Source organism: Leclercia barmai, from assembly GCF_049312895.1.
GTDB classification, from domain to species: Bacteria; Pseudomonadota; Gammaproteobacteria; order Enterobacterales; family Enterobacteriaceae; genus Enterobacter; species Enterobacter barmai.
The window spans coordinates 1,367,777-1,424,316 of record NZ_JBMNWZ010000001.1; the positions used below are offsets into that span (position 1 = coordinate 1,367,777).

Genomic DNA, 56,540 nt, shown 5'->3' on the forward strand with positions numbered 1-56,540 from the left:
AGCTGTCGGCCATCTCTCTGTATGAACGCAGCGGCTACCAGCAGTGCGCGGCGTTTGCGCCGTATCAACCCGACCCGCTGAGCCTGTTTATGGAGAAGTTGCTGGTGGCTGACCTTCGTTTAGCAGTGCTATAAACGCCTCCAGCTGCCGGGTCATTGCACCCCGACGCCACACCAGCCAGGTGGTGAGCCAGCGCCAGTTTTCCGCCAGCGGCCAGGCCTCTACCTGCTGATGACCAGGCATACTTTCCAGCATTGAGCGCGGCATCAGCGCGATGCCCGCTCCGGCAATCACACACGCCAGCATGCCGTGATAGGACTCCATCTCATGGATGCGTCCCGGCGTGGCGCGATCCGCATGAAACCAGCTTTCAAAGTGACGGCGATAGGAACAGTTCGCGCGAAAGGCATAGATGTCGCGCCCGCTGATTTCGGTGGCCCGTTTAACCTCAGGATCGCCAGCCGGTACCACCAGCATCATCTCCTCCCGGTAGACCGGCATGCCTTCAAGTTCGGGGTGGGACAGGGGCCCATCGACAAACGCCGCGCTCAGGGTGCCTTCCAGCACGCCATCAATCATCGTCCCCGACGGACCGGTCGCCAGCGCAAACTGAATGCGCGGATAGCGCTGGTTAAACTGCGCCAGCGAGGCCGGGATGCGCACGGCTGCGGTGCTCTCCAGCGAACCGAGGGTGAAGAGGCCCTGAGGCTCATCGCCCGCCACCACCATCCGCGCTTCATCCACCAGGGCGAGGATCTGCCGACTGTAGCGTAAAAAGTTATGTCCCGCCGGGGAGAGGCGCAGCCGCTGGTTCTCGCGGATGAACAGCTCGACGCCAAGATCTGCCTCCAGCTGCTTGATGCGGGTGGTCAGATTTGAGGGCACGCGATGCACCTTCTGCGCGGCCTGGGTAATGCTGCCGGTCTGGGCGACGGCGTTAAACATCTCCAGCTGGGTCAGATCCATATCGTTCTCGTTTCGTGAATAAGGTGGTTATTATTATTCATTTTTAAGAAATAGCAGAGTGCGCCACACTAAATCAACACTTAATACACGGAGCACATCATGACGACTTCATCTGCGACCCATGCCCTGTCCATTAATCCGACTAACGGCGAAACCCTGGCCTCATGGCCGTGGGCCACCGTGACCGACGTTGAACATGCGCTTGCCCAAAGCGATACCGCGTTTCGCCAGTGGCGCAGCGTGCCTGTAGAGGCGCGTGCGCAAAAATTACGCGATCTCGGTGCAGCCCTGCGCAACCGTGGCGAAGAGATGGCGCAGATGATCACCCGTGAGATGGGCAAACCCATCGCCCAGGCGCGCGGGGAGGTGGCGAAATCCGCCGGTCTTTGCGACTGGTATGCCGAACATGGCCCGGCGATGCTGAGCACCGAAGCAACCCAGGTGGCGGACGCGGTGATTGAATATCGCCCGCTGGGCCCGGTGCTGGCAGTGATGCCGTGGAACTTCCCGCTGTGGCAGGTGCTGCGCGGCGCGGTGCCGATTATCCTGGCAGGCAACAGCTATCTGCTAAAGCACGCCCCGAACGTGCTGGGTGCCGCGAACCTGATTGAAGCTATTTTTACCGATGCCGGATTCCCGCAGGGGGTGTTTGGTCAGCTAAATGCCACCAACGACGGGGTAAGCCAGATGATTGCCGATCCGCGCATTGCGGCCGTCACCGTGACCGGCAGCCTGCGCGCCGGGGCGGCGATTGGTGCTCAGGCCGGGGCCGCGCTGAAAAAATGCGTCCTCGAGTTGGGCGGTTCCGATCCCTTTATTGTCCTCAATGATGCCGATCTGGATCTGGCGGTGAAAGCAGCGGTGACAGGGCGCTATCAGAACACCGGGCAGGTGTGTGCCGCGGCCAAGCGCTTTATCGTCGAAGCGGGAATTGCCGATGAGTTTACCCGTCGGTTTGTGGAGGCCACTGCGGCGCTGAAGATGGGCGCACCCGATAACGAGGAGAACTACCTCGGGCCGATGGCGCGTTTCGATCTGCGCGATGAGCTGCATCAGCAGGTGCAGGCGACGCTTGCCGAAGGCGCAACCCTGCTGCTGGGCGGCGAGAAGGTGGCCGGGGCAGGGAACTACTATGCGCCGACCGTGCTGGGCAACGTTACCCCGAACATGACCGCGTTTCGTCAGGAGATGTTCGGTCCGGTAGCGGCCATCACAGTAGCAACCGATGCCGATCACGCGCTGGCCCTGGCCAACGATAGCGATTTTGGCCTGTCGGCAACGGTGTTTAGCGCAAGCCAGGAGGCCGCGGATCGCTTTGCCCGTCAGCTTGAGTGCGGCGGGGTGTTTATCAACGGTTACAGCGCCAGCGATGCCCGCGTGGCGTTTGGCGGGGTGAAAAAGAGCGGCTTTGGACGGGAGCTGTCGCACTTTGGTTTGCATGAGTTCTGTAATGTGCAGACAGTGTGGAAAGATCGGGTTTAATCCTCTGCCGATGTTTTGCCGGGTGGCGCTGCGCTTACCCGGCCTACAAAATCCCAGACCTGTGCAAGCGCAGCGCCGCCGGGCGTCTGTCATCATTCTGAAATAGTTCTGTCATTTTCACTGCGTAGACTCGCCCACGTCTAAGTCATTGTTAATGAATAAATTATGAACTTAATGCAAATTTTTCGTCGCATTACTCCCCGGCAGTTTGGTTTGCTGGCGGGGATCTTCTGCATCATCGGGCTCTTTTCCGCGCTGCAAATCTCTTCATCGGTCTTACTTTCCGTCTCGCTGCGCGATGCCCAGCGCAATGAACAGCGTAACCAGATGGCTTATCTGCAACAGGCGAAGGTCGATCAGGCGCGCATCTCCCTGCTGGCGGCAAGCGATCTGCTTAACCGGGCGGGGGTTTACTTTATGCAGGATAAAGAGACCGGTTCGGACGGAAGCTGGCACAGCCTGATGGACGAGGCGCAACAGGCGTTACGCGATTCACAGCAGGCCTGGCAGGCGTGGCAGGCGATGAGTCCGCCGCGGGATGAGGCGCTGCTTAACAGCTACCAACTCTTTTTCGATGCCATCCGCGAACAGGCCGACGGGCTGGTGAACGGCCAGTCGATTGATGCCTTTTTTGCCGTGCCCGCCCAGGCGTTTCAGGCGGATTTTAATGACAACTATGCCCGCTATCAGCAGGCCAGCGCCCAGCGCGCAACCGAGGGGCGGCAGTTGCTAACCGCCAGTCTTTCGAAGCTGCAATCGCTGTTTTTACTGGCTCCGGTGGTGCTGCTGGCTATCGCAGTGGCGGTGTGGTTTGCGATGTCCCGCTGGGTGATCGTCCCGCTGCGTCGGCTGATCGCCCATATCAATCTGCTGGCGGCGGGGGATCTCTCTGCGCCTGCACCCACTGTTAAACGTTTTAACCGCGAGATTGCGCAGCTTGGCGACAGCGTGGATACCCTGCAGCAGGGGCTGCAGCAGCTGGTGACCCAGGTCAGCGAGGCCACCACCTCTATGGTGAGCAATATTGGCTCGCTGGCGCAGGGGAATCAGGATCTGTATCACCAGTCTGCGCGTCAGGCGCAGGAGCTGAAAGAGGTCACGGCGCATATTGCCGCGCTGGAAACACACGTCGAGGGGAACAGCGGCTATGCCAGGCTGGCCAGCTCGCGGGCGGACGAAGCCCGGGAGATGGCGGCGGGCGGCGACCGGATGATGGAGACGGTTAATGCCTCAATGGCGGCAATCGTGGAGCGCTCCTCGGAGATGCGCGGCATCGTGGCGATCATCGATAACGTGGCGTTCCAGACCAACATTCTGGCGCTGAACGCGGCCATCGAAGCGGCCCATGCCGGTAATCAGGGACGCGGCTTTGCCGTGGTGGCGCGGGAAGTGGGCCTGCTGGCGCGCAAAAGCAGCCATTCGACCCAGACTATCCAGGAGCTGATCAACCACTCGTTGCAGGGCATTGAGGATGGCTCGAAAGCGGTCACCCGGCTGGAGGATAACCTGCAGCAGGTGATTGGTCTGGTGGGTAATCTCTGCAGCCTGCTGAATGAGATCTCCGTTGCCACCCTTAGCCAGGGCGACAGCATTCACCGTATGACCAATCAGCTGCAGGCGCTGAATCAGGTGGCTCGCCAGACCGATGTGCTGGTGAATACCGCCTCCGAAGCCTCCCAGCGGCTGCATGATGAGTCCGGTCTGCTGTTGCAGGCCGTCTCGCGGTTCCGACTTCCTGCCTGACGTCATCCATAAGCCTCTGTTATACTCGCAGGCCGTTTTTGGCCTGTGAGCAAGGAGCAACCGATGGCTGCGAACATCACTAATCAGATGCTGGACGCCATTCTGGCGCAAGTACGTCCTCTGTTGGGCAAGGGCAAAGTGGCCGATTACATCCCGGCGCTGGCCTCGGTCAACGGCAACAAACTCGGGATTGCCATCAGCACCGTGGACGGACAACACTTTCAGGCCGGGGATGCCGCCGAGCGCTTCTCCATCCAGTCGATTTCCAAAGTCCTGAGCCTGGTGGCGGCCATGCGCCAGTATGACGAGGACGAGATCTGGCAGCGGGTCGGGAAAGATCCCTCCGGGCAGCCGTTCAACTCCCTGCTGCAGCTGGAGATCGAACAGGGCAAACCGCGTAACCCGTTCATCAACGCCGGGGCGCTGGTGGTGTGCGACATGCTGCAAAGCCGTCTGAGCGCACCGCGCCAGCGGATGCTGGAGATCGTGCGCCAGCTCTCCGGGGTGAGTGATATCGGCTACGATGCCGCCGTCGCCCGGTCCGAATTCGAACACTCGGCGCGCAATGCGGCGATCGCCTGGCTGATGAAGTCGTTCGGTAATTTCCATAACGACGTGCCGACGGTCCTGCAAAACTACTTCCACTACTGCGCCCTGAAGATGAACTGTGTCGAGCTGGCGAACACCTTTCTGTTTCTGGCTGCCCAAGGTTATGCCCCGCATCTGTCTGAGCCCGTCGTGACGCCGATGCAGGCCCGGCAGGTCAATGCCCTGATGGCGACGAGCGGAATGTATCAGAACGCCGGTGAGTTCGCCTGGCGGGTGGGGTTGCCGGCTAAATCGGGGGTTGGCGGCGGGGTAGTGGCCATTGTCCCTCACGAGATGGCGATTGCGGTCTGGAGCCCGGAGCTGGACGAAACGGGGAACTCCCTGGCGGGTGTGGCGGTGCTGGAACACCTCACCCAGCAGCTGGGACGTTCGGTCTATTAAGCCGCTGTGCCGTTATGCTGACGGCACAACTAATAAGCAGAGCTAAAGGGATGATGATCGTTATCCCATTAATGTGATATAAATTAATGCCAAACTTTTAACATTCATCCGCGCGGATGCTAACTCAGTGTTAAAAGCAACCCTACGGATTGAAATTGCATGCCTTCTGCTAACACCAGAACATTCACATTATTTGACCCGCAATCCCCGTTCCGAAATGCAGCGGGTATATTTGTATTAACCACGCTGTTCTATTTTATTGGCGCGCAGCTGCGTCTGGTGGAATCCCTGTCGATGTTCTGGCCGCTGAATGGCGTGATGGCGGGCCTGTTTGCTCGTTACGCTTACCTGAACCGGCTGCACTATTACGCAGTATCCTATATTGCCATGCTGCTATATGACCTTATCACCACCAACTGGGGCATTACCTCGCTGGGTATTAACCTGTCGAATATGGTGTTTATCGTTATTGTTGCCCTGCTGGTCCAGCGTGATAAACGGCTAAAAAATACCACTCCGGATCCGGTGAATGCGCTGAGGCTGTTTAACTATTGTCTGCTGGCCGCACTGCTGTGTGCTCTGGTCGGGGCGGCAGTGTCGGGCGGGGTGGACAGTCGTGACTTCTGGCCGCTGGTCGCCGACTGGTTCAGCGAACAGTTCTCCACCGGGGTGTTAATCGTGCCCTGCATGCTGACCATCACCTGGCCCAGGTTCAACCGGGCTATGCGTGCCGATCACCTGATGCCGGTCGTTGTGCTGATCGTCTCCGTCGTAGCCTCGGTGGCGATCGGCGGGGCCGGTGCGCTGGCGTTTCCGATGCCGGCGCTGATCTGGTGTGCGGTGCGCTATTCGCTGCCGGCCACCTGTCTTCTGACCTTTGTTACCGGCGCGGTGGAGATCACCCTGGTCGGCAACGCCATTATTACCATTGTGGCGACGACGCCGATCACCACGCCGATGATGTTCTCGGCCAGGCTTGGGATCGCCACCATGGCCATCTGTCCGGTCATGGTGTCGGTGAGCATGGCGGCCATCAACTCGCTGATCCGCCAGGTCTCCCTGCGCGCCGATTATGACTATCTGACCCAGGTCTACTCCCGCTCCGGGCTGTATGAGGCGCTTAAAAACAGTGAAGGGAAGCGCAATAGCCCGCGTCTGACGGTGATGCTGCTGGATATCGACTACTTCAAAAGTATCAACGACAACTATGGTCACGAGTGCGGTGATACCGTGCTGGCCGCCTTTGCCCGCAAAGTGCAGGAGACGGTGGGCAACGAAGGGCTGGTGGCGCGGATGGGCGGCGAGGAGTTTGCGGTGGTGGTCAATTCCGCTTCCGCAGAGCGGGGGTACGCCCTGGCGGAACGAATCCGCACTACGGTTGAACAACATCCGTTCGACTGGCGCGGTCAGTCGCTGTTTTTAACCGTCAGTATTGGTCTGGGCAGTGGGAAATCGGAGCCGTCGCAGCTGACGGACGTATTTAATCGTCTGATGACCGAAGCGGATGATTATCTGTATCGTTCGAAAAAAGCAGGCCGAAATCGTACCAGCGCCCGAATGACAGAGATAAAAACTGCCGAACAAAACGCAACGGCTACGGAACAGCTGTAAACGTTTGCATGCCCATGGGACGGGCACCTGCCATATATTTACAAAACTGATAAATGCCTTGATACGCATTTTCATCGTCAATAATATAAAGGGGTGATTATATCGGAAAATTCGTGTGATGAACGGAACTGACAGACTCAGTAAACCCCCTCGCGTGCCTGGCAGTCGGTTTATCAAACGCATGTATGTGATGCGAGTGCTTGGAACCTTTCTCTGCTTTTTACCTATCCTCTCTGTCCTGCTGGAACAGCAACGTTCAGGCTGGCTTATAGGTCTTCTGGCGGTCAACGCTTTTGTCTGGCCGACGCTGGCCTGGTGGCGCGCCCGGCGCTCACCCTCGCCGCTGCGTACCGAACATCAGAACCTGGTGTTTGACGCCGGGGCAGGCGGCTTCTGGATCGCCATGATGGCGGCCAACCCGCTGCCCTCTGTCACCATTGCCACGATCTTACTTGCCGACCGGCTGGCGGCGGGTGGTTTCCCGTTGATGAAAAAAGCCGGTGCGGTGATGCTGGCGGTGTTTATGGCCAGCTGGCTGACCCAGGGGATGGCGCTGGTGCCGTGGGTTTCCCAGCGCACTATGTACGCCACGCTGCCGCTGATTGGGATCTATACCGTGGCGCTGAGCGTGCTCACTAACAGCATCGCCGTGCGGCTGCGCTTTAAATCCCGCGAGCTGGAGCGTATTGCGATGATGGATCCGCTCCTCGACATTGCCAACCGGCGTCTGCTGGAGAAACGCATCGATCATGAGCTGCATAAACTGCAGCAAACCTGTCGCGATTCGGCGCTGATGTTTATCGATATCGACAACTTTAAAGAGGTCAACGACCGCTTCGGCCATAAGGTGGGGGATATGCTATTAGTGACAGTGTCACAGATACTGCACATCGCCACCCGCCAGAGCGATACCCCGGCGCGTCTGGGCGGGGATGAGTTTGTGATCCTGCTTCCCGACACCACCCTCGACGAAGCACGAATGGTCGCCACGCGGATTATGGATGCGGCGGCGGTAATAGAAGATGTCGCCGAAGAGGCGGTTCAGTGCACCATGAGTATCGGCATTGCCTGCGCCACCCGGGAGATGGGAAATGTTACGGACTGGTTACAGGCTGCCGACGCCGCGCTCTATCAGGCGAAACGCGACGGGAAAAACCGCATATTTGCCCACTAACCGGCCTCAGGATGCGCTAAGCTTTTAAAAAGCCTGACGTCCGGACGGAGCCCGTATGAAATCACCAACACTCGCCAACAATGAAGCAGAGCGCCTCAGCGCTTTGCGCGAATCCGGACTGCTCGAACCTGAAAAACACCCGGTATACGACCGGCTCACCCGGCTGGCTAAACGTCTCTTCAGCGTGCCGGTGGCGATGATAAACCTGGTGGACGAGCATGTCGTGGTTGTAAAATCCGCAGACGGTGGCGACAGCACCAACCTGCCGAGAAATCTCTCTTTTTGTGGCCACACCGTCCTCAGTAAAACCCCGCTGGTGGTCCAGGATACCCTGGACGATCCCCGTTTCGCCGATAACCCGCTGGTCACCGACGACAACCCGATCCGGTTTTACGCGGGCTGTCCGCTGCACCTGCCCGGTGGCGCCACGGTGGGCTCGCTGTGCATTATCGATCATCAGCCGCGCATATTTTCGCCCGCCGACATCGAGGCGCTCGCAGACCTGGCCGCGCTGGTGGAGGTAGAGTTCGCCGCAACCTGCGCAAGGATCACTGACGACCTGACCGGGCTCTATAACCGCCGTGGCTTTCATCATCTGGCGACCTATGCCATTCGCGCCGCCCGCCGTCGGGCAGAGCCCCTGACCCTGGCCTGGCTTGATCTCGATCGCTTTAAGCAGATCAACGCGCGCTATGGCCGGGCCGATGGTGACCACGCCCTGAAGGCGGTGGCCGGTCTGCTGAAATCCACCTTCCGTGAAGCCGACGTGCTGGCGCGCTACGGCGGGGATGAGTTTGCCATCCTCTTCGCCAACAGCGACGAGAAGGGGGCGTGGATCGCGATGCAGTTTCTCACCGAACAGGCGGCGAGCTGGAACGAGCATGCCGAATACCCCTGGGCGCTGTCGTTTTCATGGGGAGTGAGCGAATTCAACCATGACCGCGACGATCTGCAGAGCTGGCTGAAAACCGCCGACCAGATGATGTACTCCATGAAACAGCAGCGCGGTACCGGCTGTTGAGATAAGAAAATCCTCTGTTAATTGTGCTTGTGTTGCAAAATTGTAACGCGCATGGTGATGCCGTTGATTAAAAGGAGAAAAACGATGTCATCACCTGCAGTCCAGATTTTTTCGCGCGAGGAGATTCTCGCGCATCTCCCTCAGTTAGCCGACATCCTTCACAGCTGCGTGACCGGCGGGGCCTCGGTGAGTTTTATGCTGCCTTACAGCCATGAGAAGGCCAGCGCGTTCTGGCAAGGCGTGGCTGACAGCGTCGGGCGCGGAGAACGTACCGTCCTGGTGTCGACCAACGCCCAGGGCGAGCTGACCGGCACCGTACAACTGATCGTCGATCAACCTGAAAATCAGCCGCACCGGGCGGACGTCGCCAAACTGCTGGTTCACCAGAATGCGCGCCGCTGCGGTGATGCAGGCCGCCTGATGCAGGCCCTGGAAGTCGTCGCCCGCGAGCAGGGCAAAACCGTGCTGGTGCTGGACACCGCCACCGGCAGCGGGGCGGAGACTTTCTATCAGCGGGCAGGCTGGCAGAAAGTGGGCGAGATCCCGCGCTACGCCCTGATGCCGGACGGCGAGATGACGGCGACCTCAGTGTTCTACAAGTTCTTATAGATCCTGTCACAATTCACACGAGGTTTGATCAAAACGGGGTTTCATGGTCGTTAAGTTTGATAAGTTATCGTACCAATCTTATCAGGCTGTATGACTAATCATTACAAGGACCCCCATTGTGAACACACTGAACCGACGTGATTTCCCCGGTGCTCTCTATCCTGAACGTATCATCCAGTTTGGTGAGGGCAACTTCCTGCGCGCGTTTATTGACTGGCAAATCGACCTGCTCAACGAGCATACCGATCTGAACGCCGGTATTGCGATTGTCCGCCCGATTAAAAGTGACTTCCCGCCTTCGCTGAGCACTCAGGACGGCCTCTATACCACCATCATTCGTGGCCTGAACGAGCAGGGCGAAGCGGTCAGCGACGCGCGCCTGATCCGCTCCGTTAACCGTGAAATCAGCGTCTACGACCAGTACGATGAATTCCTGAAGCTGGCGCACAACCCGGAAATGCGCTTTGTCTTCTCGAACACCACGGAAGCGGGGATTAGTTATCACGCCGGGGATAAGTTTGAGGATGCGCCAGCGGTCAGCTATCCGGCGAAACTGACCCGCCTGCTGTTCGAACGTTTCAGCCATTTCAACGGTGCTGCCGATAAAGGCTGGGTGATCGTCCCGTGCGAACTCATCGACTATAACGGTGATGCCCTGCGTGAACTGGTGCTGCGCTATGCCCAGGAGTGGGCGCTGCCTGCGGCCTTTACCCAGTGGCTGAACGATGCCAACACCTTCTGCTCCACCCTGGTTGACCGTATCGTCACCGGCTATCCGCGCGATGAAGTGGCGGAGCTTGAAGCCTCCCTTGGCTATCACGATGCCTTCCTCGATACCGCCGAGCATTTCTATCTGTTTGTGATCCAGGGGCCAAAATCGCTGGCGCAGGAAATGCGTCTCGACAAGCTGGCGCTGAACGTGCTGATTGTGGATGACATCAAGCCGTACAAAGAGCGTAAAGTGGCGATCCTCAACGGGGCGCACACCGCGCTGGTGCCGGTGGCGTTCCAGGCCGGACTGGATACCGTGGGCGAGGCGATGAACGACACGGAGATCTGCGCCTTTGTCGAAAAAGCGATTCACGAAGAGATCATCCCGGTGCTGGATCTGCCGCGCGATGAGCTGGCCTCGTTTGCCAGCGCGGTAACGGGCCGCTTCCGCAATCCGTATATCAAGCATCAGCTGCTGTCGATTGCTCTCAACGGCATGACCAAGTACCGCACCCGCATCCTGCCGCAGCTTCTGGCAGGGCAGCAGGCTACCGGCAAGCTTCCGGCGCGTCTGACGTTTGCCCTGGCGGCGCTGATTGCCTTCTACCGCGCGGAACGTAACGGCGAGAGCTACCCGGTGCAGGACGACGCGCACTGGTTAACCCGTTTCCAGCAGCTGTGGACCCGGCATCACGACCAGCAGATCGATACCACGGAGCTGGTGACGGCGGTGCTGAGCGTCAGCGAGCACTGGGAGCAGGACCTGACCCAGGTGAACGGGCTGGTAGACCAGGTTGCCCGCGATCTGGATGCTATTCTGCTGCAGGGCATGCGTGCCGCCGTAAAACCGCTGTGCTAAGAGCCTGATTTCTGCACCTACAATTCCCTCTCCCCTTTGGGGAGAGGGTTAGGGTGAGGGGAACAACCGCACCAGTCCTGGCTTTTTACCCTTTATAGTTACAACATACTGTTACTCGCTCTCCCTATCCCACGCTTCAACACCGTGCGGCCCGCCTCTGGCCTCACAAAATGTCATTATTTTTTAACACTCTTGCAACCGTGACCCCGATCACGTTTAATAGTCACCGCTCTTTTTTCCCGATGAAGCTGACTATGATCGTTCGACCCCAACAGCACTGGTTGCGCCTTATTTTTGTCTGGCACGGTTCCGTGCTGACCAAAATCTTCTCCCGTTTGTTCCTCAACTTCTTGCTCTCCATCGTGGTGATCCTGATGTTGCCCTGGTACACCTCGCTGGGCATCAGGCTAACGGTTGCACCGTTCAGCATTCTTGGGGTTGCCATCGCCATCTTCCTCGGTTTTCGCAATAACGCCTGTTACGCCCGCTATGTTGAGGCGCGGCAGCTGTGGGGGCAGTTGATGATTGCCTCGCGCTCCCTGTTCCGGGAAGTGAAAAACACGCTACCGGACGACCCGGCGTTAGGGGAGTTTGTCCGTCTGCAAATCGCTTTCGCCCACTGCCTGCGCATGACCCTGCGCAAACAGCCGCAGGCCGACAAGCTTTCAACGTACCTGTCGCCTGAAAACCTGTGCGTGGCAATGGATTCCAGTTCGCCCGCGAACCGCATTCTGCTGATTATGGGCGAATGGCTGGCGGTAAGACGCCGCAGCGGTGAGCTGTCGGATATTCTGTTCCACAGCCTGAACATTCGTCTCAATGATATGTCCACCGTGCTGGCCGGCTGCGAGCGCATCGCCAACACCCCGGTGCCGTTTGCCTACACGCTGATCCTCCACCGCACGGTCTATCTGTTCTGCATCATGCTGCCGTTCGCGCTGGTCAGCGACCTGCACTACATGACGCCGTTTGTTTCAGTCCTGATCTCCTACACCTTTATCTCGCTGGATACCCTGGCGGAAGAGCTCGAGGAGCCGTTCGGCACCGAGAATAACGATCTGCCGCTGGATGCTATCTGTAATGCGATGGAGATCGACCTGCTGCAGATGAACGATGAGCAGGACATTCCGACCCGCAAACTGCCGGACAAGTATTACCAGCTGACGTAACATCATGAGTTAACCGCTCGCCTGCCGGGTGTTTGTATCGCAGTGTATCTGAACGCCATCAGGATACAGCGCCTTGCAAAAAGGGCTGGTTTGCACATATTCCCCATACATCAGGGTGGTGAAATTAACGGGTCAAATACAAAACCCGGAGAGACCACCATGATGAACAAACTGGCTTACTCAACCCTGGCAGTGACTCTTTCATTCGCGACCGTTTCGGCCTGTCAGGCCGAGGCGGCAGGCAGCGACTTCAGCGCCGCATTTAAGCAAATCCGCCAGATTGATGCGGGCGACCTCAATATTGGCTATGTCGATATCGGACCGAAAAACGGCGAACCGGTGATCCTGCTCCACGGCTGGCCGTACGATATTCAGAGCTACGCTCAGGTTGCTCCCGCGCTGGCGGCAAAAGGCTACAGAGTGATCGTGCCGTACAACCGCGGCTTCGGCACCACCCGTTTCCTGTCGTCCACCACGCCACGCAACGGGCAACCGGCGGCGATGGCAAAAGATGTGATTAACCTGATGGATGCCCTGAATATCAAACGCGCGGTATTTGCCGGTTATGACTGGGGCGCAAGAACGGCGGATATCGTGGCGGCGCTGTGGCCGGAACGCGTGAAATCGCTGGTTTCGGTGAGCGGGTATCTGATTGGCAATCAGCAGGCCGGGGCAAAACCGCTGCCGCCGAAGGCGGAACTGCAGTGGTGGTATCAGTTCTATTTCGCCACCGAGCGCGGTGAGAAAGGGTATGCGGCCAACACCCACGACTTTGCGAAACTGATCTGGACTCTGGCCTCACCGGGATGGAAATTCAGCGATGCAACCTTCAACGTCAGCGCCAGAGCGCTGGATAACCCGGATCACGTGGCGGTGACCATCAGCAACTATCGCTGGCGGCTGGGGCTGGAACGTGGTGAAAGCCGTTACGACAGCTACGAGCAGAAGCTGGCGGCCGCGCCAACCATCAGCGTGCCGACCATCACCATCGAAGGCGACAACAACGGCGCGCCGCATCCGGAACCAGCGGCGTACGCCGCAAAATTCACCGGCAAGTATCAGCATCGCACCTTTACCGGCAATATTGGCCACAATCCGGCCCAGGAAGATCCGCAGGATTTCGTCAAGGCGGTGGTGGATGCGGATAAGTTGTAAGCCAGCTATGCTATTTTTTTGCCCATCGCTAAAAAACAGGAGCTTAGGGTGGAGACAACCGATCACATTCTTGTCGTGGATGATGACAGGGATATTCGCGAACTGATCGTCGATTATCTGGTGAAGTCTGGCTATCGCGCCACGGGCGCGGCCAACGGCAAAGAGATGCGCGCCGTGCTGGATAAGCAGGCGGTGGATATGGTGGTGCTGGATATCATGATGCCCGGCGACGACGGCCTGACACTGTGCCGCCAGCTGCGTAGCGGTCAGCATAAAGATCTGCCGATCCTGATGTTGACCGCACGCCACGACGATATGGATCGCATCCTGGGCCTCGAAATGGGGGCGGACGATTATGTGGTCAAACCCTTTGTGGCGCGTGAGCTTCTGGCGCGGATCAAAGCGATACTGCGCCGGTTTCGCACGCTGCCGCCGAATCTGCAGGTGACCGAGGCCGGAAGGATCATCGCCTTTGGCGACTGGCAGCTCGATACCAGCGCCCGTCATCTGCTCGACGCCACCGGCACCATCGTGGCGTTGAGCGGGGCGGAGTACCGCCTGCTGCGGGTCTTTGTCGATCATCCCCAGCGCGTTTTAACCCGCGATCAGCTGCTGAATTTCACCCAGGGGCGGGATGCGGAGCTGTTTGAACGCTCAATCGATCTGCTGGTCAGCCGGGTGCGACAGCGGTTAAATGAGGATGCGCGCACACCACTGTATATAAAAACAGTGCGTAGCGAAGGCTATGTCTTTTCGATGCCGGTTAGCATTCTTGAGGCGAAAGAATGAGGCTCTGGCCGCGTTCCCTCCATTACCGTCTGCTGCTGATCGTCCTGCTGGGATTGTTGCTCGCCAACGGCCTGAGCGTGACGCTGGTGCTGGCCGAGCGGATGAGCAGCGCCCGGCACGTAATGCTGGGGAATCTGGAGGATGATGTCTCCACCAGCGTGGCGATCCTCGACCGGCTGCCGGCAAACGAGCGGGCGCAGTGGCTCCCGCGTCTCGAGCGGGGAAACTATCGCTATATTCTTGGGCCGGGCGAGCCGGGCGCGCCTCCCGCAGACGCCCGTTCCCGGGATGCGGTGCGCACCCTGACTGAAACCCTGGCGACGCACTATCCGCTGCGCTTCACGGCGGTGCCGGGACCGGTCTCGCATATTCAGGCCCACCTGACCCTGAGCGACGGCTCGCCCTTGACGCTGGATCTCACCCCACGCATGCCGCCGGTCGCCCGCTGGCTGCCGGTGGTTTTTGTGATCCAGCTTTTGCTGGTGGTGATCTGCGCCTGGCTGGCGGTGCGTCAGGTGGTACGTCCGTTTACCCATTTTACCCGGGCGGTGGATACCCTTGAACCCGCCAGCCCCCATCCGCTGACCCTTACCGAGCAGGGTCCGCTGGAGGTGCGCCAGGCCGCGCGGGCGTTTAATGCCATGCAGGAGCGCATCCAGACGTCGTTAAAGGAGAGGGCGCAAATCCTGGCGGCCATTTCCCACGATCTACAGACGCCTATTACCCGCATGCGATTGCGCGTGGAGATGGCCGACCAGCCGGATCTGCGCGATAAGCTGACTCAGGACCTGGACAGCATGACGCGCCTGGTGCGGGAGGGGATCGACTACGCCCGCTCGTCCGGCGTCGCACCTGAACCGGTGCGAAACGTCGATCTGTATAACTTTATCGATACGCTGGTGTGTGATTACGCCGATACCGGTAAAAACGTGCAATTTACCGCAGCCAGAAGCAACGTCCCTTTTGCCACACGTCCGCAGGCGTTGCACCGCATTCTCACCAATCTGCTGGATAACGCGCTGAAGTTTGGTGATAAGGCAGACGTGACGCTGACAATGCGTGATGACAGAGTGCAGATCGCCGTGGAGGATAACGGGCCCGGCATTCCGGAGCATGAGCTTGCGGCGGTGTTGCAGCCGTTTTACCGGGTGGAGTCTTCCCGCAACCGGGAGACCGGGGGGACGGGGCTGGGGCTGGCGATCGCGGTACAGCTTGCGGGGCAGCTCAACGGGGAGTTGCAGTTAGTTAACCGGCCCGAAGGTGGCCTCTCTGCACGGATCACCTTGCCATCTGCGTGAATTGCCGGGTGGCGGCGTTGCCTTACCCGGCCTACAAACCAGCCCTTGACCTTGTAGGCCTGGCAAGCGTAGCGCCGCCGGGCGGTCAGGCCGCTCAATGTACCAGACTGTATCCACCCACAACACGCATACACCACCTGACAAAAACCCCCATTCCTCCACACACACCAGACACTTCCCCACGCTGTAATAGCTTCACTATCAACTGGTTTAGTGAGGTGTTTTATGTTTCTCGTGATTGCATTTTTAGGTGGTATGGTCAGCCTGCTCAGCCCCTGCACGCTGCCCGTTATTCCGCTGCTGTTCGCCGGATTTCGCGGTCAGCGGCGGCAGCTCATCGCCATGCTGTGCGGCATGGTGATCATGTTTACCGCTGTAGCGAGTCTTATTACCGTCGCCAGCGACTGGGTGGTGAATGCCACCATCGTCGGACGCTGGACAGCCCTGGCATTACTGAGCCTGGCCGCGCTGGCGCTGATCTTCCCGTCATTTGCCCAGCGCATCGCCGGGCCCGCGTTACGCCTCGGCAATGTCATTAACTCTCACAGTAACAGCGCCCGGGGTATGGTTTCGGCGGTGCTTGCCGGGCTGGCGGTCGGGCTGCTTTGGTCGCCCTGCGCCGGGCCAGTGTTAGGCGCTATTCTCAGTCTGAGTCTCGCGGGGCATAGCCCGGTAGCCACCGGTAGCCTGCTGGCGGCATACGGCAGCGGCTGCGCGGTGATGCTCGCGCTGCTGGGCTTTAGCGGGCAGGCGCTGATCGCACGGCTGAAAGCGAAATCGGGTCTGATGGACGGGCTGCGAAAAGCGGCTGGGGTTGCCATGCTGATGTCCGTCGCGTTTACGGCGTTTGGGCTTAACAGCGTCTTTCAGGGGGCAAACGGGGTGGCCGATCGGCTGGAGAAAACGCTCCTGCAGCTGGCGCCCGCCAGCAATCCTCAGCCGACGCTTCAACCGGTGGCGCAGCCGGTAACCACCAGCGCGATGCCGTCCCTGGAGGGCGGTACCGGATGGCTCAACGGCGAGCCCGTCAGCCCGGCGTCGTTAAAAGGGAAAGTGGTGCTGATCGACTTCTGGACCTGGGACTGCATCAACTGCCAGCACTCGCTGCCGTTCGTTCGCGACTGGGCTAACAAATATAAGGCGCAGGGCCTGGTGGTGGTTGGCGTGCATACCCCGGAGTATCCGTGGGAAAAACCGCTGGCGTCGGTGCAGAAGGCCATCGACAAATGGCAGCTTCCGTACCGGGTCGTGGCTGACAATAACTACAAAATCTGGACCGCCTTTGGCAATCGCTACTGGCCTGCGCACTACTTCTTCGACGCCAAAGGGCAGCTGCGTTACGCCTCTTTCGGCGAGGGAAACACAGAGAAGCAGGAGCAGGTGATCCAGCAGCTGCTGAAAGAGGCAAAAGCCTGATTACGGCTCACGTCTGGCGATAATAAACAGCCGCGGAAAGGCCAGCAGTATCTGCCCGTTCTCCTGCAGCGGATACTGCTCCACCAGCAGCTGGAGATAGCGATGGAGATAGCGTTTTTGCTCGGCCTCATTCAGATCCTGAAGCCACGGGCGCAGCCCGGTGGCGCTCACCCAGTCAACGATCGCCTGGTGGGAGCTCATCTGGTGGTAGTAGGTGGTGCGCCAGATATCCACCTCACAGCCCGCTTCGGTCAGGATGTCGTAATAGGCATGGACGCCCGCCAGGGATGCGCGCCCGCGATCCGGGTAATCCTGTTCAAACGCCACTTCGCGCATTAAGACATGGGTCGGCTCAAGATCGTTATCCGGCATCTGAATAGCCAGCACGCCGTGCAGTTTCAACAGTGAGACCAGATGCGGCAGCAGCGCGTAGTGATCATCTACCCACTGCAGCGAGGCATTGGCATAGATCACGCTCAGGGCATGTTCGGGGCGGTAGTGGCGAATATCCGCCTCAACAAAGCGACAGCCCGGCAGTGCGGCTCTGGCTTCAGCCAGCATGGCGGGTGAAGTATCCACCCCGGTTATCTGCGCCGCAGGCCACCGCTGCTGCAACAGCGCCGTGCTGTTGCCCGGCCCACAGCCGAGATCAACCACGTCGGTAACATCATCCATCGCAATTCGGGACAGTAATTCTAAGGCGGGTCGGGTGCGTTCCGCGCCGTATTGCAGATACAGGCCAGGGTTCCAGTCGGTCATGCAGGCATCTCCAGTTTGCTCTTTTCTGAAGTGTAGATGATGAGGTTTCAGAATTGACAGAAATCCCTTTCTGTCGGGAGATAACGTCAGACGATCTTCTTCAGGGCGACGTGGTAGAGCAGCATGATGGTTTTGCCATCGACGATAATGCCGTCATCAATGGCCTGTAAGGCCTGCTCAATCGGCCACTCCAGCACCTCGATGTCTTCGCCTTCGGCTTCGATGCCGCCGCCTGCGCCGGTACGATCGTCAGGGCGATATTCCGCGATGTAAAAGTAGAGTTTCTCGGTGACGGAGCCGGGACTCATAAAGGCTTCGAACACCTTTTCCACCTGGTCAATCTGATACCCGGTCTCTTCTTCCGCCTCGGCTTTGATGCGCTTTTCCGGCGACATGTTATCGAGCAGGCCTGCGGCGGATTCGATCAGATAGCCGTCGTGCCCGTTGATATAGACCGGAAAACGGAACTGACGGGTGAGAATCACCGTTCGTTTTTCGCGGTTATAGAGCAGGATGGTTGCGCCGTTGCCCCGGTCGTAGGCTTCGCGGTTCTGGCGCTGCCACTCCCCGTTGCGGCGACGCAAATCGAAGGTGTATTTTTTGAGTGTGTACCAGTCATCCGACAAGATTTTGCTGTCAAGAATGCGTACTTCTGCACGAATTGATTGCACGATGCCTCCTGTTTACGTAGAGTGATCATCATAATCTGCACATTCGTGCAAAATCAAGATCGAAACATGCAACTTCAGGAATGTCTCATGCTCACCCGACAACGCAAACAGCTGATCCTTGAAAAACTGAGTTCCGAAGGGCAGGTGCTGTCCAAAACCCTTAGCCTTGAATTCCAGGTGTCGGAAGATACCATTCGCCGGGATTTGCGCGAACTGGCAGCCGACGGGCGTTTACAGCGGGTACACGGCGGCGCGTTGCCGGCGTCAAAGGCGGTGTCCAGCTTTGCCGAGCGCAGCCATCTCGGTATCGATGCCAAAAAGCGGGTGGCGCAGAAGGGAGTTGAGCTTATCTCCCCCGGCCAGATCGTGATGATTGATGGCGGGACCACCACCACGGAGCTGGTGCGCTGCCTGCCTGCGGATCTCTCTTTCACGGCCGTTACCCACAGTCTGGGCATCGCCCTGGCGCTGGTGGAGCATCCCCGGGTTGAGGTGATCCTCATCGGCGGACGCCTGTTCCGCCACTCTGTCGTCACGGTGGGCGCCGCCGCGATTGAGGGTATAGAGCGTATCCATGCCGATCTGTTTTTCATGGGCGTGACCGGTATTCACCCGGAAGCGGGACTTACCACCGGGGATTACGAAGAAGCGTGCATCAAACGTGCATTTTCCGGCAGAGCGGCCGAAACGGTGGTGCTGGCGTCGCCGGAGAAGATCAATACCGCTTCGCCATTCCTTATTGGCGACCTTTCGCTGATTAATACCGTGGTCGTTGAAGACGATACCGACAGCCGCTGGGTGGAGGCGGTGGTGGGCCTGGGGGTATCGGTTGTTAAAGCGTGACATGGAAAAAGAACAGCGATAAATCTATAATATTGTGTGTTAATGCCAGTATTTTGAATTAAGAGACAATATAATGGATTTAAACTTCAGGAAGCCCGATGAGATCGTTAAGTCGCTGTGCGAGCGGTTACGGCAGGAGCGTATAAGACGCCAGTTTACCCAGGCTGAGCTGGCGCAACGGGCTGGCGTAGGGGTCAATACGGTGTCAAATCTGGAGGCCGGGCGTAACGTCGGCTTCGAGGTCGTGGTGCGCGTGGCCATGGTGCTGGGTCTTGGCCATGAGCTGGAAAACCTCTTTATGCCGAAACTGGAGAGTCTGGACGATCTTCGGCGCTTCGAAGTCAGCGCTTCGCGACAGCGAATAAGAAAAAGGAGTCATAATGCCTGATCGTGTCGAAGTCTGGTACGAGGGTTGGGGCGAGCGCTGGCTGTGGGGAACGCTGGCAACCACCACAGCACTAACCCGCCGTCCGTTGATCTTCTTTGAATACAGCCAGCAGGCGCTTGAGAAAGGGTTTGAACTATCAGCACATACTCTTGCGCTGAAGGGTGAAAAACTGCGGCGAAATTTTCCTGAGCATCAGTTAGGTCTGCCTGGGCCAGTATATGATTCCCTGCCAGATGGTTGGGGGATGCTGCTGATGGATCGCCTCTTCAGGCAGCGCGGACTGAATGCGGCGCGCATTGGTCCACTGGAAAGGCTCACCTGGATTGGCAGCAATGCCATGGGAGCAATGTCCTTTGTTCCTGTTCAGGATGAACTTGCGGTGCCACAAAGTGATATCCCGTTGACTCAACTTGCAGACGAGGTAAGGGAGGTACTGGAGGGCGAAGGCGGGGCATTTTTACACCGACTGCTGCAAATGGGGGGGTCGCCACAGGGCGCGAGACCGAAAGCGTTATTGTATCGTGACGCTGCCACAATGCGATTCACCACGGTTCCTGTGAAAGACTATGAACCCTGGCTCATCAAGTTTCCCGCCAGAGGCGAACATGCCGAGGTGTGCGCTATCGAGAAGGTATATGCCCACTGCTTGCAGGAGTGCGGCATTGATACACCGCAAACGGAATATTTTGATCTGCCGGCAGGTCATGCGGCTTTTGCCAGCAAACGTTTTGACCGCGAATCAGGCATGCGCGTGCCAATGCAAAGCCTGGCGGCATTTACCGGGGCAGATTATCGCGTTCCCGGCTCCCTGGACTATGCCACCTTTTTGCGAGCCACGCAGGTTTGTACTAACGATGTACGCGAAAAGGCGCGCGCCTTTGCCCGCATTGTGTTTAACGTCATTTTCAATAACCGGGACGATCACCCGAAAAACTTTGCTTATCTGATGTCGGCTGACGGCACATGGACGCTGGCACCGGCGTTTGATGTCACGTGGAATGAAGGTCCGGGCGGATATCATCAGATGGACATAATGGGAGAGGCGCTGAGTATTCAGAGACAGCATTTGATCTGGCTGGGCACGCAGGAAGCAGAGCTTAGCGAAATGCAGGTCAGGGAACTCATTTCCTGCATAGCCGATGTCGGCAGTAGATTTTCTGCTTATGCCGAAGCGCTACTCCCGGGAAAAATTACCCCTGCTACCCGTCGCGCAATCCAAACACAAATTGATGCCAACATAAACCCGCTTCGCTAATACCAGGAAGAGCGCAGCCGTATAAGCTACGCTTTTGCAGTAACCTGTTCATTACTAAGGACTGCGTGATGCTGCAAAAACTTAGCGTTGTCACTCTTGCCTGTCTGCTCTTTACCGGGTGTATGTCCATGTCCAGTGAAGGCACCTCGCCGGAAGAGAAGAAGTTTCGTAAAGTCGAGGCCGCGGCGAAAGAGTGTTCCGAGATCGTAAAAAACCAGACCATCGAACTCACCGCCGAGGGCAAAGACGCCAATACTCGCTGGACGACCATTGACTACGTGGTGCCTGGTCAACAGGACCGCACCGTGGAGTACCGCACTTCATCGGTGCTGGATAACGGCGAGCCGGGCAAGGCGTGGCAAACCTGCATGTCGGACAAAAAAGCCCTGGTTCCGGAGCTGAAAATATAGGGGCCTGGACTCCCCGGGGATGGGAACAGGTGTCTACTGATACCTTATCCAGCCAACCGGCAGGGGCGCGCGCCTCAGCCGGTTTTTTTTATTTGTGGACGGTGGCGGACTGGTCCTGCAGACAATATGCTACAACACCTTATATGACCTGTACTGCCTGGAGGCACGAGACAATGATAGCGATTGATCTCTCTCACTTCACACCGCTCAGCAGTCTCGGCGGCGGATTGTTAATCGGCCTTGCCGCCGTCTTGCTGATCCATTTTTGCGGACGCATCGCCGGTATCAGCGGCATTCTCTCGGGGTTGTTATCGAAGCCAGAAGGGTGGCGCATTGCTTTTTTAGCCGGTCTTATCGGTTCGCCTCTGCTGTATAGCCTTTTCTTTACCTTACCCGAGATAAACGTGCAGACCTCCTGGCCGATGATTATCGTCGCCGGCTTGCTGGTGGGCGTGGGAACCCGCCTGGGGTCCGGGTGTACGAGCGGACATGGCGTCTGTGGGCTATCGCGTTTTTCTAAGCGATCTCTGGTGGCGACGCTGACCTTTATGGTGACGGGGATTGTTACTGCCACTGTCGTGGGTTTCTGGCTGGGTTAAGGAGGCATTATGTTAATGGTGATGGCGTTTCTGTGCGGTCTTATTTTTGGCGTGGGTCTACTGATAAGCGGTATGGCGAATCCGGAGAAAGTGCTTAACTTTCTCGATCTCTCCCATCCCTGGGATCCTTCTTTGGCGTTCGTGATGATCGGGGCAATTGCCGTGGGGATCGTCGGTTTTGCCCTGGTCAAACGCAGAAAAATGGCGTTTTGCGGGGTGCCCATTGTCCTGCCGACGAATACGACCATAGACAGGGCGCTGGTGGTCGGGGCCATCCTGTTTGGTCTCGGCTGGGGGCTGGCGGGGATCTGTCCCGGCCCGGCTCTGGTATTAACCGGGACGGGCGCCGTGAAAGGGATACTCTTTGTGCTGTCGATGCTCACCGGCATGGTGCTGGTTAGCCGGTTTCGTTCATCCTGACCGGCACCACTCACGCATAGTGATTCTGAGATGTGCCGATCCGTCTGGCGGTCATATATCGCGTCTGCCAGTAAGGGTCGGACAGATGTGAGATCGCCACACCCTGACTTACCGAGGCGTGCATAAAGCGATCGTCCCCAAGATAAACCCCGACATGATGAACGCCCGGCTTAGTGATAAAGAACACCAGGTCGCCCGGCTGCAGTTCACGGGTTGATACATGACGTCCCGTCCGGCTCTGCTCGAGAGCGGTTCTTGGTAGCTGCAGGTGCCAGGCAGACATCATGACGCGTCGGGTAAAGGCAGAGCAGTCAATACCGCTATGGCTGTCACCACCCCAGCGGTAATGGGTTCCTCTCCACGCCACATACGCCGTTGCCAGTTTATTTTTGACGTTATCAGGTACAGAGCCGGAGTAGGCAATGCGTTCTGTCTTCAGCGGCGTATGATGGTGGCCGGTGGCGGGCACAAATTCGAAGGCACAGGCAAATTTTACTGGTAAACAGATTATAATCAGGGCTTTAATTAACGTCTTCATTACAGGATCGTTTCAGGGCTGGGTTAATTCTCCTTACGTATTGCGCAAAAGCGTCTTTAAGCCCGGTGACGATAAACCGGGGGTAAAGACTGAAATTCGTTAATTATTGTTTTCTGCCATGAACGTCATGCGCTCATTTATTGAGCGATAAAGTACACATAAAATCACCAACCCAGAACCTTTAATGAATCCACTTTTGGACCATTAATCGCTTGAGAAAGAGATCGCTATGAAACTCTATGTATATGAGCATTGCCCGTTCTGTATCCGCGCAAGAATGATCTTTGGCCTGAAAAAGGTGCCTCTTGAATTAAACGTGATTATGGAAGGGGACGCCGAAACGCCAACCCGCATGGTCGGCAGAAAGGTCGTGCCAATCCTGCAAAAAGAGGAGGGCGTTTACATGCCGGAAAGCATGGATATCGTCCATTACGTCGACCAGCTTGATGGTGCGCCGGTTATTAAAGGTGAATGCGATCCGCTGATTGACGCCTGGTGTAAGGACAATACGCGTACCGTATTCAATCTGGCGATCCCGCGTTTTACCCGGGCTGATTTCAAGGAGCTGTCCACCCCCGCCGCGCGTGAGGCCTATACCCAACGTGAGATTAAGGCATTTGGCGATCTCGAGGCGTTAATGGCCAACAGTCAGACGTATATCGACACGCTGGTGGATGAGCTGGGTAAAATCGAGGCGTATTTACGCGCCCGAAACGCGATCGGCATTACCGATTTTTATCTTTTCCCGGTGCTGAACTCGCTGACCATTGTGAAGGACTTCCCGTATCCGGACGCCCTGAGCGGCTATCTGGAGCACGTTGCTACGTCCTGTCATGTCCCGCTGTTTACGGATAAAGCTCTGTAGTGAAAAGGGGGCTTGCCCCCTTAACCGAAGGCCGCGAAAGTTTCCGCTATCACCAGGCTTCTGGCAGCGGCCGGTCGATAGAAATCAGTTTTCCACGCTTCATCGTGATATAGCCTCCGGCTTTCAGATCTGCGAGCACACGAAAAACATGCGTACGTGACATATTCGTCCGTTTGATAATAAACAGCGCCAGCCCTTCGTTCTCTCCTTTATGGGTATTCTGCCGATAGAGATAGCGATACAGCATTGGTTTGATGGTCTGGTAGCTGCTCACCTGACGGCGTTCATTATGCAGATCGATAGTGAAGATCGACATATAGGTCAGAATGGTCGCTAATGCCTGCGCGCGCTCGGGGTCGCCGTTTAAAAACAGACGGTCGAAATCTTCCCAGGATATTTTTACCAGCTGTACCCTTGCGCTGCTGCGATAATCAAACTTCGCCAGAGGACAATATCTTTCCATCAGGCCTATTGGCATCAGCTCGATAGTATTGCCAATATTCAGGCCATTCTCAGGCATTAATATTGACAGCGAACCCTCGGTGCAAAAATAGATAAACCCAGCATCAAAAGCTAAGTTTTTATTTGCTGGAACGGTCACCGGTTCCCCTTCGGCAATTATTTGCGATAACAGGCTGTCAAAATTAAGTTGCTGATAATAAATGTGGATATCCTGAAAATTCACGCTATGCCTCTCGCTGCGCCCTGTGCCGTGGTACGAAGTATAGCAGCGATAGCCCACAAGACTTGAACGGATCTGACGGCAATAAATCATCAGTCCCATATGGGACTATTCACTGAAGCCATTCTCCTTAAAATATCCCTCAATGAGTCCGCATTTGAATTATCCGCCGCATAATATTGATGGCGGTACAAATAATCTAAGAGGCCGTTCAATGAAATTAAATAAAATTGCTAAACAACTGGCACTGGCCGGTGTTTTAACCTCGCTGTCAGTTTCTGCATTTGCTGAGATGCTCCCGCTGGATGCGACACCAGCAACCCGGGAGGCAAATAACGCGCTGTACAACAAACTGCCGTTCAACGATAAAACCGACTTTGAAAACGTGCATAAAGGCTTTATCGCCCCGCTACCGCAGACCGAGCTCAAAGGGCCGGAAGGTAACGTTATCTGGAACCCTGCGAAATATGACTTTGTGAAAGAGGGGGTGAAAGCGCCGGATACCGTTAACCCGAGTCTGTGGCGTCAGTCGCAGCTAATCAACGTGGGTGGTCTGTTTAAAGTGACTGACGGCGTTTATCAGATCCGCAATCTCGACCTCTCAAACATGACCATTGTCGAAGGTGAGAAAGGCATTACCATTATCGATCCGCTGCTGAGTGCCGAGCCTGCCAAAGAGGGGCTGGAGCTTTACTATGCAAACCGCGGTAAGAAACCGGTTGTCGCCGTCCTGTTCACCCACAGCCACGTTGACCACTATGGCGGTATTCGCGGCGTGGTTGACGAGGCTGATGTTAAGTCGGGTAAGGTGAAACTCTATGCGCCAGCAGGCTTCATGGAGGAAGCGGTGTCCGAGAACATTATGGCCGGTACCGCCATGAGCCGCCGCGCCAGCTATATGTACGGTAACCTGCTGAAACCTGATGCCAAAGGGCAGGTGGGCGCGGGTCTGGGGACGACCACTTCAGCGGGTACCGTGACGCTGCTCCAGCCGACCAACTACATCACCCATACCGGGCAGCAGGAAGTAATCGACGGTTTAACCTATGACTTTATGATGGCGCCGGGTTCGGAAGCACCGTCAGAGATGCTCTGGTACGTTAAAGAGAAAAAGATGATCGAGGCTGCTGAGGATGTGACTCACACCCTGCACAACACCTATTCTCTGCGCGGGGCTAAAATCCGCGATCCGCTGGCATGGTCTAAATACATCAATGACGCTATCGAACGCTGGGGCGGCGATGCGGAAGTCATTATCGCACAGCACCACTGGCCAACCTGGGGTAACGACAATATCGTCAAGCTGATGAAAGGTCAGCGTGATATGTACCGTTACATCAATGACCAGACCCTGCGTATGGCCAACGAAGGCCTGACTCGCGACGAAATCGCCGCCAACTTTAAGCTGCCGGAGTCGCTGGAAAAACAGTGGTCCAGCCGCGGGTATTACGGTTCTGTCAGCCATAACGTTAAAGCAACCTACGTCTATTACCTTGGCTGGTTCGATGGCAACCCGGCTACCCTTGACGAGCTCCCGCCGGAACAGGCCGCGAAGAAATTCGTTGAATATATGGGCGGTGCCGATGCCATCATGCAGAAAGCCAAAGCCGACTACCAGCAGGGTAACTACCGCTGGGTGGCGCAGGTGACCAGTAAAATTGTCTTTGCCGATCCTAAGAACGCAGATGCCCGCAACCTTGAGGCGGATGCGCTGGAGCAGCTGGGCTATCAGGCCGAATCCGGCCCGTGGCGTAACTTCTATCTGACCGGCGCACAGGAATTGCGTAATGGCGTGATGAAAGGACCAACCCCGAACACCGCCAGCCCGGATACCGTACGTGCGATGACGCCTGAAATGTTCTTTGACTATCTGGCGGTTCATATCAACGGCGAGAAAGCAGGTAAAGCGAAAGCGGTGTTCAATGTCGATCTTGGAAAAGACGGCGGCAAGTACAAGCTGGAACTGGAAAACGGGGTGCTGAACCATACCGCGAACGCACAGGCGAAAGATGCCGATGCCTCCATTACATTAGATCGCGCCGTGCTGAACAAAATCCTGCTGAAAGAGGAGACGCTCAAGCAGGCTGAAGGGAATGGGGACGTGAAGATTACCGGTGACAGTGCGAAGCTTGATGAAATGCTTGGCTACATGGACAAATTTGAATTCTGGTTCAACATCGTTACGCCGTAAGAGATTGTGCTCAGTAAAGCTGCCTCCGGGCAGCTTTTCTCGTGTGATAATTGAACCTGACGTCATCCTCCTGTGAAGCAGGTATACTCTGGGCTTCACAAAAGATGAAACCGGACCGCGATGAAAGACGATATCCATCAGGACATTACCTTCCGCAAGCTCAGCGTTTTTATGATGTTTATGAGTAAAGGTAATATTGCCCGTACCGCAGAGGCCTTAGGGCTCAGTAGCGTCAGCGTTCACCGGGCACTGCATACCCTGGAAGAGGGCGTGGGCTGCCCGCTGTTTGTCCATAAGGGGCGTAACCTGCTGCCGCTGCCTGCCGCCTGGACGCTGCTGGAGTACTGTCAGGACGTTATTAGCCTGATGAACAAGGGGCTGGAGGAGACCCGCAAAGTGGCAGGCGTCGGGCGCGGGCGGTTGCGTATCGGCACGCTCTACTCCCTGACGCTGGAAACGGTGCCAAAAATTATCATGGGCATGAAGCTGCGTCGGCCTTCGCTGGAGCTGGATTTGACCATGGGCTCTAACCAGATGCTGCTGGATATGCTCGAGGACGACGCGCTGGATGCGATCCTGATCTCCACCGACGAAGGTGAATTTGCCGGTTCTAAATTCGACGTTGTGCCGCTGTTTCATGACGATATCTTTCTTGCCGCGCCGGGAAGCGAAAAGCTCAACACCACGCAAACGGCAGATTTACGTGACTATGCGGATCGGAAATTTGTTTCACTGGCTGAAGGTTTCGCCACCTACGCTGGTTTCCAGGAAGCCTTTAATATTGCCGGATTTGAGCCGGAGATTGTCACCCGCGTAAATGACATTTTCTCGATGATAAGTCTGGTGCAGGCGGGGGTGGGCTTTTCCCTTATCCCCGGGCGTATGAAAAAGGTCTACGAGAATGACGTCCAGCTTCTGAAGCTGGCGGAGCCCTATCAGATGCGCCAGCTGATTTCGATTGTCTATATGCACCACCGCGAGCGGGACCAGGATCTGCTGGCGCTCGCGGCAGAAGGGCGGATGTACGCCCGTGGGCTGGTGGTTTAATCCTGGCGGTTAAGCCGTTTCACCAGATGCTGCACCACTTCAATGCTGTTACGTTCCCGGCAAATCGCATCGCCCTGCCAGCCTGCGAGATGGGTAAGCCCTGTCAGGACGCTGCCCGGCGGCATTTCAATTGCCAGACGCGCGTCGCGCTGGTTGGCAGAAACCATGGCGTCCTGCCACTGGACGGTGCGGGCCATATTAAACGCCAGATCGTCGGCGATTTTTTGCGGTTCCCACAGCACCCGCGCCGTCGAACCGCTCAGATAGGTGCAGTAAGGTCGTGACAACGTCACGGATTGAAAGGCGTCCGCCAGCCTTGCCGCCGGTTTATCCAGCAATGCGCAGTGGGAAGGAACGCTGACGGCCAGCCGGGTGGCTTTACTGGCTCCCGCATCCAGCGCTTTTTGCGCGACGCTCGCCATTTCTTCATCGCGACCGGCGATCACAATCTGCGTTTCCGCATTGAGGTTAGCGATATACGTCTCGCTGCCCGCCATCAGTTTTTCCAGCTGCGAAAGCTGCAAACCCACAATGGCCGTCAGGCCGTAACCCTGCGGATAGGCCTGCTCCATCAGCTCGCCTCGTAGCGCCACCAGGCGAAGGGCATCGCGAAAATCGAGGGCGCCAGCGATCACGGCCGCAGGGTACGCCCCAATGGAGAGGCCGCTGACCATATCCGGTTTGACGTTGTGGGCAATTAACTCGCGGGCCCAGGCGACACCGGCGATCAACAAACACAGCTGCACCGCACGGGTATGTTTCAGCGATGCTTCGCTGTCCAGTTGGTAAGTTTCATCTCCCAGAACGGCGCTCACGTCGTTGAGAATGGCTTCACGATCGGGGATATGTTGCAGCATGCCAGCGCGTTGCGTGCCCTGGCCTGGAAAGGTAAAGAGGATTTTCATTCTGGCTCCCTGTGCCATGGCGTGGCGGTCAGCTGCGGGCCGGTGGCCGTTTTAAGCAGGACGCGTCCTTCGCGCAGCCACTCATTAAGCGCAAAAGCGCCATAGGGTGTCTCCACCTGGGTATCGGCGCGGCAGGGCAATTTTTCGACCTGAGCCTGCCACTGACGCAGTTCCTCGTCGGTCAACGGCTGCGGGGCGCGGATAAGCAAATCGAGATCGCTGTCGGCATGAAGCACAGGGATCTCCGTCGCCAGCGCATATGCCGTACTGCCGGTAATGCCCCAGTGCCAGGGCCATGCGAAGGTGGTAAGCAAAATAGCCGCCTGGAGAGGCGGCTGAGAAACAAAAGGCGAGTGCAGGAGGCGTTCGCGTTCAGCCAGCGTTTCCGGCGACATCACGCGGGAAACGTTTTCAGCCTTCACCCATCCCGCGGCGCGTTGTTCGCGCTTCATGCCGCGCACGCCAACCGGAATATCCTGCTGCGCATTCACATCGCGCCGGACCACAACGGGCAAACCGGTATGCCACTGGTTTGCTACCCATGCCTCCTGAATATCAAGGAGAGCATCACGGCTTTTCAGCCACAGTAAGTCGTGAGGGCGCGGTGTGAATGTCATTTTAAATACCTGAAGTGAGTGTGATAAACAGCGGTAACGACAGGATACACAGAACGGAGCTCAACAGCAGCACGGCTTCTGCATCCGGTGACTGCACGCCGAAGCGGTTGCCGAACACCACACCGAAGAAACCGGCAGACAGCGCAATCATCAGGATCGCAGTGATAGCCACAGAGCCATGCAGACCAAAGGCGATAACGATACCCCAGGCGATGAACGGCTGGATCAGCAGTTTGGTGACCGTCGCGATCCCGACCATTGCGTTCAGCTTCAGCTTGCGGGCCGAGAGGATCACACCGGTCAGGAACAGCGCCGCCGCGGTTGCAGAGAGGCCCATAGGCTTGATCGCCGCCAGCAGCAGGTCCGGCATTTTGATTCCGATTGCGGAAAGAATCACCCCGAGCAGCGGGCCCATCACGATAGGTTTTTTCAGTGAACGCCACATCAGTACCGGCAGCATCGCAAGGGTAGAACCGCTGTTTTCGCCCGCGGCCCGCGCTTTCTCACGCTCCAGGATCAGCAGACAGAACGGCGTCATCAGTACCGAACCACAGGCGATAGAGACCGCCACCGACAGCGAGGTGGCAGAGCCTTCGCCCAGCACGCTGCCCAGAATAGGCAGGCCCAGCGCGGCATAGTTTGGCAGGGCCACAGTCAGCGTCAACACGGCGGCATCCTGCGGTGACTTTTTAAAGATGCTGGTGGCGGTAAAGTAGATCGCCGCATAGGTGATCCACATTGCGCCTGTCAGCACCACAATCAGCGGAGACTGGGCAACAATACCCGCCCAGGGGGTCTGCACGGTAGCGCTGAACAGCGCAGCCGGCAGGGCAAAATCCATTACGAAAATATTCAGGAGCGACACATTCTTGTTGTCGACCATTTTGGCTTTACCGGCCCAGAAGCCGAGCAGCATGATGATAAAAATTGGCGCAAGGGCATGAACAATTACATAAGTCATAGATCACCTGTAGATAAAAAAATTAACACTGACGCGATGGTTATAATTTTCTAAAAGCGAGTTGACCGTGGGCGCTATATTGCGCCCGACGGGGACCGCTTTCGGCAGGTCTTTTTTTACGTACTTTGTGCTGCTCGTTACCAGGCGGCGCGCATTTTCTCACGCACCAGCGCAGAGCTACGGCGATTTTCCGCGCCGAGGCGGTTTGTGAGGCCGGGATCTTGACGGGCATCGGCGATGGCTTTTTGCACGGTGATTTCTACCGTTGCCAGATCCGCATCAGAGGGTGCATCCGGATTGCTGAGGGTCAGCAGATCCGACAGCAGGCCCAGGGTGGCGTAGTTACTGACGTCATAAGCCATTGGCGGAATGGTTGCTGCCAGTTTTTCCAGGGCATCAACGGTACGCAGGGTGATACGTGCGGCGGACTCTTTCCCCATCGCATGCACCAGAACGCCTTTATCGTTGATGGCGATCAGGCGGTTAGCCTGATAACCGTGCGCCAGAAACGCGCCGGACATCGCTTTACCGACGATAAGACCGATCACCGGATGGCCCGCCAGACGCGCTTTGGCATAGGCGCCAGCAGCCCCTGCCAGCGCCTGGTGGATCCCGAACGCTTCCTCACGGCGGCCATAGGCCTGGCTGGGAACGTCGATCACCGCCACAATCGGGCGCTTCACATCGCTGTTGGCATCTGCATCGATGGTCTCATTGACCACTTTGGCCAGCGTCCAGCCCTCGAGCAGGCCCACTTCGCCTTTCGCCGCGCGTGGGTAATGGTTGTTGGCGTCGGGTACGACTGCGATAAAGCGGACGTTTTCGCCGTTCAGCGGCGCATCGGCCACCTGAACGGAAGGGCACAGGCCGCTCATGCGCGGGGCGTTCGGGGCCAGTTTTTCCAGCCAGATGGCGGCGCGGTTTTTGGACTGAGTCATCATTTCACCTCCCCGGCGAAAAGCTGTTTGATTTGCGCGGTATCGGCCTGCTGGCGCGTGTCGAAGTTCGACAGGCGAGCCAAGAAATCGGCATATTTATCGCTGCGGTGCTGAGCCGGAACGCCTTTGGCGATGGCCTCGTTCATGGCGGTCTTCACGGCGTTGACGCCATCGCCCACCAGGGCATCCACCAGGCCGCTTTCGTAACGAATTTCGCCGCCGGTCATGCTCCAGATAAACGGACGGTCGCGGGAGTCATACTCTTCAATCCCGGCTTCCTGTTCGATAACCTGCGGGCCGTTCAGGCCAAGCCGCGCTTCGCGGGTGACGATCAGATAGCTGCACAGCGCCGCGGCGATAGACATCCCGCCGAAGCAGCCGACGGTGCCGGTAATAATGCCGACCACCGGGGTATAGCGACGCAGATCGACAATCGCGGCGTGAATATCAGCGATAGCCGCCAGGCCAAGATTGGCTTCCTGTAGGCGCACGCCGCCGGTCTCCAGACTCAGCACAGCCTGCGTCGGGATGCCGTTACGGTTATCTTCGGCAGCCAGCTCCAGCGCCGCCGCCATTTTGGCGCCAGACACTTCGCCCATGCTGCCGCCCTGGAAGGTACCTTCGATGGCAATGACCACAGCGGACTGGCCATTAATGGTGCCGCGAGCAACCACCATACCGTCGTCGGATTGCGGAACCACGCCCTGCGGCGCAAGCCACGGAGACATAATGCCTTCGAACGGATCGAGCAGTTCGCGGTAGCTGCCTTCATCCAGCAGCGCGTGGGCACGCTCACGGGCGCGCAGTTCAATAAAGCTGCGATCGTTACGCATGGCTCACCTCTTCAAATACCTGTTCGATACGAATGCGCGCCACGCCAGGCGTTGCGCCGAAATCGTGGATCACCAGCTTGCCCGCAGGCAGACCGTTGGTCAGATTCAGGCGCTCGAACAGCGCGTTCCAGCGGCGGGTACTGTTATCCACGGAGGTGGTGATATCGATGCTGAGGGCATCTCCAGCGGCGGCGGTGAACAGAACTTCCATATCACCGGAGCCTACAACGCCTGCCAGCGCTTTGCCCTGAAGGGTACGGCTGGCAGGAAATGACAATGTAATGTGTTCCATAACATCCTCTTTAAAATGAGCAAGACGCGGGCTGGCAAACCCTGTCGAGAAACAGCGTGGCGGCGAGCAGATCGGCGGCACCACCGGGGGACGCGTTAAGGGCCAGCATCTGCGAATCCAGACGAGCCAGCGCCTGACGGCCTTTCGCGGTTGCGCTGCCGCCCGCAGCAAGCACGGCGCGGGCACCGCTCTGCATGGTTTCCAGCCCCGGCATGCCGGCACGCGATAGCACGCAGGTGTCGCTGAGCGAGGTCATGATCGCCATCAGCGCGTCAATGCGGGCTTCGCTTTCGCTCGCACCCTGCGCACGACTGCGCAATAGTTGCGGCAGCGCCAGCGTCATCACGTGCGGAAATGCCTGCTGAGCCTCTTCACGCGCGCCGGGCACTCGATACTGATGGGTGGCTTTCAACCCTTTGCTGAAGAGTTTCGGCGCCGCGTTATCGGGCAGACGGGCGAGGAGGGCGGCGGTGTCCGCCATCTGCTGCGCGCTGGCATTGCCGTTCAGCATGGCGGCTGCGCTGACCAACAGGCCGAGCGCCCAGATAGCGCCGCGATGGGTATTAACGCCCCCGGTGGCGGCCATCATCTGCCGTTCACCTTCACGCCCGAGACGACCCACGGTTTCGCGCAGGGCGATGTCGGCAGGACGTTGCCAGCTCTGTCGGGCCAGTTGCAGAAACGTTGGGGTCAGGCTGTGCGCAGAACGCTCCATCAGATCTAAGGACAAATCGTGATGCGCCCCGTTTCCCCGGCTGTCTACCAGACCCGGTTTCGGGCTTAATCGCGCTTCGTCGATCAGGCAGTCGCGGGCAATCGTCGCCAGCAGCTGTGCCTGACCCTCTGACTGAGTCTGTGACAGGAGTTTCATTACCAGCTCCGGAATTTCGCAGGTGGGTTGTACAGACCGTCGGACCACTCAACCAGATCCGCAACGCTGCTGGCTGCCAGCAGGGAACGGGTGGCTTCAGAACGGCGAATGCCGATATCTTCCGGATACACCACTTTGCCGCTCTTACGCAGTTCCGCCACGCGTTTCGCATCAACGCCAAGACCGATATCGGTGATGCCAGCCACTGCGGCAACCATGGCGCGGCGCTCTTCAATACTGTTTGCACGATACAGGTAGGCGATACCTTCTTCGGTCAGAACGTGGGTCACGTCGTCGCCATAAATCATGACCGGTGCCAGCGGCATGCCGGAGGATTTCGCTACCTCAACCGCATCCAGCTGTTCAACGAACGTGGGTTTAACGCCAGCCTGGAAGGTTTCCACCATCTGCACGACCAGTTTTTTACCGCGCTGCATCGGATCGGGCTCGGTGATCATGTTCAGCCATGCCGGGGTGGCGTGACGACGACCATGAGGATCGTGACCCATATTCGGCGCACCGCCGAAGCCGGAAAGACGGCCCCGGGTCACGGTTGAGGAGTTAGCCAGGCCATCCACCTGCAGAGTAGAGCCGATGAACATATCGACCGCGTACTGGCCTGCCAGCTGGCAGAACGCGCGGTTGGAGCGCATGGAGCCGTCGGCACCGGTAAAGAAAATGTCCGGGCGGGCACGGATGTACTCTTCCATCCCCAGTTCGCCACCGAAGCAGTGCACGCTCTCAACCCAGCCGCTTTCAATCGCCGGGATCAGCGTTGGATGCGGATTCAGAGTCCAGTGCTTACAGATTTTGCCTTTCAGGCCGAGCTGTTCGCCGTAAGTGGGCAGCAGCAGTTCGATCGCGGCGGTGTTGAAACCGATACCGTGGTTCAGGGACTGAACCTGATGCTCGGCGTAGATGCCTTTAATCGCCATCATCGCCATCAGGATATGTTCCTGCTTGATCAGGCGCGGATCGCGGGTGAACAGCGGTTCGATAAAGAACGGCTTATCGGCGACGACGACGTAATCAATCCACGAACCCGGAATATCCACGCGAGGCAGATCGCATTCGTCATCGACGATTTCATTAACCTGGGCGATAACAATCCCGTCACGGAAGGCGGCGGCTTCTACCAGGGCCGGGGTGTCTTCGGTACTTGGCCCGGTGTAGAGGTTGCCTTTGCGGTCAGCTTTGTAGCCGGCAATCAGCGCCACATTCGGGCAGAGATCGACGTACAGGCGCGAATAGAGTTCGATATAGGTATGAATAGCACCGATCTCCAGCTGGCCGTCCTGCAAAAGCTGTGAAATGCGCAGACTTTGCGGGCCTGAGAAAGAGAAATCAAGCTTGCGGGCGATACCTTTTTCGAAGATATCCAGATGCTCGCTGCGACCCACGCTTGGCATGATCATATGCAGGTCGTGAATTTTTGCCGGGCTGACTTCTGCAAGCTTGCGGGAGAGGAAATCGGCCTGCTTCTGGTTATTACCTTCCAGCACCACGCGGTCGCCGGGGGCAATCAGTTTTTCCAGGGCGTCTACCAGATCGTCGGTGGGGATGACTTTACCCTGCAACGGAAGGGAAGCGACGCGTCGGGCCTTTTCGCTGCGACGTGTGTTCCAGTTCCGGGCCGGACTTTGGCCAGCATTCATTTTTAACCTCCTGATTCAGCAAATCATTTTTGCCTAAATTTATGCTGCATTAAGTCTGCTCCGTAAGGAGTAGTGCATCAATTAAGCTAAGAAACAGATTGTTAGCCTGAGAGTAATGATTCCGTGTGACATTATGAGGGGGCGATCAAAGCAGGAAGGTAAAGTATGGACTACCTGCGAGGATGAGAAGATTTAACTTGCTTGGGTAGAACGATCGTTCTACCATTAAGTCATGAACAAAAACACGACAAACACCCGGGAAAAAATTCTCGCGACCGCTGAGCAACTCATCTACGAGAACGGGATCCATGCGACCGGTATGGATCTCCTGGTTAAAACCTCAGGCGTGGCGCGGAAAAGTATTTATCACCATTTCGCTAACAAAGACGAAGTGGCGGCTGCGGCGCTGAACGCGCGGGATATTCGCTGGATGGAATGGTTCAGATCTGAGTGCGACAAAGCGGATACGCCGCAGGAACGCATCCTGAATATGTTCACCGTGCTCAAAGGCTGGTTTGAGTCAGAGGGATATCGCGGTTGCGCCTTTATCAATACTGCGGGAGAAGTAGGGGACAGTGCCGATCCGGTGCGCCAGATCGCCAGACTGCATAAACAGAAAATACTGGATTACGCCCTTGAACTGACCGGGCAACTGAATATTGAACACGCCTCAACCCTGGCGAGGCAGTTACTGTTACTGATTGAAGGTGCCATCACCCTGTCACGCGTTATGGGTGATTACCGCGCTGCAGATGATGCCCGAAATATTGCTCAGCTATTACTGAAACAGGTTTCGTAAAACAGACCTGGGTTCCTGGAATAAATACTCAATGAAATATCCAATGATGCTGGAGGCTCCACCATGTCTGATGCACAAATTCGTCCGCCGCTTCCTCCGTTTACTCGTGAATCCGCGATTGAAAAAGTCAGGCTCGCTGAAGATGGATGGAATAGCCGCGACGCGGAAAAAGTTTCGCTGGCTTACTCTCTGGATACCAAATGGCGTAACCGCGCTGAGTTTGCCAATAATCGCGAAGAAGCCAAAGGATTCCTGGAGCGCAAGTGGAAGAAGGAGCTTGATTACCGTCTTATTAAAGAGTTATGGGCGTTTGGGGGCAATCGCATTGCAGTCCGCTACGCCTACGAATGGCACGATGATTCGGGTAACTGGTTCCGCTCTTACGGCAATGAGAACTGGGAGTTCGGGGAGGACGGGCTGATGCAGCGCCGTTTCGCCTGTATCAATGACATGCCTATCAAGGAAAGCGAGCGCAAGTTCCACTGGCCGCTGGGGCGTCGCCCGGACGATCACCCGGGGCTGAGTGATTTGGGGCTGTAAGATTTAGATCTTTACCGTGCTCATGCAAGCACATTATGGCTGCAAGATAAGCCAGTAACTGCTATACTGTATGCATACACAGTATAGGGGGTGCAGAATGGCTGTTGAAACAAAATTTGTCGTCGTAAGAAAAGGTGAAGAGAAAATGACATTTGCCAGTAAGAAAGAGGCTGACGCTCACGACAAACTGCTTGACCTGGCAGAAGCGTTCACCGACTGGCTGTTGCAGAGCGGAATGCAGATGGATGAGACGCAGGCTGAAAATCTTGGGCTGTATCTCGCCGAGCAGAAAGAGGCCGTGCAGCATATTCTGCGTACCAGCAAGCTTCCCGATCTCAATGCCGCAACTGCAACAGAGAAAACAGAGTCTGATGCTGAGGGCAGCAAGAAAATCAGAGCAGTTAAAGCGGCCTGATCGCCTGAACACATCATTACTGAGTCTGATGCCGTGAGCGGGAAACTGCTTGCGGCTTTTTTTGGATGGGTGTTTCAGATGTCCGGAGGAGGGTAAGGCTGTAATCTTCGCCTTATGGCTGTTCCTGAATGACTAGTTCCTCTGTAGTGTCATTTTGTAGACGTCATCATTTTCACGCTTTCCAACACCAATCACAGTTACCGTGATAATTGCGTCTTCGACACGGTAAACCAGTCTGTATCCTGCGCCACGCAGTTTAATTTTGTACTGATCTTTTCGGCCATGTAACTGCGAAGCCGGAACACGAGGGTTTTGAAGCCGTTCCCGGAGCTTCTTTTTGAACTGTTCCTGTATGGTATGTCCCAGTTTTTTCCATTCTTTTAATGCAGATTCGTTAAAGGCAAGCTTATAGGTCATCAATATTGACCTCAATGACCCGTTCATTTGCTCGCTCGTCGATGATACGACCGAGCTCCTCATCCTCAAGAATATCCATAAGCTGAGCATAAAGAGCCGGAGGAACACAGTAGAAAGCGGGTTCATTGCGGTTAAGAATGGCAACAGGAGCACCTTCGCCAGCATTGAAGGTTCCCATTGGGTCTCGTTTAAGTTCGGTGATGCTCGCAGCAGTAGTAGTTAAAATTTGAAATGGCATGATATGTCTCCTGGTTGATGCCTCAATTATAGCGCCTTTAATGGTGCCAATAATAGCGTCCTGAATGGCGTCCTGGTGCGAGGGCGTGATTCTTTATTACAGGAGGGGCTTGGATTGAAAGTTCCAACAGAAAGCTACAACTACAACCTTAGTACGCATAATGTATATTATGTTAAATTGGATGTGAGAGTCACTCAGTCTACCAGCCGCAGCCATTCCCTGCTCTGTCCATCTTGCATTTTCAATCAAGGTGAAATCGAAATCTCCTTTGTTCCAGTATCCCTGCAGAAACGGCTTTTACTTTCCAAAATTTATTTTTAAACAGCGAATAGCACTTCTTGCTCGGTTTACTATAAGTCCGCTTATTATATTTATCCTATCAATAAATCAATGATACCTCAGCGCGTCGACCTGCTCTGCGCTCTGTTTTTTTTAGTGCCTCGGGTGTCACCTCAATTAAGAGATTTGATATGACTATTAAAAAGTTACGCTTCATTTTATTGCTGGCCATTCCTGCTCTGGGCATCGCGTCTGGCGGCTGGTTTTATTTAAACAGTGGCCGTTATGTCGAAACCGATAATGCCTACGTGAAAGCCGACAAAACCGCGATCGGTGCGGAAGTTTCCGGGCGCGTTATTAATGTGGCGGTCAGAGAAAATCAGCACGTCAATAAAGGCGACCTTCTGTTCAGCGTTGATCCCAAACCCTATGAACTGGCCGTCTCGGAGGCCAAATCAGAACTCAATGATACGGTTATCGCGCTAAATACCATCAAATCCCAATACCAGAGCAAACTTGCCAACATCGCGGTATCGAAAAGTCAGCTTGCTTACGCGCAACGTGAAGAAGGACGTTTGCACAGGCTGAACGGTCCGGGATATGTATCTGCTTCCGATATGGATGGTGCTCACCAGAAAGTTTTATTAATGAAGCTCGAAGTTAATATGCTGCAAAAACAGTTGCAGGAAGTGGCAGACAGCTTTGGCGGCGATATTGCCACGCCAGTTGAGCAACATCCGCGTTATAAAAAAGCCCTGGCTGAACTTAATACTGCTAAAAACAACCTTTCCCATGTGAATGAATACGCCCCCTCCTCCGGCAGCATTACCAAAGTGCTGCAAGCCGGGGAATTTGTGCAGAGCGGAACAACGGCAATGCTGTTGGTTTCGGACAGCAATCTCTATGTCGAAGCTAATTTTACCGAAAAAGATCTGGCCCATATCCGTGACAACCAGCTTGCTGATATTAACGTCGACTATGCACCCGGCGTAACCTGGCACGGTAAAGTCATTAGCATCAGCCCGGCAACAGGCGCGGAATACGCAGTGATCCCGGCGGAGAACGCCACCGGCAACTGGGTAAAAGTGACGCAACGTGTACCGGTGCGTATCCGTCTGCAAACCGAATCGGATAAACCGCAGCTTCGGGCTGGTCTGAGCGCCACCATCAAAATTAATACCCTGGCTGATGCCGGTAGCGCTTCCTGAGGAGGGGCTTATGTCTGATGTCATTGCGGCTCCGCTGCCGCAAAAGAAAAGTGCGGACCACCGCATGTTGATTACCTTTTCGGTAATGCTGGCGACAATCATGCAGGCGCTGGATACCACCATTGCCAACGTTGCACTGCCGCATATGCAGGGAGCAATGGGAGCCACGCAGGATCAAACATCCTGGGTTCTCACCTCTTACATTGTGGCGGCCGCCATCACCATGCCTCTGACCGGGTTTGTCTCTGCCCGTGTTGGCCGCAAGCGTCTGTTTGCCTGGTCCGTGGTCGGTTTCACCCTCGCCTCTATGCTCTGCGGCGCGGCGCAGTCTATCGATCAGATTGTCCTTTTTCGTCTGGTGCAGGGAATTTTTGGCGCAAGCCTGGTGCCGCTGTCGCAGTCGGTCATGCTTGATGCCTGGCCAAAAGAAAAACATGGTTCGGCCATGGCGATGTGGGGTATGGGCGTGATGATAGGTCCAATTCTTGGACCTTCACTGGGGGGATGGTTAACCGAGTACTACAGCTGGCGCTGGGTATTCTATATCAACATTCCGTTTGGCGTGCTGGCCTGGCTTGGGATCACCGCCTTCGTCAAAGAAACGGTGATCGACAACAAGCGTAAGTTTGACCTGTTGGGCTTCTTTTTGCTCAGCGTGACGATTGGCAGCTTGCAGCTATTTCTCGACCGTGGTGAGTCGAAAGAGTGGTTCTCAAGCGGTGAAATTATTATTGAAGCCGCTCTCGCGGGCGCGGCACTGTACCTGTTTATCGCGCATATTTTCACCTCGAAAAAACCTTTTATTGAACCAGGGATTTTCCGCGATAAAAATTTCGTTGTCGGACTGCTGTTCAGTTTTGGTATGGGCACCATTCTGCTGGCAACAATGGCGCTGATGCCGCCGCTTTTGCAGGGTTTTATGCACTATCCAGTGATTGATGTCGGTCTGCTGATGACGCCACGCGGGTTCGGCACCATGTTCAGTATGATGATTGTCGGACGTATCGCCGGCAAAGTGGATTTACGTTATGTTATTGCCGCAGGCGTGGTGATCATGGCTATTTCACTCTGGCAGATGACGCATTTCAGTATGTGGATGAGTCAATGGGATATTATCAGTAGCGGTGTGGTACAAGGTATTGGTATGGGGCTGACGTTCGTGCCGCTCTCCACCCTCAGCTTTTCAACGCTGGCACCAAAATATCGTACCGAAGGGACCTCTCTCTATTCGTTAATACGCAATATTGGGAGCAGTATTGGCATCTCTGCAGTCACCACTTATTTAGCGCAACAGAGTCAGCGTAATCACAGCATTTTTGCTGAATTTATTAATCCCTTTAATAAGGCCCTGCATGAGAATATTCACCACGGAGCCTACAGTCTGCATAGCGCATCCGGGCTAATAGCAATTAATGGGGAAGTTACGCGTCAGGCGACAGTGCTGGCTTATTATCAGGATTTCCGCCTGATGATGTTCTTATGTTTATTACTCTTACCCCTGGTGCTGCTCTTTTCCAAACCGACACGTGTGGAAGAACCGATTCTGGAATAATGCGTTCTCCCGCCTGCTCTGCTAAGAAAAATTTATTTTTAAATGAATTTGCGTTTAGGTCTTCACAATGAGTTTGTTAGCATTTCCGCTGTTTTTTATTCGCGGCAAATAAAGCCGTTTTAGAAAAAGGGAAAAGTAGGCATGATCAATAAAAAAAATATTGTGGCAGTCACCGTCTGTACGTTAATGATGACCAGTGCAAGTGCGCTGGCTGCTCTTCCGTCAGGTAACAGTGATAATGGCATGAATACGAATCCGGGCTCTGATACAGGTACTCAGGGCACCGGCGGCGTGGTCCATTTCACCGGAAAAATTACTGACGCATCCTGCAACGTCAGCACGGATACCGCGGGTCAGACTGTGGATTTGGGCACATGGGCCGCCTCTTACTTTGCAACCCAAAAAGAGACCACCCGTACCCCTTTCCATATTTCGGTGGAGGGATGCCCTGACTCGGTCAAATCCGTTGCCGTTCTGTTCGATGGTACAAAAGACGCTACCGATAATGCGCTGCTGGGCCTGAATTCCGCCGTAGACAGCGACGGAAATACGGCAACAGGCGTGGCCGTTAAGCTGTACGAAAGCGATCGTAATACTCAGATTAAAATTGGCGATGTCTCCAAAAGCGTCACTCTCGCCGAAGGCGAAGACTCTACAACCCTCAATTTTTACGCAAACTACAATGCCACCGCTGACAACGTCACCACCGGTGAAGCAGATGCAGATGCGAACTTCCTGATGGTTTATAACTAATTTGTCAAATAAGCAGAAAATATTCTGCTTATTTAATTCTCAGCGGAAATCAACATGGATAATAAAACATTAGCAATACTGTTTTTGTCATTGGGCTATTCCCTTTCAGCACATGCCGGTGTCGTCATGGGCGGAACGCGTGTTGTTTATCCTCAAGGGCAACGGGAAGTTGCCTTTTCAATTACCAATATGGAAAAAGAGACTCCCTATTTAATCCAGTCCTGGATAGAAAACTTTAGCAGCACCGATAAATCAGCCCCTCCGTTTGTTGTCACGCCAACCTTATTTCGTCTTGATGCTGAGCAAAAAAATACGCTGCGGATCAGCTATCTGGGCACCCCTTTGCCTTCTGACCGTGAGTCCGTTTTTTGGCTCAATGTCAAAAACATTGCGCCAACCAGGAAAGCAAACAGCAATAAACTGCAGATAAACGTCAAATCGAAATTCAAACTCTTTTTCCGTCCATCTGGCTTAAAAGGTGATGCCGCTCTGGCCTATAAGCAGCTGAAATTTACCTGCTCCGGTAACAGATTGACCGTGAAAAATCCTTCGCCATGGTTCGTCTCCTTTTATCGGGTCAAGGTGGGTAATACAGAATTAAACGATCCTGGTATGGTGGATCCGTTTGCCGAGCGTAGCTGGAATACAACCTGTGCGGGAGCCATTAGCTGGCAAGCGATCAACGATTTTGGTGGGCTGACCCGCCTGGCCACCCAGTCCTGAAATGCGTCTGGCAACGAATCGTTTTTATAACGGTACCAGGCCAATCTCTGTTAATGAAAACCTCCCCCCTAAACAGCGTCGACCGATTCAGCCTGGTTATTTTCACCGGCGCGCTAACCCTAAGTTGTGGCCTGCGACAGGCACAGGCAGATGACTATTTCGATCCTCATGCATTAGAGATCACCTCCGGGCAGCAGCAAACAAGTGACCTGAGCTGGTTTTCCCGGCAAGGCGGGCAAAAGCCCGGGCGCTACAAAGTTTCTGTTTTCGTTAACCAGACCCAGGTCGATGAACGCGAGCTGGAATTTATCCAGCAGGATGCACAGCTGGTACCGGTTCTGGATGCTGGCTACCTTTCCCGGCTGGGTGTGAACACCGGGGCATTTCCGGCGTTTCAGGCCCTGCATAAAGGCGATACCTTTTCCGACCCCGGAAAATTCATACCCGATGCGGCAGTCAAGTTCGATTTCGCCGCCCACCGTCTGGACTTCAGCATTCCGCAGGCGGCAATGCGGCAAAAAAACCGGGGTTTTATCCCGCCTGAACAGTGGGATGAAGGGATCCCCGCGGCCTTTGTCGATTACAACCTGACGGGATCGACAACCAATATCAACGACATTCACGACAGTGACAGTTTTCTGAGCCTCCGTTCCGGTTTTAACCTTGGCCCGTGGCGCGTCCGCAATGCCTCCTCGGTTGAATACGGCGCTGGTCATCACTGGCAAACGCAGGGTACGTCGGTCAAACGGGCAATTAAACGCTGGAAAAGCGAACTGATGCTGGGGGATGGATACACCTCCGGCGACGTCTTCGACAGTTTTCAATTCACCGGGATGCAGCTTGCCTCTGATGAAAATATGCTCCCCGACAGCGAGCGCGGTTTTGCGCCGACCATCCGTGGCATTGCCCATAGCAATGCCCGCATCACCGTTCGTCAGCATGGTTACATCATCTATGAAACCTACGTTGCGCCCGGCGCGTTCGTCATTAACGACCTGTTCCCGACCGCCCAGAGTGGCGACCTCGACATCACGATCCGCGAAAGTGACGGTAGCGAGCGAAACTTCACCCAGCCGTGGTCTGCTGTGCCCTTTATGCTGCGTGAAGGACGCGTCAAATTCAGCGCCAGTGCCGGTAAATTTACCCGCCCGGATACGGATGGCGAGACGCCAGCCTTTATCCAGGCATCTGCTTTCTATGGCTTGCCTTCAAGCCTCACGCTTTATGGCGGCGCGCAGTTATCCAACCACTATCAGGCGCTGGCCATTGGCGTCGGCAAGGATTTTGGCCAACTGGGGGCATTGGGTATCGATACCCTTGCTGCCCGCGCACAGCTCACCGACAACAAAAAAGGTCACGGTCAGCAGCTGCGCGCCCAGTACCATAAAAATTTTGCCACGACGGATACTTCCCTCGATCTGTCCAGTAACCACTACACAACCCGCGATTTTTACAGCTTTAGCGAAGCGAATAATTATCGGGATCCCGACCAGCACATTGAAAACCGCCGTCACCGGACAGAGTTCAGCCTGACGCAGGATTTTGGTGGCTGGGGCAACATCAGCGCATCGTTTTATCGACAGAAATACTGGGACTCTTCTGCCGTAGATCAGACCGTGCACGTGGGATATTACGCCAACTATAAGGGCATCTCCTGGAGCCTGGGCTACTACCTCACACGCTCAAGTTCAGATGACAGCGACAACGAGCGTTCGGTCAACCTGAGCGTGAGCGTTCCGCTAAGCCGCTGGTTGCCTGGCGGCACCACCAGTTACAGTCTCAACAACAATCTGAATGGCCACACCACGCAACAGGTTTCCCTGTACGGAACGGCGCTTTCACAGGATCAGCTCAGCTACAACATCCAGCAAGGTTTTGATAATCAGGCCCATGTTGCCAACAGCAATCTGGCGCTGGCCTGGCATGGCGGTTCGGGCAGCGCCAGCATCGGTTACAGCCACGATCGCTATAACGATCGTCTTAACTACGGTGCGGCCGGTGGCATTGTGGCGACGCAATATGGCGTGACGCTGAGCCAAAGCCTTGGCGACACCATTGGCCTGATCCGCGCAGAAGGCGCACCTGACGTGCAGATTGAAGGGGCTACCAATGTTCATACCGATTCCCGCGGCTACGCCGTCATGCCCACACTCTCGGCGTACCACAAGAATACGCTTTCACTGGATACCGAAACGCTGGCGGATGAGGTTGATCTTGAACAAAACAGTCAGACGGTCGTTCCTACCAGCGGCGCGGTGGTTCTGGCGAATTACCACACCCATGTTGGAGTAAGAACCCTGATTACGCTCACCTGGCAGGGGCGTCCCCTCCCGTTCGGTGCCAACGCCTTTGTCTCCGGCGCTGAAAACGCGACATCCAGTAAAGGGATTGTGGGTGATGGCGGACAAGTCTATCTGAGCGGCGTACCCCTGCGCGGTGTGCTGCATGCCAGCTGGCGCCAGCAGGGGCAGACAGTCCGTTGTTCGACTCCCATCACCTTGCCTGCAGCAACAGAATTCAGTCCCGTCAGGCTGCTGGTGGAAAAATGCGATTAAAGAAAGAGGATGATGTGAAAAAAATGACAACGCTATTTCGGGTAATAACAGTCCTGGCAGGCTGCATTATGTCTTTTCCCTTTCAGGCCGTTGCAGCACAGAGCTGTCCACCCACAATGAACGATGCGATTATCAACTTCCAGAATTACTCCATTACGGATAACCCGTCACTTTCCCCGGGCTCAATGCTGTCTGGTGCGATTCTGGGGCAGGAGAATCGCTCATTTTATAACTGCGCTGAAGGCACGGGCCCGGTCACAATGCGTTTTGTCGCAGACAGCGGCTTAACCGTCTCTGGCGTGAGTGGCGTGGCGCCTAACGGGACGGGCGCACCGGCATCGGTTTATGACGTTCCCGATATTCCCGGCGTAGGGTTTGCCGTGGGCGTCAGGGAGACCACCCACTGCGCGGGCCAGCCCGTACACTACATCGCGGCGGGTGATGACAGCGTGGCGGTATGTAACACCAGTGATCCTTCGCAAATGGCCACCCAGTTCTTCGTTGTGTTCTACAAAACCGCGCCGGAGATTATCTACGAACAGCCAAACAGTGGACAAATCAGGGCGGGAAAGCTGATTCTCGAAGATGCCAGTGGTGCGGTGATATCCGAGGCGGGTGTGACTGTAGAAGTGGCGGCAACGGACCTGAAAGTGCATAAATCGAGTTGTTACATCACTGATGCCAACATTAGCGTGAACATGGGGCAGACCAGCGTCAGCGATCTTAATAACGGCATCGATGGGGAAAAACATCGCTTCACGATCCCCCTTTCCTGCGAAGCGTCGCAAACCAACGCCGTGAAGATAGGCTTTTTTGGGCCCACGGAAAAAGACGGGGCAAATAATGATGTCTTTACCCTGAGCCAGCAAGACGGGGCGGCCACCGGCGCGGGGATCCGCCTCCTGTACGGTGACAGCTATGGCTCCGCACAGGGTAAGCCCGTCCCGCTTAACAGTACCGGTGTCGAAGCCTTTGCCAACAGTGCTAACCAGACGCAGTTCAGTCTGAATTATGATGCCCAGTATGTTCGCACGGCTCCGCAGGCGACCGCCGGGCAAGCCGACAGTCTTGCGACCTTTAGCCTGATTTATAACTGAGAAACAAGACCCTGAGGGAGCTACCTTCGGGTCTGTTTCGGTTCGTCACCGTACGTCCCGACACACCTGAAGCACTTTCTCTCTCAGCCAGCGATGCCCCGGATCCTTTTCCATTCTCGGATGCCACATCTGCGACACCGTTATGCTCCGGGTTTTAAAGGGCAGTTCGAACACATGCAGTTGCTCCGTCATCTGCTGATTGAGCAAATACAGCGCCGGCACCATGGCGATAAAATCGGATGCCAGTGCCACGGATAATGCCGTAGGAAAACCCGGTACCACGCTCGCCACTTTTCGCGTCAGGCCTGACTCCGCCAGCGCATCATCCACAAAACCGTGTAACGATCCGTCGGGCGCGGCCACCACATGACCCCAGGCGACATACTCCTTCACGCCGATTTCCGGTAATGATGCCAGCGGATGCGTCTTACGCACTGCGCCAACGAACCTGTCCTGAAAAAGCCGTTGCAGACGAATTTCAGGTCCCATATTGCTCTGAACGCCAATTTCCAGATCAACGAGCCCCTCCCGCAGATAGCGTGACGTTTTTTCAGGCTTCGGCGCAAAGCGGAGACAGACGTCCGGCGCGGCCTCAGCCACGGCGGCAATCAGCGCCGGGCCAAACGCGACGACAAATCCATCATTGGCTCTGATGGTAAAAAGCCGCGCCAGTTTCTCCACCTGCAATGTCTCCATTGACGGCTGCAGCACCGCCCTCGCCTCCTGCACCGCATTTCTGACGCGCTCCCGGGAGGCTTCCGCCCAGGGCGTCAGCACCATATTACGTCCGGCCCGCACCAGGAGCGGATCGCCCGTCACTTCTCTCAGGCGGCTGAGCGTGCGGCTCATGGCGGATGTACTCAGGTTTAAGCGGCGCGCGGCCCCCGCAACGCTGGCTTCTGCCAGCAGGATGTCGAGTGCGACCAGCAGGTTAAAATCGGGATCGGACATGATGAACCTCAGATAAGGCGTTACGTGCAATGATTAAGTGTAAACCATGCGTCTTCCGCCTTATATATCCCGCGCTTATAGTTTCGTCATCAAAACCGACTTCAGGAGTGCAGATGATGACGCTATTTTCATACCAACCCGGTGATGACGGGCTGCCAGGCCGGGAGCGCGCCCGGGTAATGTTCGCCGTAATGATGACCACATTGATGGGCGTTTTCGATGGCACCATGATTAACATTGCTCTGCCATCTATGGCACAGGCAATGCATGTGCCCGCAAGTTACGCGGTCTGGTTCGCCAACGGTTATCTGCTTGCCGCCGCCATGACGCTGATGATTTTCGCCTCGCTCGCCACCCTCTACGGCACCCGTCCTATTTTTCTGGCCGGACTCGCCACCTTTACGCTGACATCGCTGGGTTGTGCGCTGGCAACAACCCCGGAAATGCTCACCGGGATGCGTGTCTTGCAGGGGATCGGCGGCGCGGCCACGTTGAGTATTGCCCCGGCGATCCTGCGTTCCGTCTTTCCGGGCCGGCTGCTCGGTCGCGTGCTGGGCCTGCACGCCCTGCTGATTGCCTCCAGTACCGCCGTTGCGCCCGTGCTGGGCGGCGCAATACTGGATATTCTGAGCTGGCAGTGGTTGTTTGCAATTAACATCATTCCCGGAAGCGTCGCGCTGCTGCTGGCTGGCAAGGCATTACCCGGAAAATCAACGTCCGAAAAAGCGGCGTTCGACGCGCCCGGCGCGGTGCTCTCGGCGGTGCTTTTAGGTTCAATGATTATGGCGGCGAACAGTCTTCATCTCGTGGCTGTCTGCTGGGGGCTTGTCGCGCTGGTCAGCACGGTTCTGTTTATCTGGCATATCCGCCGTGCCCGGGCACCGTTACTGCCCCCCGCCATTTTCAGCAACGGGCGTTTTACCCTCGCGGCATTGACCTCGTTGGCCTCGTTTATCAGCCAGGGAATTACCTTTATCGCCCTGCCTTTCCTGTTCCAGAGCGTATATGGCTACAGCCCTGTCGTTTCCGCACTGCTTTTTATCCCGTGGCCACTCGGCATCGTGCTGATCGCGCCTCATGCAGGCCGCTGGGCGGACACGATTTCTGCGCCGCTGATCTCAACCATCGGGCTGGCTATTTTTGTCGTGGGGTTGATCCTGCTGGCGATGCTGCCCGCCGCGCCTTCTGCCTGGGATATCTGCCTGCGCAGTCTGGTGTGCGGCATCGGATTTGGTTGCTTTCAGAGCCCTAACAACCGGGAAATGCTGTCGAATGTTTCTCGCGAGCACGCCAGCTATGCCTCCGGGGTGTTGTCTGTTGCTCGGACGTTCGGGCAGTGTCTGGGTGCCGCCGTTGTGGGGATTTTGCTGACCATCATAACGCCCGAAACCGGCCAGACGTTGAATGAACGTGCCGTCCATTTTGCGCTGTGGGTGGCGGTGGCGACGTCTGTCGCGTCGGTGGTGTGTAGCCTGAGTCGACTGCGCAAAACGCAGGCAGCCGTTAATTATCTCAACTAGACTTCTTAGCGGCTGTACGTCTTCACCTGAATGCAGCCCACTTCACTCAGGTTCTTTCACTCCCCGAGAGGTCTACCATGTCATTTGTCACCACCAAAGATGATGTCAGTATCTTCTATAAAGATTGGGGTCCCAAAGATGCACAACCTATCTTCTTCCACCACGGCTGGCCATTAAGCGCGGACGACTGGGATAACCAGCTGTTATTCTTTTTAGCTGAAGGCTTCCGCGTTATCGCCACCGACCGTCGCGGTCATGGTCGTTCAAGCCAGGTCAGCGACGGGCACGATATGGACCATTACGCCGCCGATGTTTCGGCCGTCGTTGAACATCTGGATTTACACAATGTGGTGCATGTCGGCCATTCCACCGGCGGCGGGCAGGTTGCGCGCTATGTGGCGAAATACGGACAACCGCAGGGTCGCGTGGCGAAAGCGGTGTTGATCAGCGCCGTACCGCCTTTGATGGTGAAAACACCGGATAATCCGGGCGGTACGCCGCTTGAGGTGTTTGACGGATTCCGTCAAGCGCTGGCCGCCAACCGGGCGCAATTTTACCTCGATGTGGCGACCGGCCCGTTCTACGGTTTTAACCGAACCGGAGCTGAAATATCGCAGGGAACCATCCAGAACTGGTGGCGACAGGGGATGATTGGCAGCGCGAAAGCGCACTATGAAGGTATTAAAGCGTTTTCAGAAACGGATCAGACTGAAGATCTGAAAGCGATTACCGTGCCGGTGCTTATTTTGCAGGGCGATGACGATCAGGTGGTGCCGTATAAGAACGCCAGCCTGCTTCAGGATGAGCTCATCAGCAACAGCACGCTTAAGGTCTATCCGGGCTATCCGCACGGGATGCACACCACGCACCCTGATACCATCAACAAAGACTTACTGGAATTTATTCGCAGCTGACAACCTGAAACGGGTGGTCTGTGCCACCCGCTCCGGGAACTTACAGCGAGGCTTTCAACCGCAGGACCGCTTCCTTCAGATTCTCATCCGTGACGCTGACATAAGACATGCGCAGCGTGGCGTGATCCGGCTCGTTGCAGTAGAAGAACTCACCTGGCACATAGACCACACCGTTGTTGAGCGTCTTTTTCAGCCACTCGGTGGTGTTCATCTCGTATTTAAATTTCGCCCACAGGAACATGCCGCCCATCGGCTTGTGGAACGTCAGATGTTCGCCCAGCTCGCTTTCCACTGCCTGACAGAGGATCTCGCATTTATGTTTATAGGCGTCGCGGATCAACGCGATTTGCCCCGCCAGACGGCCGGTCGTCAGATAGTGGTAAGTGAGCGATTGCGACAAGGTGCTGGTGTGCAGATCGGTGGCCTGCTTCAGAATGACAACCTGACGTTTCACCCAGTCCGGCAGCACTAACCAGCCTACCCTTGCGCCCGGCGCGAGGATTTTTGAAAACGTCGAGGTGTAAATCACGTTATCGCTGCAGCCCATTTCCGCCGCCCAGGCTTTTAATGGGGTGAAGGTTTTGTCGGTAAAATTGATTTCGCCGTAGGGATCGTCTTCGATAATGACGAAATCGTAACGCTGCGCTAATTCCACTAACTGCTTGCGACGCGGCTCTGCCAGGGTCACGCCGCCAGGGTTGCCAAACGTCGGGACGATATAAACAGCTTTGATCGGCGTGGTCTTAACCAGCGCTTCGAGCTCATCGACGATCATCCCTTCGCCGTCGGTACCCACCGACATCAGGTTAGCTTCCGCTAACTGCAGAACCTGTAGGGCCGCGAGATAGGTTGGACGTTCGACGACCACAATATCGCCCGGATTAATCAGCGCCCGCGCCAGAATATCCAGCGACTGCTGTGAGCCGGAGGTGACGACCACCTCGTCAATACCGCAGCGAATCCCCCGGCCGCTCAGCAGCTGGCATATTTCCCCGCGCAGCTCCGGGCTACCCTCGCTCAGGCCGTACTGGAAAGCGTCTTTCCAGGTGCTGGAGAGCACTTTTTCCATTGCCATTTCCAGCCCTTCGCGATCGAAAAGATCCGGGTTAGGAATGCCCCCACCGAGTGAAATCACCCCTTCCATCTTGCTGTGTTTTAATAGTTCTCTGATCGCTGATGACTGGAGGTTTTGTACTTTGTGGGCAATTTTGTTGTGCGACATCTTTTATTATCCTGGTTTGTTGTATCCCAGTTTAAGTATCACATGTCGGCGGCTTTGATAATCACTTTCTGCGGCAGAAAAACGAGGAATAACAATTGAAGAGGCCGGAGCACGACGGCTCCGGCAGAAGGATCAGAATTCGATACGGGCGCCGAAGTTATAGCGGCGGCCTTCCAGCATCGAAGACTGGTTATAGGAGGTGCGGTAAATCGGGTTAGCATCGAACAGGTTATAGATCCCGGTCATCAGCGTAACGTTCTTGTTCAGGTGATAACGCGCCCCCAGATCGACCAGCGCGTAGGCTTCGGTTTCGCTGGATTTGCCGATGTCCGGCGAGGTGCTGCGCCAGCTCGCTTTGGTCCAAAGTTCGAGGTCGTTCACCGCGTTCCAGGTCAGAGAGACGTTGGCCATGCTTTCCGGGAAATCGCTCAGGGCATAGCCTTTGTAGTCGCCGCTTTTCTGCTCGCTGTGGGTATAGGTATAGTTCGCGTTGGCTCTTAACGATGACGTTACCTGCCAGTCGCCGTTCAGCTCCAGACCGTAGATCTCAGCGTCGCTGACGTTGGCGTACTGGAAGACGGAGTCCGCGACGTAACCGTTATAAGTACACGTCTGCGTGTCTGATGCGGTACAAATCACGCGGTCGCTGATTTTGTCCTTGAATTTGGTGTAGAAGATGGTCGCATCCAGCGCCAGCGCGTCCTGCTGCCAGTACAGGCCCAGCTCGGTGTTGACGCTCTCTTCCGGTTTCAGATCATCATTACCGATGCCGATCTCAGAATAAGGGTAAGCGCCATACACGCTGGTGAAGCCTTCGTTATTCTGGCGCAGATCCGGTTTCTTATACCCGGCCGACACGCCGCCCTTCAGCGCCCAGCTCTCATCAATGGTCCAGTTGCCGTAGATCTTAGGCGTGACGTGATAACCGAAATAGCTGTCATGATCGAGACGCGCCGAGGTGGTCAGGGTGAAGTCCGGCACAATCATCCACGCGTCTTCAGCAAATACCGCCCAGCCATTACGCGAAATCTCGCTCACCGGCGTGACGCCCGGCGCTTCTTTATCCTTAATGCCGAACTCATCATCCAGTTCGTTGCGGGTAAAGTTCACGCCCAGCGTCAGCTTGTGGTCGCCCAGGGTAAAGATGTTGGCGCTGTTCGCTTCGTAGTTCTTCTGGGTAATAAACTGCGAGGACATCCCCGGCACGCGGTACTCGGTCTTCGCTTTCTCGTAGCTGACGAAGTTCTTCACTTCCAGTATGTCGCCGTACCAGGCATGTTGTGACAGCGAAGCCGCGTCGCGGTCAAAGCCCCAGTACCACTGCTTATCGTTATGCGTCTTCTCCTGATTGCCTTTGGTGGCGTTCAGATCCCAAAGCTGGGTGTCGGTTGGCGACATGGAGATCGTCGCATCCAGATTGCCGGACTGATGCTTCACAAAACGCTCATCGTTGATGCTGTCATCGTCACGGCGATCGAGATAATCCGCGGCCAGGCTCACCCCAAGTTTACCGGGGATCACCGGGCCCATCACAAAGGCATTGGTCTGGTTGGTGTTGCCGTACTCGCTCTTCTCCTGCAGGAAGTAATTATCCTCCAGGACGCCGGTCCACTTCTCCAGGTTATAGGCTTTTTTGGTGATGACGTTGACCACGCCGCCGATGGAGTCAGACCCATAGAGCGAGGACATTGGCCCGCGGATCACTTCGATCCGCTCGATGGCGGCCAGCGGCGGCATAAAGGCCGCTTCGGTGCCGATATGGTGGCCGTACGGACGGGATTCACGGGTGGCCTGTTTGATGCCGTTCACCATGTATGAGGTATAGGTGGAGTCCATCCCGCGCATCTGGACATCGCCCGTCGCCAGGCTGCCGTGGCCGTTGCCCACCAGGACGCCCGGCATCTCGCGCAGGGCTTCCGTGACGTTCTGGTTCGAGCGGGTGTTCAGCTCCTTTTCATTTACCACGGAGATGGTTGCGGGTGCTTCGCGACGTTCCTGGCTGAAGCCGGTCGCGGTGACGACCAGCTCATCTTCGTTAACGGCGGTAGTTTCTGCGGCGAAAACGGCCGCAGGAAGGTTAGCCAGGGCGAGCGAAACCGCCACGGCCATGCGTGTTTGCTTTATCACAACAGGATCCTCAGAACTTAGTTAAATCAATCTTGAGCACGTAGTCAGCCTGGTTGGCTTTCTCATCCTGCTTGACGCTGGCATAGAGCGTGCTGGCATCGGCAGACAGCACCAGGCTGTTTGGCATCGCCGTGGTTTTAATGGTGTGTTTCAGGCGATTGCTGGTCGCGTCGATTACGCTAATCTGGCGATCGTTACGGTGAGTGACGTAGACCTCTTCCCGCGCCGGGTTGTACAGCACGGCAACGGAGTTTGGGGTCGGAACGCGATGGAGCAGCTTGCCGGAGTCGAGTTGCACAACCAGCACGTCTTTGGTGTTGGTGTCGGCGATATAGCCTACGCCCCTGGCGGTGTTCAGCGCGATGTTGAGGAAATAATGTTCCGGATCGGCGGGATCGACTTTCACGCGATTAAGCAACTGCGACGTTTTGCCATCGAGGGTGATCAGTTCGCCGCTGCCGGAGACGACATAGACTTTGTCGCCCGCTTCATCTACCGCAAAACCGACCGGCTCCAGTTTTTGCAGGGTCTGGGCAAGCTCCTGCTTCTGCGTATCCACCACCCAGAGCAGGCCTTTATCCTTACGCCCTATCCCGGAGACGTACAGACGCTGATGCTTCTTATCCAGTACCACTTCACGCACGTGGGCTCTCTTTTCCGGATCGGAATTGTCGCTCAGCTGAAGGGTTTTGATGGCTTTGTCGGTGCGCGTATCGAGCAGCGTCACTGACCCTTCCAGCGCGTTGCCGAGATAGAGAATATGGTTTTCTTCATCCAGCGCGACGGCAAACGTGCGACGCTCCATGGGGATTTTCGCGTCAATTTGCAGTGACTGCGCCGCCAGCTTAAAGACTAACCCGTCCGTTTTGTCTTTATCGAATGAAGGCGCGGAGGCAGCGTAAAGCGCCTGCTGGCCTTTGTCCCAGGCCAGTTCGTAGACGCCATGCCCAAGCGGCTGGGAGACGAAATCCTTTTCGGTGAAGGTTTCGGCGAATACTGACCCCGAGTGCATCGCCAGGGAAATGACGAGCGCGCACAGGGTTTTGTTCATTACGGCAGAGGCTTTAATCATGTTATTTTTCTTTACAGTTGCTTACGTAAAGAAAAATGATAATGAAAATAACTATCATTAACAATTGCAAACGGGCGTAACTTCCCTACCAATTTTTGTACTGATCTACTCCATTCGCCCTATTTTTGCCGCCTGGCTTGCCAGACCGCGGAAAATCGCCCCACTTATCTGCTCCGGGAAATTCGCAGGTAGTTCCGCCGTAACGGTCGCTATGACGTCGTCGGTGCGGCTGGCCATCTCTTTCATCAGTTTTAGCGCGGACTCCTGCGAATACCCCGCGTGCGCAGCGGTACTGATAAAGTGGCGCGGCTGGATCGTCGCGAAATGGTATTGCCGGTTTTTGCCCTGTAAAGCCATGGCCATCTTCGCTTTTTTAGCCGGGATACTCCCCGCTTCAAACAGCGGAAATGCCGAAATCACATCGTATAAAGGGGTCATGCGAAACGAGGAGTCCGCTTCGATAAACAGGCTGAAATTCTTACCGTGACCATCTATTGCAGCCAGCATCCAGAACAGGATCTGCGTTTTAAAGAACATCTCACGATCCTGTCCGGCAAGGCGGGAGCCGAGCAGCAGCTTCATGGCGTCGGCGATGCCGGGACCGCCGTGGGATTCATATTTCAGTGCCGGAGAGACGCCCAGCGCCTGACAAAAATCCTCCTGCGGCAGACGCATCAGCCAGCCGCTGCGGGCCCAACGGCGATCGAAGCGCTCAATAATCAGCACCTTTTTGCCACTAAAGGTCGCCATTTCGGCCTGTGCAACGGGGAATCCAAAGGCTTTCGCTATCCGCAGGCAAAGCCACTCGTTTTCACAGCTCTCGCTAAGATCGATATTGTTCTGCTCTATCCTGCCGATCGGCAGCTTGAAAATATGGCTGGTTGGGGTACTGCCCTGGGGCCGCTGCCAGCGATCCTGATACCACAGCAGCGCTGTTTTCTCCTGCGCGCCGGCCAGCGAGATGCGGAAATCGGCCTCCTCTTCGCTCATGCCGAGCGGCGCCATCTGGTAGCCCTCAAGCAACGCCGCAATCTGCGCATCATCCAGCGGTTCGGCGACAATATCCGTCACCGACGGAATCTCCAGCCCCGGTGGATAGAGCTGAATGGCACCGACGCAGTCTCGTCCGACGCTGGCAAGCAGATCAAAAGGATGCGCCGTTTCGACCTGGAAGCGGGCCTGCATGCGGGCAATGATGGCCTCTGAATCTGGCAACAGGTTGCTGAAAAAATTGAAGACCTGCTTTCCTCGGATCCTGCCATGCTGTAGCGGCAGAGACAGCGAGATAGCACGCGCGCCCGGCTCTGCCAGCCACCCGGGGGCATACTCAAAGGACATCGCACCGCTGCCATCACGATGCAGCGTGCCCACCACGTCGCCGTTCATGGCAACCGTCAGACGTTGTGCGCGCATCGCTTACCACTCCTTCGTCCATGTAGTGTTATCGGGCAGCGAAGAGCCTCTTTTCACCACATGCAGCTCCAGATCCAGCGCCGAGAGGATTTTAAACAGCGTCTCCAGTTTGGTGGATTCCGGTTTGTTCTCGAAATCCGATACCGTGGTTTGTTTAATGCCTACCTGTTCAGCCGTCTCAGATTGCGTTAACTTATTGACCTTACGCTGATCCCGGACAGCCTGAGCCAGCGCGCCAGCTGATGTCACCTTCATGCCTACCCCCATAGCGGATATTCTAAGAAAATCCCCTGTAGGGGATAAAACAAGAATAACCCCTATAGCGGTTAAATTCAATTTATCCTCTATGACGGATAGAATAACGGTTATGCCCTTTCTACTCTGTTAAGCGATGTACTCTGGCACGATGTTGATGTCAGGTTATTGATGAAAGCATATTGTATGTTGTAACTAATGAGCATTAATGACAATTTGTATGTATTCATGGATTGTCAGATGAGCCCCCTTATGTATATTCCACCAGCGTTAAGCCGCACAGATTTAATAACAAAAGCGGATCGGGTATATATTTCCCGGGCTAAGACGAAAGTACCAGACGCAGTTTTGAGCCATCAGAACAGATATGCAGGAAACGAGCGTAGCGGGCAGCGATTATTTTAAGCTGTGGTTAGGGCGTAATATCGTTTAACCGAGCCGTAACGCATAAAAAAAGCGCCACCAGCACATGATGATTTTATTCGAATTTTTAATAACCGAAGCGAAGGTCGGTTGAAAAACCCCGCGCTGGAGCAGGATCCGCGACTATCATTGAAAGAGAAGGTAGCAGTGTTTTCGCATTGATACACAGGACGTAGACATAAAACGGGTGAACTCCGGGGTGTTGCTATTGCCCTATTCCGCTGTTAACGAAATATGTGGAGGGGATGGTTATGGTTGAATGTTTTTGCAATAAACATGGCTCAGATTTTATTCTGCATTATTTTTCTCCGTAAGTATGGGTAATCAAGTATGGCCGGGCGTTTTAAATAACGAGGCTTGAAATATTTATTAAAAATACGATTACCCATTCCGGAGCAACAATATGCCGATATTCAGGTCGTTCTGGCAGGCAGGTTTTGAAGGTGCGGATTTTGTTACGCGGGCAGGTAATACCCTTTCGATGGATAACGCAACTGAGCATGACATACGCCATACAGAGGATTACCGCGCGCTAGAACCGTTCAACATTGCAACGGTAAGAGAGAGCGTTGGCTGGCGTCTTGTCAATAAATCAGGCGGTTACGACTTTACTACCGTTGCCAAAAAGATGATTTCGGCACAAGAAACGGGCGTGCAAATTTGCTGGACGATCTGTCACTACGGCTTTCCTGATGATATCGATTTTTTCTCCGAGGAATTTGTCTCCCGTTTCGCCCATTTATGCGGTTCTCTGGCCGCGTTTCTGCGCCCCTGGTATGACGAGCCGCCCGTCTATTCGCCCATCAATGAGATCTCATTCACAGCCTGGGGCATTGCGGTGGGGCTGTTCCCCACTTCTCCACCGGGCGCGGGTGAAAGCATGCAGGTCAAACGACAGCTGGTTCGCGCCACAATTGCCGCCTGCGATGCCATATGGGCGGCCGATCCGCGAGCGAGAATTTTACATTGCGACCCGTTAATCCATCTGATTTCGCCGGATAGCGATCCCACAAGCATTGAGCAAACCGAGGCGTTGCGTACCGCGCAGTTTCAGGCGTGGGACATGCTTACAGGCAGACATGAGCCTGAACTGGGTGGTCATCCCCGCTATCTGGATCTGCTTGGGGCCAATTATTACCACGACAATCAGTGGATTATGGGCAACAACCAGCGCCTGCCGTGGCATCTGGGCGACCATCGCCGACGGCGGTTGCACGAAATGTTGCAGGAGACCTGGGAGCGCTATCAGCGTCCGATTCTGCTTGCCGAAACGAGCCATGTGGGTAGCGGGCGCGGCGCCTGGATTAAGGATATCGCTTCAGAGGTGGCGCAGG

The 56,540-nt window shown here is 55.9% G+C and carries 56 protein-coding genes (2 of these 56 running past the window's edge); 35 read left to right on the top strand and 21 right to left on the bottom strand.

Annotated elements, in window-relative coordinates:
* Positions 1-134: the end of a GNAT family N-acetyltransferase gene (locus tag ACOYA6_RS06540; RefSeq protein WP_039028814.1), read on the top strand. It extends 349 nt beyond the left edge of the window; 134 of the gene's 483 nt are visible here — the last part of the coding sequence; its start codon lies beyond the left edge, outside the window; it ends in the stop codon at positions 132-134.
* Here the strand turns inward: ACOYA6_RS06540 and ptrR are convergent.
* The gene (gene ptrR / locus ACOYA6_RS06545) at positions 88-966 is read right to left on the bottom strand and encodes a putrescine utilization regulator PtrR (RefSeq protein WP_039028813.1); all 879 of its coding nucleotides are present in this window, start codon (positions 964-966) and stop codon (positions 88-90) included. The genes ACOYA6_RS06540 and ptrR overlap by 47 nt on opposite strands.
* Before the next feature lie 99 nt (positions 967-1,065).
* Between ptrR and sad the strand changes: the two genes are divergently transcribed.
* The 13 genes from sad (at position 1,066) to ACOYA6_RS06610 (ending at position 16,993) form a co-directional block, all read left to right on the top strand.
* Positions 1,066-2,448 carry a succinate-semialdehyde dehydrogenase gene (gene sad / locus ACOYA6_RS06550; RefSeq protein WP_422654304.1) on the top strand — a complete coding sequence of 461 codons (1,383 nt, stop codon included), beginning with the start codon at positions 1,066-1,068 and terminating at the stop codon, positions 2,446-2,448.
* Between the two features lie 165 nt (positions 2,449-2,613).
* The gene (locus tag ACOYA6_RS06555) at positions 2,614-4,191 is read left to right on the top strand and encodes a methyl-accepting chemotaxis protein (protein WP_422654305.1); all 1,578 of its coding nucleotides are present in this window, start codon (positions 2,614-2,616) and stop codon (positions 4,189-4,191) included.
* A 63-nt stretch (positions 4,192-4,254) separates the two neighbouring features.
* Positions 4,255-5,181: a glutaminase B gene (glsB, locus tag ACOYA6_RS06560; protein WP_422654306.1), complete on the top strand. Its 927-nt coding sequence runs from the start codon at positions 4,255-4,257 to the stop codon at positions 5,179-5,181.
* 159 nt (positions 5,182-5,340) lie between these two features.
* A complete protein-coding gene (locus ACOYA6_RS06565) occupies positions 5,341-6,792 on the top strand; it encodes a GGDEF domain-containing protein (RefSeq protein WP_422654307.1) in 1,452 nt (483 codons plus the stop codon).
* 181 nt (positions 6,793-6,973) lie between these two features.
* Positions 6,974-7,966, top strand: a complete 993-nt coding sequence (locus ACOYA6_RS06570; RefSeq protein ID WP_422654510.1) for a sensor domain-containing diguanylate cyclase — start codon at positions 6,974-6,976, stop codon at positions 7,964-7,966.
* Between the two features lie 55 nt (positions 7,967-8,021).
* Positions 8,022-8,987 carry a sensor domain-containing diguanylate cyclase gene (locus tag ACOYA6_RS06575; RefSeq protein ID WP_039028807.1) on the top strand — a complete coding sequence of 322 codons (966 nt, stop codon included), beginning with the start codon at positions 8,022-8,024 and terminating at the stop codon, positions 8,985-8,987.
* 84 nt (positions 8,988-9,071) lie between these two features.
* Entirely contained in the window at positions 9,072-9,596 is a 525-nt protein-coding gene (locus ACOYA6_RS06580; protein WP_039028806.1) for a GNAT family N-acetyltransferase, read from the top strand.
* Positions 9,597-9,714: 118 nt separating this feature from the next.
* On the top strand, positions 9,715-11,166 hold the full coding sequence (locus tag ACOYA6_RS06585; RefSeq protein WP_039028805.1) for a tagaturonate reductase: 1,452 nt from the start codon (positions 9,715-9,717) through the stop codon (positions 11,164-11,166).
* A 254-nt stretch (positions 11,167-11,420) separates the two neighbouring features.
* The gene (locus tag ACOYA6_RS06590) at positions 11,421-12,335 is read left to right on the top strand and encodes a bestrophin family protein (protein ID WP_138368918.1); all 915 of its coding nucleotides are present in this window, start codon (positions 11,421-11,423) and stop codon (positions 12,333-12,335) included.
* 159 nt (positions 12,336-12,494) lie between these two features.
* Positions 12,495-13,490, top strand: coding sequence for an alpha/beta fold hydrolase (locus ACOYA6_RS06595; RefSeq protein ID WP_039028804.1), 996 nt, complete (start codon positions 12,495-12,497; stop codon positions 13,488-13,490).
* A gap of 48 nt (positions 13,491-13,538) precedes the next feature.
* A complete protein-coding gene (locus ACOYA6_RS06600; RefSeq protein WP_138368920.1) occupies positions 13,539-14,279 on the top strand; it encodes a response regulator in 741 nt (246 codons plus the stop codon).
* Complete coding sequence (locus ACOYA6_RS06605; protein ID WP_039028802.1) at positions 14,276-15,577, top strand: ATP-binding protein; 1,302 nt, start codon at positions 14,276-14,278, stop codon at positions 15,575-15,577. The genes ACOYA6_RS06600 and ACOYA6_RS06605 overlap by 4 nt, the downstream gene beginning before the upstream one ends.
* Before the next feature lie 225 nt (positions 15,578-15,802).
* A complete protein-coding gene (locus ACOYA6_RS06610) occupies positions 15,803-16,993 on the top strand; it encodes a cytochrome c biogenesis protein/redoxin (protein ID WP_039028801.1) in 1,191 nt (396 codons plus the stop codon).
* On the opposite strand, the gene tam is transcribed toward ACOYA6_RS06610, so the two are convergent.
* Together tam and ACOYA6_RS06620 are read right to left on the bottom strand one after the other, a co-directional pair.
* Complete coding sequence (tam, locus tag ACOYA6_RS06615; protein ID WP_039028800.1) at positions 16,994-17,752, bottom strand: trans-aconitate 2-methyltransferase; 759 nt, start codon at positions 17,750-17,752, stop codon at positions 16,994-16,996. It lies immediately after the preceding gene.
* Positions 17,753-17,838: 86 nt separating this feature from the next.
* A complete protein-coding gene (locus tag ACOYA6_RS06620; protein ID WP_039028799.1) occupies positions 17,839-18,423 on the bottom strand; it encodes an NUDIX hydrolase in 585 nt (194 codons plus the stop codon).
* Positions 18,424-18,510: 87 nt separating this feature from the next.
* Between ACOYA6_RS06620 and ACOYA6_RS06625 the strand changes: the two genes are divergently transcribed.
* The 6 genes from ACOYA6_RS06625 (at position 18,511) to ACOYA6_RS06650 (ending at position 22,338) form a co-directional block, all read left to right on the top strand.
* The gene (locus ACOYA6_RS06625; protein ID WP_422654308.1) at positions 18,511-19,266 is read left to right on the top strand and encodes a DeoR/GlpR family DNA-binding transcription regulator; all 756 of its coding nucleotides are present in this window, start codon (positions 18,511-18,513) and stop codon (positions 19,264-19,266) included.
* 73 nt (positions 19,267-19,339) lie between these two features.
* Positions 19,340-19,654, top strand: coding sequence for a helix-turn-helix domain-containing protein (locus ACOYA6_RS06630; RefSeq protein WP_422654309.1), 315 nt, complete (start codon positions 19,340-19,342; stop codon positions 19,652-19,654).
* A complete protein-coding gene (locus ACOYA6_RS06635; protein ID WP_422654310.1) occupies positions 19,647-20,909 on the top strand; it encodes a type II toxin-antitoxin system HipA family toxin in 1,263 nt (420 codons plus the stop codon). The genes ACOYA6_RS06630 and ACOYA6_RS06635 overlap by 8 nt, the downstream gene beginning before the upstream one ends.
* A gap of 68 nt (positions 20,910-20,977) precedes the next feature.
* A complete protein-coding gene (locus ACOYA6_RS06640) occupies positions 20,978-21,319 on the top strand; it encodes a hypothetical protein (RefSeq protein WP_139565059.1) in 342 nt (113 codons plus the stop codon).
* A 173-nt stretch (positions 21,320-21,492) separates the two neighbouring features.
* Positions 21,493-21,918: a YeeE/YedE family protein gene (locus ACOYA6_RS06645; RefSeq protein ID WP_422654311.1), complete on the top strand. Its 426-nt coding sequence runs from the start codon at positions 21,493-21,495 to the stop codon at positions 21,916-21,918.
* A 9-nt stretch (positions 21,919-21,927) separates the two neighbouring features.
* Positions 21,928-22,338: a DUF6691 family protein gene (locus ACOYA6_RS06650; RefSeq protein ID WP_138368928.1), complete on the top strand. Its 411-nt coding sequence runs from the start codon at positions 21,928-21,930 to the stop codon at positions 22,336-22,338.
* A 10-nt stretch (positions 22,339-22,348) separates the two neighbouring features.
* Here the strand turns inward: ACOYA6_RS06650 and ACOYA6_RS06655 are convergent, their stop codons facing one another.
* Positions 22,349-22,876, bottom strand: coding sequence for a C40 family peptidase (locus ACOYA6_RS06655; RefSeq protein ID WP_039028793.1), 528 nt, complete (start codon positions 22,874-22,876; stop codon positions 22,349-22,351).
* A gap of 229 nt (positions 22,877-23,105) precedes the next feature.
* Between ACOYA6_RS06655 and grxB the strand changes: the two genes are divergently transcribed.
* Entirely contained in the window at positions 23,106-23,741 is a 636-nt protein-coding gene (gene grxB / locus ACOYA6_RS06660) for a glutaredoxin 2 (protein ID WP_422654312.1), read from the top strand.
* Positions 23,742-23,790: 49 nt separating this feature from the next.
* Here grxB and ACOYA6_RS06665 read toward each other — a convergent pair whose 3' ends face one another.
* Positions 23,791-24,426 carry a helix-turn-helix domain-containing protein gene (locus ACOYA6_RS06665; protein WP_223074341.1) on the bottom strand — a complete coding sequence of 212 codons (636 nt, stop codon included), beginning with the start codon at positions 24,424-24,426 and terminating at the stop codon, positions 23,791-23,793.
* A 211-nt stretch (positions 24,427-24,637) separates the two neighbouring features.
* Between ACOYA6_RS06665 and ACOYA6_RS06670 the strand changes: the two genes are divergently transcribed.
* Both ACOYA6_RS06670 and ACOYA6_RS06675 read left to right on the top strand, forming a co-directional pair.
* Complete coding sequence (locus ACOYA6_RS06670) at positions 24,638-26,614, top strand: alkyl/aryl-sulfatase (protein ID WP_223074098.1); 1,977 nt, start codon at positions 24,638-24,640, stop codon at positions 26,612-26,614.
* Positions 26,615-26,734: 120 nt separating this feature from the next.
* Positions 26,735-27,661: a LysR family transcriptional regulator gene (locus ACOYA6_RS06675; RefSeq protein WP_223074097.1), complete on the top strand. Its 927-nt coding sequence runs from the start codon at positions 26,735-26,737 to the stop codon at positions 27,659-27,661.
* Here the strand turns inward: ACOYA6_RS06675 and mdcH are convergent.
* The 8 genes from mdcH to mdcA all read right to left on the bottom strand — a co-directional run bounded on the left by mdcH (position 27,658) and on the right by mdcA (position 34,733).
* Positions 27,658-28,566, bottom strand: a complete 909-nt coding sequence (gene mdcH / locus ACOYA6_RS06680) for a malonate decarboxylase subunit epsilon (RefSeq protein ID WP_422654313.1) — start codon at positions 28,564-28,566, stop codon at positions 27,658-27,660. The two genes, ACOYA6_RS06675 and mdcH, sit on opposite strands and share 4 nt — an antisense overlap.
* On the bottom strand, positions 28,563-29,183 hold the full coding sequence (locus ACOYA6_RS06685; protein WP_422654314.1) for a malonate decarboxylase holo-ACP synthase: 621 nt from the start codon (positions 29,181-29,183) through the stop codon (positions 28,563-28,565). Before ACOYA6_RS06685 ends, mdcH begins: the two co-directional genes overlap by 4 nt.
* Position 29,184: 1 nt before the next feature.
* Positions 29,185-30,144, bottom strand: coding sequence for an AEC family transporter (locus ACOYA6_RS06690; protein ID WP_422654315.1), 960 nt, complete (start codon positions 30,142-30,144; stop codon positions 29,185-29,187).
* Between the two features lie 137 nt (positions 30,145-30,281).
* A complete protein-coding gene (gene mdcE, locus ACOYA6_RS06695; protein WP_138368934.1) occupies positions 30,282-31,082 on the bottom strand; it encodes a biotin-independent malonate decarboxylase subunit gamma in 801 nt (266 codons plus the stop codon).
* On the bottom strand, positions 31,082-31,915 hold the full coding sequence (locus ACOYA6_RS06700) for a biotin-independent malonate decarboxylase subunit beta (protein WP_039028784.1): 834 nt from the start codon (positions 31,913-31,915) through the stop codon (positions 31,082-31,084). Before ACOYA6_RS06700 ends, mdcE begins: the two co-directional genes overlap by 1 nt.
* Complete coding sequence (gene mdcC, locus ACOYA6_RS06705) at positions 31,908-32,207, bottom strand: malonate decarboxylase acyl carrier protein (protein WP_039028783.1); 300 nt, start codon at positions 32,205-32,207, stop codon at positions 31,908-31,910. The genes ACOYA6_RS06700 and mdcC overlap by 8 nt, the downstream gene beginning before the upstream one ends.
* Before the next feature lie 10 nt (positions 32,208-32,217).
* Positions 32,218-33,078: a triphosphoribosyl-dephospho-CoA synthase gene (locus ACOYA6_RS06710; protein ID WP_422654316.1), complete on the bottom strand. Its 861-nt coding sequence runs from the start codon at positions 33,076-33,078 to the stop codon at positions 32,218-32,220.
* The gene (gene mdcA, locus ACOYA6_RS06715) at positions 33,078-34,733 is read right to left on the bottom strand and encodes a malonate decarboxylase subunit alpha (RefSeq protein WP_039028781.1); all 1,656 of its coding nucleotides are present in this window, start codon (positions 34,731-34,733) and stop codon (positions 33,078-33,080) included. The genes ACOYA6_RS06710 and mdcA overlap by 1 nt, the downstream gene beginning before the upstream one ends.
* A 232-nt stretch (positions 34,734-34,965) precedes the next feature.
* Between mdcA and ACOYA6_RS06720 the strand changes: the two genes are divergently transcribed.
* The 3 genes from ACOYA6_RS06720 (at position 34,966) to ACOYA6_RS06730 (ending at position 36,487) form a co-directional block, all read left to right on the top strand.
* On the top strand, positions 34,966-35,532 hold the full coding sequence (locus ACOYA6_RS06720; RefSeq protein ID WP_422654317.1) for a TetR/AcrR family transcriptional regulator: 567 nt from the start codon (positions 34,966-34,968) through the stop codon (positions 35,530-35,532).
* Positions 35,533-35,595: 63 nt separating this feature from the next.
* Positions 35,596-36,072, top strand: coding sequence for a nuclear transport factor 2 family protein (locus ACOYA6_RS06725; protein WP_422654318.1), 477 nt, complete (start codon positions 35,596-35,598; stop codon positions 36,070-36,072).
* A 97-nt stretch (positions 36,073-36,169) separates the two neighbouring features.
* Complete coding sequence (locus tag ACOYA6_RS06730) at positions 36,170-36,487, top strand: YebG family protein (RefSeq protein ID WP_422654319.1); 318 nt, start codon at positions 36,170-36,172, stop codon at positions 36,485-36,487.
* A gap of 132 nt (positions 36,488-36,619) precedes the next feature.
* Here the strand turns inward: ACOYA6_RS06730 and ACOYA6_RS06735 are convergent, their stop codons facing one another.
* Both ACOYA6_RS06735 and ACOYA6_RS06740 read right to left on the bottom strand, forming a co-directional pair.
* Positions 36,620-36,904 carry a type II toxin-antitoxin system RelE family toxin gene (locus tag ACOYA6_RS06735; RefSeq protein ID WP_422654320.1) on the bottom strand — a complete coding sequence of 95 codons (285 nt, stop codon included), beginning with the start codon at positions 36,902-36,904 and terminating at the stop codon, positions 36,620-36,622.
* Entirely contained in the window at positions 36,894-37,142 is a 249-nt protein-coding gene (locus tag ACOYA6_RS06740; RefSeq protein WP_139565073.1) for a type II toxin-antitoxin system Phd/YefM family antitoxin, read from the bottom strand. Before ACOYA6_RS06740 ends, ACOYA6_RS06735 begins: the two co-directional genes overlap by 11 nt.
* Before the next feature lie 470 nt (positions 37,143-37,612).
* Here ACOYA6_RS06740 and ACOYA6_RS06745 point away from each other — a divergent pair, with 470 nt between their 5' ends.
* The 6 genes from ACOYA6_RS06745 (at position 37,613) to ACOYA6_RS06770 (ending at position 45,309) form a co-directional block, all read left to right on the top strand.
* Positions 37,613-38,629 (top strand): HlyD family secretion protein, encoded by a 1,017-nt coding sequence (locus ACOYA6_RS06745; RefSeq protein WP_422654321.1) that lies wholly within the window; start codon positions 37,613-37,615, stop codon positions 38,627-38,629.
* A 10-nt stretch (positions 38,630-38,639) separates the two neighbouring features.
* The gene (locus ACOYA6_RS06750) at positions 38,640-40,181 is read left to right on the top strand and encodes a DHA2 family efflux MFS transporter permease subunit (protein ID WP_422654322.1); all 1,542 of its coding nucleotides are present in this window, start codon (positions 38,640-38,642) and stop codon (positions 40,179-40,181) included.
* A 141-nt stretch (positions 40,182-40,322) separates the two neighbouring features.
* On the top strand, positions 40,323-40,934 hold the full coding sequence (locus tag ACOYA6_RS06755) for a fimbrial protein (RefSeq protein ID WP_422654323.1): 612 nt from the start codon (positions 40,323-40,325) through the stop codon (positions 40,932-40,934).
* Between the two features lie 54 nt (positions 40,935-40,988).
* The gene (locus ACOYA6_RS06760; protein WP_422654324.1) at positions 40,989-41,657 is read left to right on the top strand and encodes a fimbrial biogenesis chaperone; all 669 of its coding nucleotides are present in this window, start codon (positions 40,989-40,991) and stop codon (positions 41,655-41,657) included.
* 53 nt (positions 41,658-41,710) lie between these two features.
* Positions 41,711-44,212: a fimbria/pilus outer membrane usher protein gene (locus ACOYA6_RS06765; protein ID WP_422654325.1), complete on the top strand. Its 2,502-nt coding sequence runs from the start codon at positions 41,711-41,713 to the stop codon at positions 44,210-44,212.
* Positions 44,213-44,280: 68 nt separating this feature from the next.
* A complete protein-coding gene (locus ACOYA6_RS06770; RefSeq protein ID WP_422654326.1) occupies positions 44,281-45,309 on the top strand; it encodes a fimbrial protein in 1,029 nt (342 codons plus the stop codon).
* Positions 45,310-45,354: 45 nt separating this feature from the next.
* Here ACOYA6_RS06770 and ACOYA6_RS06775 read toward each other — a convergent pair whose 3' ends face one another.
* Positions 45,355-46,260: a LysR family transcriptional regulator gene (locus ACOYA6_RS06775; RefSeq protein WP_039028771.1), complete on the bottom strand. Its 906-nt coding sequence runs from the start codon at positions 46,258-46,260 to the stop codon at positions 45,355-45,357.
* 116 nt (positions 46,261-46,376) lie between these two features.
* Here ACOYA6_RS06775 and ACOYA6_RS06780 point away from each other — a divergent pair, with 116 nt between their 5' ends.
* Positions 46,377-47,780 carry an MFS transporter gene (locus ACOYA6_RS06780; RefSeq protein WP_422654511.1) on the top strand — a complete coding sequence of 468 codons (1,404 nt, stop codon included), beginning with the start codon at positions 46,377-46,379 and terminating at the stop codon, positions 47,778-47,780.
* A 77-nt stretch (positions 47,781-47,857) separates the two neighbouring features.
* The gene (locus tag ACOYA6_RS06785) at positions 47,858-48,694 is read left to right on the top strand and encodes an alpha/beta fold hydrolase (RefSeq protein ID WP_138368945.1); all 837 of its coding nucleotides are present in this window, start codon (positions 47,858-47,860) and stop codon (positions 48,692-48,694) included.
* Positions 48,695-48,734: 40 nt separating this feature from the next.
* On the opposite strand, the gene ACOYA6_RS06790 is transcribed toward ACOYA6_RS06785, so the two are convergent.
* From ACOYA6_RS06790 to ACOYA6_RS06810, 5 genes are all read right to left on the bottom strand, one after another.
* Positions 48,735-49,916, bottom strand: coding sequence for an aminotransferase-like domain-containing protein (locus ACOYA6_RS06790; RefSeq protein ID WP_138368946.1), 1,182 nt, complete (start codon positions 49,914-49,916; stop codon positions 48,735-48,737).
* Positions 49,917-50,048: 132 nt separating this feature from the next.
* Positions 50,049-52,043, bottom strand: a complete 1,995-nt coding sequence (locus ACOYA6_RS06795; RefSeq protein ID WP_223074037.1) for a TonB-dependent receptor domain-containing protein — start codon at positions 52,041-52,043, stop codon at positions 50,049-50,051.
* A gap of 10 nt (positions 52,044-52,053) precedes the next feature.
* A complete protein-coding gene (gene yncE / locus ACOYA6_RS06800; RefSeq protein ID WP_422654327.1) occupies positions 52,054-53,115 on the bottom strand; it encodes a 7-bladed beta-propeller protein YncE in 1,062 nt (353 codons plus the stop codon).
* Positions 53,116-53,220: 105 nt separating this feature from the next.
* Positions 53,221-54,528 carry a type II toxin-antitoxin system HipA family toxin gene (locus tag ACOYA6_RS06805; protein WP_422654328.1) on the bottom strand — a complete coding sequence of 436 codons (1,308 nt, stop codon included), beginning with the start codon at positions 54,526-54,528 and terminating at the stop codon, positions 53,221-53,223.
* A gap of 3 nt (positions 54,529-54,531) precedes the next feature.
* The gene (locus tag ACOYA6_RS06810; RefSeq protein WP_138368950.1) at positions 54,532-54,783 is read right to left on the bottom strand and encodes a helix-turn-helix domain-containing protein; all 252 of its coding nucleotides are present in this window, start codon (positions 54,781-54,783) and stop codon (positions 54,532-54,534) included.
* Positions 54,784-55,609: 826 nt separating this feature from the next.
* Between ACOYA6_RS06810 and ACOYA6_RS06815 the strand changes: the two genes are divergently transcribed.
* On the top strand, positions 55,610-56,540 hold the start of the coding sequence (locus tag ACOYA6_RS06815; RefSeq protein ID WP_422654329.1) for an NAD(P)-binding protein. The gene runs 2,849 nt beyond the window's last position; only the first 931 of its 3,780 coding nucleotides appear in the window; the start codon lies at positions 55,610-55,612; its stop codon lies beyond the right edge, outside the window.

Bases quoted from the DNA above. Each gene is read 5' to 3' on its own strand.
- ACOYA6_RS06590 (WP_138368918.1), top strand. From the start codon at position 11,421: ATGATCGTTCGACCCCAACAGCACTGGTTGCGCCTTATTTTTGTCTGG.
- ACOYA6_RS06725 (WP_422654318.1), top strand. From the start codon at position 35,596: ATGTCTGATGCACAAATTCGTCCGCCGCTTCCTCCGTTTACTCGTGAA.
- ACOYA6_RS06675 (WP_223074097.1), top strand. From the start codon at position 26,735: ATGAAAGACGATATCCATCAGGACATTACCTTCCGCAAGCTCAGCGTT.
- ACOYA6_RS06785 (WP_138368945.1), top strand. From the start codon at position 47,858: ATGTCATTTGTCACCACCAAAGATGATGTCAGTATCTTCTATAAAGAT.
- ACOYA6_RS06720 (WP_422654317.1), top strand. From the start codon at position 34,966: ATGAACAAAAACACGACAAACACCCGGGAAAAAATTCTCGCGACCGCT.
- ACOYA6_RS06605 (WP_039028802.1), top strand. From the start codon at position 14,276: ATGAGGCTCTGGCCGCGTTCCCTCCATTACCGTCTGCTGCTGATCGTC.
- ACOYA6_RS06755 (WP_422654323.1), top strand. From the start codon at position 40,323: ATGATCAATAAAAAAAATATTGTGGCAGTCACCGTCTGTACGTTAATG.
- ACOYA6_RS06735 (WP_422654320.1), bottom strand. From the start codon at position 36,904: ATGACCTATAAGCTTGCCTTTAACGAATCTGCATTAAAAGAATGGAAA.
- ACOYA6_RS06775 (WP_039028771.1), bottom strand. From the start codon at position 46,260: ATGTCCGATCCCGATTTTAACCTGCTGGTCGCACTCGACATCCTGCTG.
- glsB (WP_422654306.1), top strand. From the start codon at position 4,255: ATGGCTGCGAACATCACTAATCAGATGCTGGACGCCATTCTGGCGCAA.
- ACOYA6_RS06555 (WP_422654305.1), top strand. From the start codon at position 2,614: ATGAACTTAATGCAAATTTTTCGTCGCATTACTCCCCGGCAGTTTGGT.
- ACOYA6_RS06630 (WP_422654309.1), top strand. From the start codon at position 19,340: ATGGATTTAAACTTCAGGAAGCCCGATGAGATCGTTAAGTCGCTGTGC.
- ACOYA6_RS06730 (WP_422654319.1), top strand. From the start codon at position 36,170: ATGGCTGTTGAAACAAAATTTGTCGTCGTAAGAAAAGGTGAAGAGAAA.
- ACOYA6_RS06690 (WP_422654315.1), bottom strand. From the start codon at position 30,144: ATGACTTATGTAATTGTTCATGCCCTTGCGCCAATTTTTATCATCATG.
- ACOYA6_RS06700 (WP_039028784.1), bottom strand. From the start codon at position 31,915: ATGCGTAACGATCGCAGCTTTATTGAACTGCGCGCCCGTGAGCGTGCC.
- ACOYA6_RS06595 (WP_039028804.1), top strand. From the start codon at position 12,495: ATGATGAACAAACTGGCTTACTCAACCCTGGCAGTGACTCTTTCATTC.
- ACOYA6_RS06570 (WP_422654510.1), top strand. From the start codon at position 6,974: ATGTATGTGATGCGAGTGCTTGGAACCTTTCTCTGCTTTTTACCTATC.
- ptrR (WP_039028813.1), bottom strand. From the start codon at position 966: ATGGATCTGACCCAGCTGGAGATGTTTAACGCCGTCGCCCAGACCGGC.
- ACOYA6_RS06710 (WP_422654316.1), bottom strand. From the start codon at position 33,078: ATGAAACTCCTGTCACAGACTCAGTCAGAGGGTCAGGCACAGCTGCTG.
- ACOYA6_RS06740 (WP_139565073.1), bottom strand. From the start codon at position 37,142: ATGCCATTTCAAATTTTAACTACTACTGCTGCGAGCATCACCGAACTT.
- ACOYA6_RS06640 (WP_139565059.1), top strand. From the start codon at position 20,978: ATGCTGCAAAAACTTAGCGTTGTCACTCTTGCCTGTCTGCTCTTTACC.
- ACOYA6_RS06750 (WP_422654322.1), top strand. From the start codon at position 38,640: ATGTCTGATGTCATTGCGGCTCCGCTGCCGCAAAAGAAAAGTGCGGAC.
- grxB (WP_422654312.1), top strand. From the start codon at position 23,106: ATGAAACTCTATGTATATGAGCATTGCCCGTTCTGTATCCGCGCAAGA.
- mdcA (WP_039028781.1), bottom strand. From the start codon at position 34,733: ATGAATGCTGGCCAAAGTCCGGCCCGGAACTGGAACACACGTCGCAGC.
- ACOYA6_RS06670 (WP_223074098.1), top strand. From the start codon at position 24,638: ATGAAATTAAATAAAATTGCTAAACAACTGGCACTGGCCGGTGTTTTA.
- ACOYA6_RS06650 (WP_138368928.1), top strand. From the start codon at position 21,928: ATGTTAATGGTGATGGCGTTTCTGTGCGGTCTTATTTTTGGCGTGGGT.
- ACOYA6_RS06645 (WP_422654311.1), top strand. From the start codon at position 21,493: ATGATAGCGATTGATCTCTCTCACTTCACACCGCTCAGCAGTCTCGGC.
- mdcE (WP_138368934.1), bottom strand. From the start codon at position 31,082: ATGACTCAGTCCAAAAACCGCGCCGCCATCTGGCTGGAAAAACTGGCC.
- ACOYA6_RS06810 (WP_138368950.1), bottom strand. From the start codon at position 54,783: ATGAAGGTGACATCAGCTGGCGCGCTGGCTCAGGCTGTCCGGGATCAG.
- yncE (WP_422654327.1), bottom strand. From the start codon at position 53,115: ATGATTAAAGCCTCTGCCGTAATGAACAAAACCCTGTGCGCGCTCGTC.
- ACOYA6_RS06745 (WP_422654321.1), top strand. From the start codon at position 37,613: ATGACTATTAAAAAGTTACGCTTCATTTTATTGCTGGCCATTCCTGCT.
- ACOYA6_RS06790 (WP_138368946.1), bottom strand. From the start codon at position 49,916: ATGTCGCACAACAAAATTGCCCACAAAGTACAAAACCTCCAGTCATCA.
- ACOYA6_RS06610 (WP_039028801.1), top strand. From the start codon at position 15,803: ATGTTTCTCGTGATTGCATTTTTAGGTGGTATGGTCAGCCTGCTCAGC.
- ACOYA6_RS06635 (WP_422654310.1), top strand. From the start codon at position 19,647: ATGCCTGATCGTGTCGAAGTCTGGTACGAGGGTTGGGGCGAGCGCTGG.
- ACOYA6_RS06765 (WP_422654325.1), top strand. From the start codon at position 41,711: ATGAAAACCTCCCCCCTAAACAGCGTCGACCGATTCAGCCTGGTTATT.
- sad (WP_422654304.1), top strand. From the start codon at position 1,066: ATGACGACTTCATCTGCGACCCATGCCCTGTCCATTAATCCGACTAAC.
- ACOYA6_RS06770 (WP_422654326.1), top strand. From the start codon at position 44,281: ATGTCTTTTCCCTTTCAGGCCGTTGCAGCACAGAGCTGTCCACCCACA.
- ACOYA6_RS06780 (WP_422654511.1), top strand. From the start codon at position 46,377: ATGACGCTATTTTCATACCAACCCGGTGATGACGGGCTGCCAGGCCGG.
- ACOYA6_RS06580 (WP_039028806.1), top strand. From the start codon at position 9,072: ATGTCATCACCTGCAGTCCAGATTTTTTCGCGCGAGGAGATTCTCGCG.
- ACOYA6_RS06685 (WP_422654314.1), bottom strand. From the start codon at position 29,183: ATGACATTCACACCGCGCCCTCACGACTTACTGTGGCTGAAAAGCCGT.
- ACOYA6_RS06655 (WP_039028793.1), bottom strand. From the start codon at position 22,876: ATGAAGACGTTAATTAAAGCCCTGATTATAATCTGTTTACCAGTAAAA.
- ACOYA6_RS06805 (WP_422654328.1), bottom strand. From the start codon at position 54,528: ATGCGCGCACAACGTCTGACGGTTGCCATGAACGGCGACGTGGTGGGC.
- ACOYA6_RS06565 (WP_422654307.1), top strand. From the start codon at position 5,341: ATGCCTTCTGCTAACACCAGAACATTCACATTATTTGACCCGCAATCC.
- ACOYA6_RS06575 (WP_039028807.1), top strand. From the start codon at position 8,022: ATGAAATCACCAACACTCGCCAACAATGAAGCAGAGCGCCTCAGCGCT.
- mdcH (WP_422654313.1), bottom strand. From the start codon at position 28,566: ATGAAAATCCTCTTTACCTTTCCAGGCCAGGGCACGCAACGCGCTGGC.
- ACOYA6_RS06760 (WP_422654324.1), top strand. From the start codon at position 40,989: ATGGATAATAAAACATTAGCAATACTGTTTTTGTCATTGGGCTATTCC.
- tam (WP_039028800.1), bottom strand. From the start codon at position 17,752: ATGACCGACTGGAACCCTGGCCTGTATCTGCAATACGGCGCGGAACGC.
- ACOYA6_RS06625 (WP_422654308.1), top strand. From the start codon at position 18,511: ATGCTCACCCGACAACGCAAACAGCTGATCCTTGAAAAACTGAGTTCC.
- mdcC (WP_039028783.1), bottom strand. From the start codon at position 32,207: ATGGAACACATTACATTGTCATTTCCTGCCAGCCGTACCCTTCAGGGC.